At 73.2% G+C, this 42,287-nt stretch carries 31 protein-coding genes (1 of these 31 only partly in view); 20 read left to right on the forward strand and 11 right to left on the reverse strand.

Annotated features, from left to right (window positions below; all coding sequences use genetic code 11):
* Positions 1 to 356: the 5' portion of an NUDIX hydrolase gene (locus ACZ7LY_RS27340; RefSeq protein WP_471627410.1), read on the reverse strand. 112 nt of this gene lie to the left of the window's left edge; only the first 356 of its 468 coding nucleotides appear in the window; the start codon lies at positions 354 to 356; its stop codon lies beyond the left edge, outside the window.
* Between the two features lie 273 nt (positions 357 to 629).
* On the opposite strand from ACZ7LY_RS27340, the gene ACZ7LY_RS27345 reads away from it, so the two are divergent.
* On the forward strand, positions 630 to 3,962 hold the full coding sequence (locus ACZ7LY_RS27345; RefSeq protein WP_471627378.1) for a S8 family serine peptidase: 3,333 nt from the start codon (positions 630 to 632) through the stop codon (positions 3,960 to 3,962).
* Between the two features lie 99 nt (positions 3,963 to 4,061).
* Here ACZ7LY_RS27345 and ACZ7LY_RS27350 read toward each other — a convergent pair whose 3' ends face one another.
* On the reverse strand, positions 4,062 to 4,745 hold the full coding sequence (locus ACZ7LY_RS27350; RefSeq protein ID WP_471627379.1) for a hypothetical protein: 684 nt from the start codon (positions 4,743 to 4,745) through the stop codon (positions 4,062 to 4,064).
* 1 nt (position 4,746) lies between these two features.
* Positions 4,747 to 5,268 (reverse strand): RNA polymerase sigma factor, encoded by a 522-nt coding sequence (locus ACZ7LY_RS27355; protein WP_471627380.1) that lies wholly within the window; start codon positions 5,266 to 5,268, stop codon positions 4,747 to 4,749.
* A 194-nt stretch (positions 5,269 to 5,462) separates the two neighbouring features.
* Between ACZ7LY_RS27355 and ACZ7LY_RS27360 the strand changes: the two genes are divergently transcribed.
* Positions 5,463 to 6,482 carry an aspartate-semialdehyde dehydrogenase gene (locus ACZ7LY_RS27360; protein ID WP_471627381.1) on the forward strand — a complete coding sequence of 340 codons (1,020 nt, stop codon included), beginning with the start codon at positions 5,463 to 5,465 and terminating at the stop codon, positions 6,480 to 6,482.
* A 305-nt stretch (positions 6,483 to 6,787) separates the two neighbouring features.
* Here ACZ7LY_RS27360 and ACZ7LY_RS27365 read toward each other — a convergent pair whose 3' ends face one another.
* Entirely contained in the window at positions 6,788 to 7,300 is a 513-nt protein-coding gene (locus ACZ7LY_RS27365) for a DUF1203 domain-containing protein (protein ID WP_471627382.1), read from the reverse strand.
* A 122-nt stretch (positions 7,301 to 7,422) separates the two neighbouring features.
* On the opposite strand from ACZ7LY_RS27365, the gene pepN reads away from it, so the two are divergent.
* Positions 7,423 to 9,996 carry an aminopeptidase N gene (gene pepN, locus ACZ7LY_RS27370; RefSeq protein ID WP_471627383.1) on the forward strand — a complete coding sequence of 858 codons (2,574 nt, stop codon included), beginning with the start codon at positions 7,423 to 7,425 and terminating at the stop codon, positions 9,994 to 9,996.
* Between the two features lie 303 nt (positions 9,997 to 10,299).
* Here the strand turns inward: pepN and alc are convergent, their stop codons facing one another.
* Positions 10,300 to 11,445, reverse strand: coding sequence for an allantoicase (alc, locus tag ACZ7LY_RS27375; RefSeq protein ID WP_471627384.1), 1,146 nt, complete (start codon positions 11,443 to 11,445; stop codon positions 10,300 to 10,302).
* A gap of 109 nt (positions 11,446 to 11,554) precedes the next feature.
* Positions 11,555 to 12,469 (reverse strand): LysR family transcriptional regulator, encoded by a 915-nt coding sequence (locus ACZ7LY_RS27380; RefSeq protein ID WP_471627385.1) that lies wholly within the window; start codon positions 12,467 to 12,469, stop codon positions 11,555 to 11,557.
* 33 nt (positions 12,470 to 12,502) lie between these two features.
* Here ACZ7LY_RS27380 and ACZ7LY_RS27385 point away from each other — a divergent pair, with 33 nt between their 5' ends.
* Positions 12,503 to 12,979 (forward strand): GNAT family N-acetyltransferase, encoded by a 477-nt coding sequence (locus tag ACZ7LY_RS27385; RefSeq protein ID WP_471627386.1) that lies wholly within the window; start codon positions 12,503 to 12,505, stop codon positions 12,977 to 12,979.
* On the opposite strand, the gene ACZ7LY_RS27390 is transcribed toward ACZ7LY_RS27385, so the two are convergent.
* The 4 genes from ACZ7LY_RS27390 to ACZ7LY_RS27405 form a co-directional block, all read right to left on the reverse strand.
* On the reverse strand, positions 12,976 to 13,959 hold the full coding sequence (locus ACZ7LY_RS27390) for a DMT family transporter (protein WP_471627387.1): 984 nt from the start codon (positions 13,957 to 13,959) through the stop codon (positions 12,976 to 12,978). The genes ACZ7LY_RS27385 and ACZ7LY_RS27390 overlap by 4 nt on opposite strands.
* 207 nt (positions 13,960 to 14,166) lie before the next feature.
* A complete protein-coding gene (locus ACZ7LY_RS27395) occupies positions 14,167 to 14,406 on the reverse strand; it encodes a hypothetical protein (protein ID WP_471627388.1) in 240 nt (79 codons plus the stop codon).
* A gap of 20 nt (positions 14,407 to 14,426) precedes the next feature.
* Complete coding sequence (gene malQ / locus ACZ7LY_RS27400; RefSeq protein ID WP_471627389.1) at positions 14,427 to 16,502, reverse strand: 4-alpha-glucanotransferase; 2,076 nt, start codon at positions 16,500 to 16,502, stop codon at positions 14,427 to 14,429.
* A gap of 13 nt (positions 16,503 to 16,515) precedes the next feature.
* Positions 16,516 to 16,755 carry a hypothetical protein gene (locus ACZ7LY_RS27405; protein WP_471627390.1) on the reverse strand — a complete coding sequence of 80 codons (240 nt, stop codon included), beginning with the start codon at positions 16,753 to 16,755 and terminating at the stop codon, positions 16,516 to 16,518.
* A gap of 837 nt (positions 16,756 to 17,592) precedes the next feature.
* On the opposite strand from ACZ7LY_RS27405, the gene ACZ7LY_RS27410 reads away from it, so the two are divergent.
* Positions 17,593 to 20,571 (forward strand): beta-N-acetylglucosaminidase domain-containing protein, encoded by a 2,979-nt coding sequence (locus ACZ7LY_RS27410; protein WP_471627391.1) that lies wholly within the window; start codon positions 17,593 to 17,595, stop codon positions 20,569 to 20,571.
* 54 nt (positions 20,572 to 20,625) lie between these two features.
* A complete protein-coding gene (locus ACZ7LY_RS27415) occupies positions 20,626 to 21,393 on the forward strand; it encodes an FtsX-like permease family protein (protein ID WP_471627392.1) in 768 nt (255 codons plus the stop codon).
* Between the two features lie 13 nt (positions 21,394 to 21,406).
* Here the strand turns inward: ACZ7LY_RS27415 and ACZ7LY_RS27420 are convergent, their stop codons facing one another.
* On the reverse strand, positions 21,407 to 22,465 hold the full coding sequence (locus ACZ7LY_RS27420) for a mechanosensitive ion channel family protein (protein WP_471627393.1): 1,059 nt from the start codon (positions 22,463 to 22,465) through the stop codon (positions 21,407 to 21,409).
* A gap of 381 nt (positions 22,466 to 22,846) precedes the next feature.
* On the opposite strand from ACZ7LY_RS27420, the gene ACZ7LY_RS27425 reads away from it, so the two are divergent.
* From ACZ7LY_RS27425 to ACZ7LY_RS27490, 14 genes are all read left to right on the forward strand, one after another.
* Positions 22,847 to 23,383, forward strand: a complete 537-nt coding sequence (locus tag ACZ7LY_RS27425; protein WP_471627394.1) for an HNH endonuclease — start codon at positions 22,847 to 22,849, stop codon at positions 23,381 to 23,383.
* A gap of 493 nt (positions 23,384 to 23,876) precedes the next feature.
* Positions 23,877 to 25,055 carry an ROK family transcriptional regulator gene (locus ACZ7LY_RS27430; RefSeq protein WP_471627395.1) on the forward strand — a complete coding sequence of 393 codons (1,179 nt, stop codon included), beginning with the start codon at positions 23,877 to 23,879 and terminating at the stop codon, positions 25,053 to 25,055.
* Positions 25,056 to 25,166: 111 nt separating this feature from the next.
* Positions 25,167 to 26,504, forward strand: a complete 1,338-nt coding sequence (locus ACZ7LY_RS27435) for an ABC transporter substrate-binding protein (protein ID WP_471627396.1) — start codon at positions 25,167 to 25,169, stop codon at positions 26,502 to 26,504.
* Positions 26,505 to 26,532: 28 nt separating this feature from the next.
* Positions 26,533 to 27,468 (forward strand): carbohydrate ABC transporter permease, encoded by a 936-nt coding sequence (locus tag ACZ7LY_RS27440; protein WP_471627397.1) that lies wholly within the window; start codon positions 26,533 to 26,535, stop codon positions 27,466 to 27,468.
* A gap of 5 nt (positions 27,469 to 27,473) precedes the next feature.
* Positions 27,474 to 28,382, forward strand: coding sequence for a carbohydrate ABC transporter permease (locus ACZ7LY_RS27445; protein ID WP_471627398.1), 909 nt, complete (start codon positions 27,474 to 27,476; stop codon positions 28,380 to 28,382).
* Positions 28,383 to 28,398: 16 nt separating this feature from the next.
* A complete protein-coding gene (locus ACZ7LY_RS27450; RefSeq protein ID WP_471627399.1) occupies positions 28,399 to 29,664 on the forward strand; it encodes a 6-phospho-beta-glucosidase in 1,266 nt (421 codons plus the stop codon).
* Positions 29,655 to 30,629: an N-acetylglucosamine kinase gene (locus tag ACZ7LY_RS27455; protein ID WP_471627400.1), complete on the forward strand. Its 975-nt coding sequence runs from the start codon at positions 29,655 to 29,657 to the stop codon at positions 30,627 to 30,629. The genes ACZ7LY_RS27450 and ACZ7LY_RS27455 overlap by 10 nt, the downstream gene beginning before the upstream one ends.
* 661 nt (positions 30,630 to 31,290) lie before the next feature.
* Complete coding sequence (locus tag ACZ7LY_RS27460; RefSeq protein WP_471627401.1) at positions 31,291 to 32,661, forward strand: hypothetical protein; 1,371 nt, start codon at positions 31,291 to 31,293, stop codon at positions 32,659 to 32,661.
* A 14-nt stretch (positions 32,662 to 32,675) separates the two neighbouring features.
* A complete protein-coding gene (locus ACZ7LY_RS27465; protein WP_471627402.1) occupies positions 32,676 to 33,707 on the forward strand; it encodes a glutamate ABC transporter substrate-binding protein in 1,032 nt (343 codons plus the stop codon).
* A gap of 74 nt (positions 33,708 to 33,781) precedes the next feature.
* Positions 33,782 to 35,071 carry a hypothetical protein gene (locus ACZ7LY_RS27470; protein WP_471627403.1) on the forward strand — a complete coding sequence of 430 codons (1,290 nt, stop codon included), beginning with the start codon at positions 33,782 to 33,784 and terminating at the stop codon, positions 35,069 to 35,071.
* Between the two features lie 5 nt (positions 35,072 to 35,076).
* Positions 35,077 to 37,860 (forward strand): serine/threonine-protein kinase, encoded by a 2,784-nt coding sequence (locus tag ACZ7LY_RS27475; RefSeq protein WP_471627404.1) that lies wholly within the window; start codon positions 35,077 to 35,079, stop codon positions 37,858 to 37,860.
* Between the two features lie 4 nt (positions 37,861 to 37,864).
* Positions 37,865 to 39,277, forward strand: a complete 1,413-nt coding sequence (locus tag ACZ7LY_RS27480) for a PP2C family serine/threonine-protein phosphatase (RefSeq protein WP_471627405.1) — start codon at positions 37,865 to 37,867, stop codon at positions 39,275 to 39,277.
* A gap of 62 nt (positions 39,278 to 39,339) precedes the next feature.
* Positions 39,340 to 40,698, forward strand: a complete 1,359-nt coding sequence (locus ACZ7LY_RS27485; protein ID WP_471627406.1) for a vWA domain-containing protein — start codon at positions 39,340 to 39,342, stop codon at positions 40,696 to 40,698.
* Between the two features lie 63 nt (positions 40,699 to 40,761).
* Positions 40,762 to 41,865 carry an FHA domain-containing protein gene (locus ACZ7LY_RS27490; RefSeq protein ID WP_471627407.1) on the forward strand — a complete coding sequence of 368 codons (1,104 nt, stop codon included), beginning with the start codon at positions 40,762 to 40,764 and terminating at the stop codon, positions 41,863 to 41,865.
* The last annotated feature ends 422 nt before the right edge of the window (positions 41,866 to 42,287 follow it).

Raw genomic sequence — 42,287 nt, forward strand, 5'->3', positions numbered from 1 at the left:
AGGTCGTGCCAGGCGGCGAGGTCGGTGGAGCCGCCGACCTCGTGGCGCAGGGTGCCGCCGGTGATCTCGCCCTCGTAGACGACGCGTACGCCGTGGAAGTCGGCGACGCTGCCGAGCTTGCGCGGGTAGCGGCGCAGCACGGAGTGGACGCCGAGCAGGGCGCGCGGGGCGCACCGGTAGCCGGTCTCCTCCTCGACCTCGCGCACGACCGTGTCGTAGGGGTCCTCGCCGTGGTCCATGCCCCCGCCGGGCAGGGTCCAGCGCTTGCTGCCGTCGCCCGCGACCCAGCGGGCGAGGAGCACCTGTCCGTCCCGTACGCACACCGCGTACGCCGCCACCCTCAGCTCTTTGTGCATCATCCCCCGACGCTAGAGGCATCGCCGCGCACGCGCGCGTCAAACGGCGTCACCTGGGCGCACGCGGGCGGGGCGGGCGGCGGACAGGCTCAGGAATACGCCCGGTTAGGGCCTGTTTGCGGTGCGTGACGCATGGCGGAAGTACGCCATGGCTCCATCCCGCCCCGGGCAACTCTCCCCAAACCGTGGTCCCTTGCGTAAAGCTGAGCGGTCATCCGGCACCGAAATCCGGAACGCTTCGATCGTCCGTCACCTTTACGTACAGGGATGCTGATGACCCCCGATCCCCAGCGCGCACCGATATCCGGTGCGAGACGCGCGGCCCGACTCGCGGCCGCCGCGGGCATGGTGGCCGCTCTGACCGCCGCCGGTCCGATACCCCTGGCCCTCGCCGCGGACTCAGGACCGGCGCCGGCCGCCGACCCGGCCGTCAAGAAGGCCGGCGACAAACTCGGCGCGCACGACGCCCAGTTGCTCGCGCAGGCCGAGGCCAAGGGCCAGAAGAACGTGACCATGATGGTCGCCACCGCGCCCGGCAGGACCGCCGAGGTCGCGGGCCGGCTCGACGCGGTCAAGGGCGGCTCCGTCGGCCGCACCTACGACAAGCTCGGCTACGTCCGCGCCACCGTGCCCACCTCCCGCGCCGACGCCGCCATCAAGGCCGCCGCCAAGCTCGACTCGGTGCACGGCATCGACCTGCGCCAGGAGATCCAGCTCGACGACCCGCGCCCCAGCGCCGACACGGCCAAGGGCGCGAAGGGCCACAAGGGCGGTACGGGCGGCACGTACACCGGGCCCGGCAAGGACACCCCGGCGAAGAACCCGTACAACCCGTCGTTCGAGACGGGCGCCGTCGACTTCGTGAAGGACCACCCGAAGGCGGACGGCCGCGGCGTCACCATCGGCATCCTCGACTCCGGCGTCGACCTCGGCCACCCGGCGCTGCAGAAGACCACGACCGGCGAGCGCAAGATCGTCGACTGGGTCACGGCGACCGACCCGATCCTCGACAGCGACGGCACCTGGCGGCCCATGGTCACCCAGGTCTCCGGCCCGGCGTTCACCGCGGGCGGCCGGACCTGGAAGGCGGCCCCCGGCTCCTACGGCTTCAGCACGTTCGCCGAGTCCGCGACCGCCGGCGGCGACGCCAAGGGCGACGCGAACCGCGACGGCGACACCACCGACAAGTGGGGCCTGCTCTACGACGCGGCCGCCGGCACCGTCACCGTCGACCTCAACGACAACGGCGACTTCACCGACGACACCCCGATGAAGCCGTACAAGGACGGCTACCAGATCGGGTACTTCGGCAAGGACGACCCGTCCACCGACGTCGTCGAGCGCCAGCCGTTCGTGGTGGAGATCCGCAAGGACGTCCCCATGGACCCCTACGGCGGCGACTGGGTCGGCAAGAAGGCCGACTTCGTCAACATCGGCGTCATCGAGTCCGAGCACGGCACGCACGTCGCGGGCATCACCGCGGCCAACTCCCTGTTCGGCAACAAGAACATGAACGGCGCCGCCCCCGGCGCCAAGATCGTCTCCTCGCGGGCCTGCACCTGGAGCGGCGGCTGCACCAACGTCGCGCTCACCGAGGGCATGATCGACCTCGTCACCAAGCGCGGCGTCGACATCGTCAACATGTCGATCGGCGGCCTGCCCGCACTCAACGACGGCAACAACGCGCGCGCCGAGCTGTACACGCGCCTCATCGACACCTACGGCGTCCAGCTCGTGATCTCCGCGGGCAACTCCGGCCCCGGCGCGAACACCATCGGCGACCCCGGCCTCGCCGACAAGGTCCTCTCCGTCGGCGCCTCCATCTCCAAGGAGACCTGGGCCTCCAACTACGGCTCCGAGGTCGCCAAGCGGTACGCGATGATGCCGTTCTCGTCGCGCGGCCCGCGTGAGGACGGCGGCTTCACCCCGTCCATCACCGCGCCCGGCGCCGCCATCAACACCACGCAGACCTGGCTGCCCGGCTCCCCGGTCGCCGAGGCCGGCTACGCGCTGCCCGCCGGCTACTCGATGCTCCAGGGCACCTCGATGGCCTCCCCGCAGGCCGCCGGCGCCTCCGCGCTGCTGCTGTCCGCCGCCAAGCGCGCCCACGTCGACCTGACGCCGGCGAAGCTGCGCACCGCGCTCACCTCGACCGCCCGCCACATCAGCGGCGAGCAGGCGTACGCCGAGGGCTCGGGCCTCATCGACATCGAGAACGCCTGGGACTCCATCGAGTCCGGCGCCGACGCCCACACGTACACCGTGAAGGCGCCCGTCGACACGGCGATCGACTACGCGCTCAAGACGCCGGGCTTCGGCACCGGCATCTACGACCGCGAGGGCGGCCTCAAGGCCGGCCAGAAGAAGACGTACGACGTCACCATCACCCGTACGTCCGGCTCGGCGAAGTCGCTCGTGCACCGGCTGTCGATCAAGAACAACGCCGGTGACACCTTCTCCCTCGCCGGCCCGTCCGCCGTCGCCCTCCCGCTGAACAAGCCGGTCACCGTCAAGGTCACCGCGAAGCCGAAGGCCGCCGGGCTCGCCAGCGCGATCCTGCGCGTCGACGACCCGCGCACCGAGGGCGTCGACCAGCAGATCCTCGCCACGGTCGTCGTCTCGACGCCGCTGGCCAAGCCCTCGTACACGCTCCACGCGACCGGCTCGGTGCAGCGCAACAGCACGACGTCGTACTTCGTCACCGTGCCCGAGGGCGCCAAGGCGCTCCAGGTGCGGATGAGCGGGCTGAAGGGCCTGAGCCAGACCCGGTTCATCTCCATCCACCCGTACGGCGTGCCCGTCGACGAGACCTCGACGCCGAGCTGCTACCCGAACTACAACCCGGCCAACACCTGCCGCCCGGACCTGCGTTCGTACGCGGACCCGCAGCCCGGCGTCTGGGAGATCGAGGTCGAGTCGCGCCGTACGTCGCCGCTGCTCGACAACCCGTACACGCTGGACGCCTCCGTGCTCGGCGCCTCGTTCGACCCGGCCACGCAGACCGTCCCCGAGGCCAAGGTCGGCACGCCGGCCGCCGTCTCGTGGAAGGTGACGAACGGCTTCGCGCCGATCGACGGCGGCAAGCTCAAGGGCGGCCCGCTCGGCTCGTCCAAGTCGGACCGGCCCACCATCGCCGCCGGCGCCACGCAGACGTCCACCGTGGAGGTGCCCGAGGGCGCCGACCGGCTCGACGTGCGCATCGGCAACGTCTCCGACCAGGCCGCCGACCTCGACCTGACCGTCTACGACAAGAGCGGCAAGGTCGTCGCCCAGTCCGCCGACGGCGACTCCGAGGAGTCCGTCAGCATCGCCAAGCCGGCCGCCGGCACGTACACGGTGAAGGTCGCCGGGTACTCGGTGCCCTCGGGTTCGACCGCGTACGACTACGTCGACGTGTTCTTCTCGTCGGCGCTCGGCACGGTCAAGGTCGACGACACGAAGTCCGTGACGCTGGCCAACGGCGCCTCGGCGGACGTCTCCGCCGACGTCGTGGCCGCCGCGCCCGCGCCCGCCGGGCGCGAGTTCTTCGGCCAGGTCCAGCTCCTCAACGAGCGGGGCGTCGTCGCCGGGACCGGCAGCGTGAAGATCGAGAAGGTCACCCCGTAGGACGTGTAGTGCGCGTAGTACGCGGACAGCACACGGGATGACAGAGGGGCGGGCGCCGCGGGCGTCCGCCCCTCTCCCGTGCTCCCGTTCCCGGGGCTCTCAGGGGCTCGGGCAGTCGCCCCGCGCCGGGCGCAGCGCCGCGCGGGCCCCGGCGATCTCCGCGTCCCCCGTCCACCAGCGCCCGCCGCCGTCCCCGGCCGCCTCCACCAGCGCGTACGTGCCCGGGGCCAGCCCGGCGCGCGCATCGCTCCCGAGCGTCACGGCCAGCCTCGGCCGCTCCCGCGCCGTCAGCCCCTCGGGCCGGTGGTACCGCGCCACCCGCAGCACCACGCGTACGTCACCGCCCGCACCCGGCGACACCCGCTCCACCGTCCCCTCCACGGCCCAGCGCGGACAGGCCAGGGGACGTGCCTTCCGCCCGTCACCGGCCGCCGCGGGACCGGCCGCCTTCCCGGCCGCCTTGTCGTCGCCCGCCGAGCCCGCGCCCGGACCGCCGGGGGCCAGCGCGATCAGCCAGGCCATGCCGCCCAGGAGCAGCGCCGCGCAGGCCGTGGCCAGCGCCGCGAACACCACCCGGCGGCGGGCGCGGGCGCGGGACCGCGCGGGCGCGGGCGCCGGGCGCGGGGCCGGGCGGGCGGCCAGCGCGTCGCCGAGACCGCGCACCTGGGTGCGCAGCGCCGCGAGATCGGCCTCCACCGCGGCCGCCGCCGGATCGTCGGCGGGCAGCGGCTCACCTGCCAGCGCCCGCATCAGGAGGCGGTCCTCGTGCGTCTCGCCGTCCACGTCACACCACCTCCTGTTCGCGCAGCCTGGCCCGCAGCAGGCGGACGGCCGTGTGCAGCCGGCTCTTGACCGTGCCCTCCGGCACGCCCAGCTCGGCGGCGATGTCCCGGACGGGCAGATCGGCGTAGAACCGCAGCACGACGACCTGCCGCTGCTGGTCGGGGAGGGCGTCCAGGCCCTCGGCGACCGCCAGCGACAGCACCCGGGTCTCCGCCGCGTCGCCGCCGTCCTCCTGGCGCAGGGCGGCCAGCCGCTCCCCCAGACGCTCCTGACGGCGCCGGGCCCGGTGCCAGTCCATCGCCAGGTTCGACGCGACGACCGCCGCCCACGCCGCCACGTCCCTCGGCGCCTCCTGCCCCTTCGCCGCCCGCTCCAGCAGCCGCAGCCGCACCTGCTGGACGCCGTCGGGCAGGTCCTCGTACGGGACCCCGCCCAGCGACAGCACGGCCCGCACCCGGTCCTCGACCCGGCTCTCCAGCGGATCGTCCGCCGGCCGGACCCGCGACCTCCCGCGACGCAGCACCCGCCCCTCCCCTCCCCCGTTCCCGACTCGCCCCTACGACGCCGGGGACGCCGGAAACGTTCACCGCCTCCTGTGGCGCGCGCCACCCCGTCCCGTACCTCGGACAATGGATTGGACAAGGCGGGCCTGGACAGACGCATGATGGACGCACCCGCCCGGCCGGTTGGCCGCACGCATGTACGGAGGAAGTTCCTGTGAAGGTCGGAATCGTCGGAGCCACCGGTCAGGTCGGCACGGTCATGCGCAAGATCCTCGTGGAGCGGAAGTTCCCCGTCGAGGAGCTGCGCCTGTTCGCCTCGGCGCGCAGCGCGGGCACGGTCGTGGACGGCGTGACGGTCGAGGACGCCTCCACGGCCGACTACACGGGCCTGGACATCGTGCTGTTCTCCGCCGGCGGCGCCACGTCCAAGGCCCTCGCGGAGAAGGTCGCCTCGCAGGGCGCGGTCGTCATCGACAACTCCTCGGCCTGGCGCAAGGACCCCGAGGTCCCCCTCGTCGTCTCCGAGGTCAACCCGCACGCGATCGCGGACCGCCCCAAGGGCATCATCGCCAACCCGAACTGCACGACCATGGCCGCCATGCCGGTGCTGCGTCCGCTGCACGACGAGGCCGGGCTCGAAGCGCTGGTCGTCTCGACCTACCAGGCCGTGTCCGGTTCCGGGCTCGCCGGTGTCGCCGAGCTGCACGGGCAGGCGCAGAAGGTCGTCGCCGAGGCGGACAAGCTGACGCATGACGGGGGTGCCGTCGACTTCCCCGAGCCGGGCGTCTACAAGCGGCCCATCGCGTTCAACGTGCTGCCGCTCGCCGGGGCCATCGTGGACGACGGTCTGCACGAGACGGACGAGGAGCAGAAGCTCCGCAACGAGTCCCGCAAGATCCTGGAGATCCCCGGCCTCAAGGTCTCCGGTACGTGTGTGCGGGTGCCGGTGTTCTCCGGGCACTCCCTCCAGGTCAACGCGCGGTTCGCGCGGCCGATCAGTGTGGAGCGGGCCACGGAGCTGCTCGGCGCTGCCGCGGGGGTGGAGCTTTCGGAGATTCCCACGCCGTTGCAGGCGGCGGGGAAGGACGCGTCCTTCGTGGGGCGGATCCGGGTGGACGAGACCGTGGACAACGGGCTTTCGCTGTTCATCTCCAACGACAATCTCCGCAAGGGCGCTGCGCTGAACGCCGTCCAGATCGCGGAACTGGTAGCCGAAGAGCTGACGTCGAAGTAATCCGTCCCTGGGGTCACCTTTGAGGCGCGGGCCCCTTGCGGTACCGATCGCGCAGTTCCCCGCGCCCCTGGGTCGTCGATCGTCTGCGGCCCGGTGGGGCTTCTCGCGCAGTTCCCCGCGCCCCTGAAGCATGCACTTCGTGCAGCTTCCCCTGGAGGGAAGCGGGGCTCCGCCCCAGCTCCCCAGGGGGGAGGGTGCGACGCAGTCGCCCCTCCAGGGGCGCGGGGAACTGCGCGATCAGCCACGACGAGAGTCGAGGACGAGAGAACTACTGGCAGGCCCGGCGCAGCCGAGGGGCGTTCACCTCATCCCCTGTTGACCACGTAGTGCACGCACCCGTACTCCACCGCCCGCACATGAACCTGCACGACCGCCGGATCGGCGAACGCCTCTTCGAACGCCGCGTCGAACCCCGCGGTCGCCTCGGCCGGAATCTCCAGCAGCCGCCCGCCCACGATCCGCCCACCCGCGTCATACCGCCGCAGCACCCGAAGCGCCCCGACCCGGTCGAAGGGGTAACGGGACGGATCGGGGACGTACCCCGGGCAGTCCCCGGCACCGGCGTGGATGAACACCGGCCCCTGCTCGTCGTACGCCCCGGGATCGACCCCCTCCGCGGCGGCCCAGCGCCGAAGCGGCGCGTAGGAGACGAGGGCGATGGCCTCCCCCTCCCGGATGGGCGTGAGGCAGCACCGCAGCGGTGAACCGGCGTCGTCGGCGGTGGCCGTACGCGCGACACAGGGGCGGCCCGCGTCGTCCACGGTACGGAGTTCCTTGAGGGCGGCCGCGTCGATGGGCCGTACGTCGTACTTGGTCATGCCCCCACAGTGGCCCTCCGCCCCCGGTTCGACCGGCGGAAAATGGACATCGCCTTCGTGTCGCCCGCGTGGAAGGATGACCGGAAACGTCACAAACGTAGACCGTTACTAGGAGACACCGCGTGCCTGGCACCAATCTGACCCGCGAAGAGGCGCAGCAGCGGGCGAAGCTGCTGACCGTCGACGCGTACGAGATCGATCTCGACCTGTCCGGCGCGCAGGATGGCGGCACGTTCCGCTCGGCGACGACCGTGCGTTTCCAGAGCGCGGAGGCCGGGGCCGCGACGTTCATCGACCTCATCGCGGACGCGGTCCACGAGGTCGTGCTGAACGGGCGTGAGCTGGACGCCGCCGCCGTCTTCCAGGACTCGCGGATCGAGCTGGCGGGCCTCGAAGCGGGGGCGAACGAACTGCGGGTCGTCGCGGACTGCGCGTACACGAACACGGGCGAGGGCCTGCACCGCTTCGTGGACCCGGTGGACCAACAGGCGTATCTGTACACGCAGTTCGAGGTGCCGGACGCCCGCCGCGTGTTCGCGTCGTTCGAGCAGCCCGACCTCAAGGCGACGTTCCGGTTCACCGTGAAGGCGCCGAGCGGCTGGAGCGTCATCTCCAACTCGCCGACGCCGGAGCCCAAGGACGACGTCTGGTCCTTCGAGCCGACGCCGCGCATCTCCACGTACGTCACGGCCCTGATCGTCGGCCCGTACCACGCGGTGCACTCCAGTTACGAGAACCCGCAGACGGGTCAGTCGGTGCCGCTCGGCCTCTACTGCCGGCCCTCGCTCGCCGAGTTCCTCGACGCGGACGCGATCTTCGACGTGACGCGGCAGGGCTTCGACTGGTTCCAGGAGAAGTTCGCCTACCCCTACCCCTTCGCCAAGTACGACCAGTTGTTCGTGCCGGAGTTCAACGCGGGCGCGATGGAGAACGCGGGCGCGGTCACCATCCGCGACCAGTACGTGTTCCGCTCGAAGGTGACGGACGCGGCGTACGAGGTGCGCGCGGCGACGATCCTGCACGAGCTGGCGCACATGTGGTTCGGCGACCTCGTCACCATGGAGTGGTGGAACGACCTGTGGCTGAACGAGTCGTTCGCCACGTTCGCCGAGGCCGCCTGCCAGGCGTACGCGCCGGGCTCCAAGTGGCCGCACTCGTGGACGACGTTCGCCAACTCCATGAAGACGTGGGCCTACCGGCAGGACCAACTGCCGTCGACGCACCCGATCATGGCGGACATCAGCGACCTGGACGACGTCCTCGTCAACTTCGACGGCATCACGTACGCCAAGGGCGCCTCGGTGCTCAAGCAGCTCGTCGCGTACGTCGGCATGGACGAGTTCTTCCAGGGCGTGCAGGCGTACTTCAAGCGGCACGCGTTCGGCAACACGCGCCTGTCCGACCTGCTCGGCGCGCTCGAGGAGACCAGCGGCCGGGATTTGAAGTCCTGGTCGAAGGCGTGGCTGGAGACCGCCGGCATCAACGTGCTGCGGCCCGAGATCGAGACCGACGAGCACGGGGTCATCACCTCGTTCACGATCCGGCAGGAGGCGCCGGCGCTGCCCGAGGGCGCGAAGGGCACGTCCACGCTGCGCCCGCACCGCATCGCGGTCGGCCTGTACGACCTCGACGAGGACAGCGGCAAGCTGCTGCGCGGCGAGCGCGTCGAACTCGACGTCACCGCCACCGAGGCGACCGCCGTGCCGCAGCTCGTCGGCAAGCACCGGCCCGCGGTGGTCCTGCTCAACGACGACGACCTGTCGTACGCGAAGGTGCGGCTCGACGAGGAGTCGCTGGCGTTCGTCACGCGCCACCTCGGCGACTTCGAGTCGTCGCTGCCGCGGGCGCTGTGCTGGGCGTCGGCGTGGGACATGACGCGCGACGGCGAACTGTCCACGAGCGCCTACCTGGACCTCGTGCTGTCCGGCGTCGGCAAGGAGTCCGACATCGGCGTCGTGCAATCGCTGCACCGGCAGGTCAAGCTGGCCATCGACCTGTACGCGGCCCCCACGCACCGGGACGCGCTGCTCGCGCGCTGGACCGAGGCGACGCTCACGCATCTGCGGACCGCCGAGCCCGGCAGTGACCACCAGCTCGCGTGGGCGCGGGCGTTCGCGGCGACGGCCCGTACGCCGCAGCAGCTCGATCTGCTCGTCGCGCTCCTGGAGGGGCGGGAGTCCGTCGAGGGGCTGGCCGTCGACACGGAACTGCGGTGGGCGTTCGTCGAGCGGCTCGCCGCGACCGGGCGGTACGACGAGGCGGAGATCGCCGCGGAGTACGAGCGGGACCGGACCGCCGCGGGTGAGCGGCACGCGGCGACGGCCCGGGCCGCGCGGCCGACTCCGGAGGCGAAGGCGGAGGCGTGGGCGTCCGTCGTCGAGTCCGACGCGCTGCCGAACGCGGTGCAGGAGGCGGTGATCGCGGGGTTCGTCCAGACGGATCAGCGGGAGCTGCTGGAGCCGTACATCGAGAAGTACTTCGCTGTGCTGAGCGAGGTGTGGGAGGCGCGGTCCCACGAGATCGCTCAGCAGATCGCCGTGGGGCTCTATCCCTCGCTGCATGTGTCCGAGGGGACGCTGGAGCGGACCGATGCGTGGTTGGGCTCTGCCGGGGCGGGGAGTGCGCTTCGGCGGCTCGTCACGGAGTCCCGGGCCGGCATCCAACGAGCGCTCACCGCCCGCGCGGCGGACCAGTAATCCCCTACGGGGGGCTCCGCCGGTGGGTGACCTCGACATTCGTCGTGGCTGATCGCGCAGTTCCCCGCGCCCCTGAGGAGTTCTCCGGTCGAGGCCCGCTGCCCTGAACGTTGCGCAGTTCCCCGCGCCCCTGAGGGAGCGGGGCTTCGCCCCGGCTCCCCAGGGGAGGAGGTGGCGACGCAGTCGCCCCTCCAGGGGCGCGGGGAACTGCGCGAGACGCCCCACCCGCCCGCGGACAAAGTACGACCCAGGGGCGCGGGGAACTGCGCGAGACGCCCCACCCACCCGCGGACGAAGAAAAGGTCAGGCGGAAGTCGATTCGTGGCGGGCGGTGAGGGCGGCCCGGCCCTCTTCGGTGAGAACCCCGTGCAGCCTCATCCGCGCCACACCCCCGTCAGGAAACGCATCGAGCCGCACATGCGTCACCACAGCCTGCGCGGCCAGCGCGAACCGGTGCGGCGTGTCGGGCTGGAGCCTGGTCCGGGGGATGATCTCGAACCACTCCCCCGTCTCCCCGTTGCGCCCGCTGAGGGCGACCCACCCGGCCGAGTTCCCCTTGAGGTACGCCGTGTCGATCTCGACGGCGCGGACCGCGCCCTGCGCGACGAGCCGGAACCGCACCCAGTCGTTCGTGCCGTGCACGCGCCGCCGCCGGTTCTCCCACCCGTCGTCCATCTTGCGGGACGTGCCCGGCAGGATGATCTGGGTCGGCGACGAGTAGAACTTGTCCGATGCGTCCTCGTACGCACCTCCGTTGAGGACCGAGATGAGGTCGAACGTGCCGAGGAGGTCCAGCCACTCGGGGTCGGGGACGACCTCGCCGTGCACGCGGAGCCGGGCGATGCCGCCGTCGGGGTGCTGGCAGACGCGGAGGTGGGTCCAGCGGCGCTCGGAGGTGACGGTGAAGGCGTTGGCGGCGTGCCCGCGCACCTGGCTGCGCGGGACGATCTCCTCCCACTTCACGTCGTCGGCGAGGAGTTCCTCGGGCCCGGGCGACCCGGCGACGGACGTGGCCTGGATGCTGACGCGCTGCGGGTAGTTGCCGCGGAAGTGGGCGGTGTCGACGATGATGCCGCGGATCACGCCGGGCGCGCCGAGCCGCACGATGGCCCAGTCGTGGTCCTCGGGCGCGGGGAACGGGGAGTCGGCGGTGCCGCGCCGGCGCCGGGTCTCCCAGCCGTCCATGACCTTGCCCTTGTGCCCGAAGTGCTCGGGGTCGAAGACGGCGCGCTCGCGGACGAGCAGGTTCTCGCGCATGGCGAAGAACTCGTCGTTGGCGGCGATGACGCCCGCGCCGAGCCGCCGGTCGGCGAGGTCGACGAGGTCGGTGAAGGCGTCGGCGTCACCGAAGACGCGGTAGTCGGCGTAGGGGTCGCCGCCGCCGTAGGGCGCGGCGTCGTTGGCGTGCGGGTCGTCGGCGGGGGTCGTGGCGTCCGGAGTCGTCGTCATGCGTCCACTGTCGGACGTACGAACCTCTCAGGTCCATCGAAAGTTTCCGAGGCTCCTTTTCAGCAGACCTGAACAATCAGCAGACCTGAACAATCAGCGGGCCCGGCGGTCAGCCGCCCTGCGCCGTCAGCGCCGCGAGCACCCGGCTCACCGCGGTCCCCTCCTCCGCCCCCTTGCGCACCGCCGCCACGACATGCCGTACGGGACGGTCGGCGCCCAGCGCGCACATGACGACGCCGTCCCGGCGCGCCGCCGCCATCCGGGGCACGAGGGCGACGCCCATCCCGGCCTCGACCATGGCGAGGATCGCCGTCCAGCCAGCCGCGCTGTGCGCCTGCTCGGGCACGAACCCGGCGGCCTCGCACGCGGCGAGGGTGATCTCGGACCACGGTCCTGATCCGCCGAAGATCCAGGGCTCGCCCGCGAGGTCCGCGAGCCGCAGCCCGGGTTCGGCGGCGAGCGGGTGGCCCACGGGCAGGGCGACGTCCAGCGGGTCCGCGAGCAGCGGCACGCGGCTGAAGCGCGGGTCGCGGGCGGTCGGCGCGTGCGCGGCGAGGGACAGGGCGAGGTCCACGTCACCGGCGGCGAGGAGTTCGTAGGACTGCGCCGCCTCGGCCTCGCGGACCCGCACGGTGATGCCGGGCCGCTGCGCGCGCAGCGCCCGTACGGCGGGCACGACGAGGGCGGGGACGGCGGTGGAGAACGCGGCGACCCGCACGACGCCCGCGTCCCCGTGCACGTACCGCGTCAACTCGGCGTCGGCGCGCTCCAGTTGGGTGAAGACGGCCTCGGCGTGGCGCAGGACGAGGCGGGCGGCCTCGGTGAGCCGGACGCGGCGGCCGTGCGCCTCCAGGAGCGGCACGCCGAGCTGTCTGGCGAGGTTGGTGAGCTGCTGGGAGACGGCGGACGGCGTCATGAGAAGGGCCTGCGCGGTCGCGGTGACCGTGCCGCGCTCGCTCAGCGTCCGCAGGATGACCAGCTTCTTGATGTCCCACCGGTCGGGCCCCGGCACGCGCTCGCTCATACGGCACAACGTAACGCGGCCTACGCTGACCGCATGCGAGAGACGACGACGATCCGCCCGGCGCGCCCCGATGAGGCGGCGTCGCTGAGCGAGCTGGCGCTGCGCTCGAAGGCGCACTGGGGGTACGACGAGGCGTTCATGAGGGCGTGTGTGGCCGAACTGACGCTGGCGCCCGGGGAGGTGGAGCGGCGCCGCACGCTCGTCGCCGAGGGCGGTTCGGGCGCGGTGCTGGGCCTCGCCACGCTCGAAGGGGAGCCGCCGGTGGGCGAGTTGGGGCTGATGTTCGTGGCGCCGGAGGCGATGGGCCGGGGTGTGGGCTCGGCCCTGTTCCGGCGGGTGCGGGCGGACGCGGAGGCGGCCGGGTTCACGGCGTTCCGCTGGGCGGCCGACCCCAACGCGGTGCCGTTCTACGAGGCGATGGGCGGCCGGCACGTCGGCTCGGTGCCCTCGGGCTCGCTGCCGGGCCGCACCCTGCCCCTGATGGAACTCGCCCTGGGTGGGGAGGGTTAAGCCTCTTTCTTCGCAGCGGGCCGCGCCCCGAGCGACGCGAGGACGACCCCGGCGAGGATCACCGCCATGCACGCCACCTGGCCCACGCCCATACCCTCGCCGAGCACCGCGTACGACAACAGCGCGACGCACACCGGCTGGAGGTAGTACACGACCCCGGCGCGGGCCGCGCCGATGAGGGAGATCGCCTTGTTCCACGCGAAGAAGGCGACGGCGGAGGAGACGACGCCGACGTAGAGGATGGGCCCGACCGTGCCCGCGCGGACCTCGAAGCCGCCCTGGACGGCGAGGCTGACGAGGTAGACGGGCAGCAGCATCAGGGCGCCGAGCGCGAACGTGGCGAAGAGGAAGGCGACACCGCCGATCTCCGGCGGGCGACGCCGCAGCAGCGCGCTGTACGAGCCGAAGCACAGGGCGGCGGCGACGACCCACAGGTCACCGGGGGCGAAGTCGGGGGTCAGCGACCCCTTGCTGACGAGGAGGACGACTCCGGCGCAGGCCAGGAGCGTGCCGGTGACGCGGCGCGGGCCGAGCCGCTGCCCGCCGAGGCGTTCGTACAGGGCCATGACGACGGGCGACGCGGCCATGATCATGCCCATGTTGCCGGCGCTGGTGGTCATGCCGGCCTGGTTGACGAGGGTGTTGTAGACGGTGACGCCGAGGAGCGCGGCCAGGGTGACGTAGCGCAGGTGGCGGCGGAGCACCGCCCGTTCGCGCCACACGGCCCGCACGCCGAGCGGGGCGACCGCCACGAGCGCCACGATCCACCGCCAGAACGCGTGCTGGACCGGCGGCACGCTCTCGTGCAGGCCGCGCGAGGTGACGAAGCTGCCGGACCAGACGACGGTGGCGAGCAGCGCGAGCCCGAGCCCAGCGCCGGCGCCCTGCCGCAGGCCCCCGCCCGCCCCCGGGCCACCGGGTCCGCCGGGCCCCCGGCCGGGGGCGGCGGCGTCGGTGCGGGTGCGGGCGAGGAGAGCCATCGGGGGCCTTTCACGGGTACGGGTGATGCCGTCACCGTCCCAGGCCCGCACCTGTCAGGTCCATCGAATCTTTCCGCTGTCGCTGTTCAGCGGAGCTGAAAGATCGCCGGGATTCGCAAGCTCGTACACGCGTCGAGGGCACCCCTCGCGTCCCGTGCGGGAGCGAGGGGTGCCCTCGGTGAAGCGATGTGCGCGAGCGGGCCGGTGTCAGCCGCGCTTCTGCTGCTTGCGGGACTTGTCGCCGAGCACGACCAGTCCGGCGATCACCAGGAACAGGACGATGGGGGCGGCGACGTAGAGGCCGAGCGTGTCGATCACGCTCAGGCCCTGACCCGGGTCGTCACCGTCGTCGCGCGTGAGCGCGAGCGCGGGGGACGACATGAGCAGCATCATCAGCGTCGTACCGGAGGCCAGGGCGCCGGCGCGCAGGGCGTTCTTCTTGTCCACGATGCAAACGTAGCGAACGCCTAAACGGGCCGCGCGCCCGGGGGGCCTGTAAGGGGCACCGCGCCGCCCCCGCCGAGGTCCTGGAAGAGGCCGAGCAGCGCCTGCGCGCGCGGCGATGCCGCCAGTTCCTCCAGGGTGACGGGCCGTCCGTCCGGTCCGGCGACGGGCAGCCGCCAGTTGGGGTACTCGTCCCAGGTGCCCGGCACGTTCTGCGGGCGGCGGTCCCCGACGAGGTCCGGCAGCCACACGCCGACCATGCGGGCGGGCGTGCGCAGCAGATAGCGGTGGACGGCGGCGACCGCGTCCTCCTCGGCGAACGCGGTGTGCGTGTGCCCGTCCGGCAGCAGCCCGAGCCGGGCGAACAGCGCGAGCCACTCCTCGATCTCCGCCCGCGCCTCCTCGGGCCCGGCCCCGGCGAGCCCGAGCCGCTCGCGCAGGCGTACGTCGTCGCCACTCAGCCGGGCCGCCGTGGACGGCAGGTCGTGGGTGGTGGCGGTGGCGAGACAGTCCGTACGCCACTGCTCGGCGGGGACCGGCCGCCCGTCGCCCGCCCAGTCCCGCTCGAACCACAGGACGGACGTGCCGAGCACCCCGGCCGCCCGCAGCCGCTCGCGCACGCCCGGCTCGACCGTGCCCAGGTCCTCGCCGATGACGTACGTGCCCGAGCGTGTCGCCTCCAGGACGAGCACCGCGAGCATCGCCTCGGCGTCGTAGTGCACGTACGTGCCCTCGGTGGGCGGGCGGCCCTCGGGGATCCACCAGAGCCGGAACAGGCCCATGACGTGGTCGATGCGGACGGCGCCCGCGTGCCGCATCAGGGTGCGCAGCAGCTCGCGGAACGGCCGGTAGCCGCTCTGGGCCAGCCGGTCGGGGCGCCAGGGCGGCAGGCCCCAGTCCTGGCCGCGCGCGTTGAACGCGTCCGGCGGGGCGCCCACGCTCATCCCCTGGGCGAACACGTCGCGCTGCGCCCACGCGTCGGCGCCGCCGGGATGGACGCCGACCGCGAGGTCGTGCACGAGTCCGATCGGCATGCCCGCGTCCTCGGCGGCGCGCTGGGCGGCGGCGAGCTGCTCGTCGGCGAGCCAGGCGAGACGGCAGTGGAAGTCGAGGCGGGCGGCGAGTTCGCGGCGGGCGCGGTCGGTGGCGGGTGAGCGCGGGTCGTCGAGCCCGGAGGGCCAGGTGCGCGGGTCCGGCCCGAACCGCTCGGCGAGCGCGCCGTACGCGGCATGGTCCTGGAGGGCCGCGCCCTCACGGGCGACGAAGTCACGGTAGGCGGCGCGCCGGCCGGGGGTGAGCGGGACCGCGTACGCCTCTTCGAGCGCCTGCCGCTTCAGCGCCCACACGGCGTCACGGTCGATGAGGCCGCCCTTGTCGAGCACGGCCTCACGCAACCGGGCCGCCTCGTCCGCGCGGGACGGGACGCGCGCGTACTCGGGCACGTCCTCGACACGCAGGTGCGCGGGGTCGGCGTAGCGGCGCGAGGAGGGGCGGTACGGGGAGGGGTCCATGGCACCGCCCGGCGCGGCGGGGACAGCCGCGTGCAACGGGTTGACCTGGAGGAACCCGGTGCCGTGGGTGCGGCCCGCCCAGCTCGCCAGGTCGGCCAGGTCCCCGAGGTCGCCCATGCCCCAGGAACGGGTGGACAGCAGGGAGTAGAGCTGGACGAGTAGGCCGTGGGCGCGGGTGGGCGGGACGGGGGCGCTGGGCGGGGCGGCGATGAGATGGGCCTCGGCGCGGGTGCCGTCCGGCGTGGTGGCGACGAGGGTGTGGACGCCGGGGGGCGGCTCGCGCAGGGGGTCGGCGCCGGGCGCGGTCCCTACGGGGGTCTCCTCGTCGGTGCCCTCCAGGCGCAGGGCGCAGGCCGTGCCCGGGGGCAGCGCGTCGAGCCAGGCGGGCCGGGTGCCGTCCAGCCACCACACGACGGTCGGGGGCAGCGGGGGGCGGGGGGTGTCGGTGTCGTCGGTGAGGTCCGCGTCCACGTCGAGGGCGCGCAGCGCGGCCCTGACCGCCGCCTCGTCCACGTGGACGGTGCGGCCGGGGGCCGGCGAGTAGGAAGTGGCCACGCCGTGCCGGGCGGCGGTCCGGGCCAGGTTCACCGGGGGCGCCGGATCAGCCCGCGGCCAGGCCGGCCGGGGTGGGCTCGGAAGTCAGGGGAGCCTCGCCGTACATCGGGGGCTCGGAGGTGAGGGGGGCGTACTCCGCGTAGGGCGGTTCGCTGGTGAGCGGCGGTTCGGAGGAGCAGGTGGTGGTGTCGGCGTCGAGCGCGGCGGCGTCGAAGCGGGCCTCCATGTCGAGGGCGTCCGCCTGTTTGGAGAGGGCCGAGAGCAGAAGGTGAGCCGATGCGGCCACGAGGGCCTCCTTCGGTTGTTGTGGGTCCGTCGTGCTTCGTGGGTCCTTGGTCCTGCTGAGTCAGGACCCCTACCCAGTGCGGGCGGCGCCAGACATCCCGGTTCGGACATCGTGTTCCTGCTCACATTGTCTCCGGCGGGAGGAACGGGGCGACACGTCGACGCAGGCCAAAAGTCCTCCGCCGAACCCTTGAACAAACAGCGGTCCATCCTCCCTGGGGCGAGCCCACCCAGCGGAGGCCGCTTGCATCCGAGGTCGCGCAGTTCCCCGCGCCCCTGAGGAGTCCACCTGCGGAGGTCGCTTGGAGCTGGGGCGCACACCTGTGCGTGGTCACCTTCCACCCGGTGGCGGGCTGGTCGCGCAGTTCCCCGCGCCCCTGAGGGAGCTATCCGGCGGAGGCCGCTTGGAGCTGAGGTGCGCACCTGTGCGTGATCACCTTTCGCCCGGTGGGGGGCCGGTCGCGCAGTTCCCCGCGCCCCTGGAGGGGCGACTGCGTCGCCACCTCCCCCCTGGGGCAGCGGGAGGGGCGACTTCGTCGCCCGCCCCCACTGGGAAGCTGGGGCGAAGCCCCGCTTCCCGGCGGGGAAGCTGCACGAAGTGCATGCTTCAGGGGCGCGGGGAACTGCGCGACCAGCCCCCACCGGGCCGCAGGTGAACGACTGCCCAGGGGCGCGGGGAACTGCGCGGCCAGGCCCCACCCACCCGCAGGTGAAGGACGGCTCAGGCGCGCGGGGCTCAGGCCCCTACCCCGCACCCGCCGGAAAGCCGCAACGTTGACACCCCACCCCCCACAATGGTGGGCTCGGACCACACTGTGGACACCCTGAGGAGTACGCCGTGCAACTCCGGCGCAGGAAGAGGGCAGCCGCCCTCGCGGCCGCCGTCATCGCGGGAACCCTGGGCACCGCCCCCGGAGCCCTGGCGGCACCCTCCGCACCCCCCGCCCCGGGCACGACAGCCGACCGCACCGCCGACACACACCTGCCGTCCGTGTGGCCGCGCCCCCAGTCCCTGAAGGCGTCGCACGGCGGAGCCCACGTCACCGACGACGTCACACTCGTCGCCCCCGCCGGCACGGACCGCGCCGCCCTGGACGCACTGCGGACGCTGCTGCGCGAGGCGGGCGCCCGCCACATCGAGCAGGTCACCGACGAGAACGCCGCCCCGCCCGGAGCGGGCCTCGTCGTGCGCGCGGGCACGGCGGCGCCGGTTCGGGCGGTCGGCCCGGGCGGGCTGCGCGCCGAGACCCCGGCGAACGCGCCGGGCCCGCTGGACAGCGCCCTGCGCTCGCTCGGCGCGAGCAGCCGCGCCGACCTGTCCGCGGGCGGCTACCGCCTCGCCGTCGGCCACACCGGGGGCCGCCCGACGGTCGCCATGGAGGGCATCGGCGGGGACGGCCTGTTCCACGCCGTGCAGACCTTCCGTCAGCTCGTCGCGGACCGCGTGGTCGCGGGCGTCGTCGTACGGGACTGGCCGGGCACGGCGGTGCGGGGGCTGACGGAGGGGTTCTACGGGACGCCATGGACGACCGAACAGCGGCTCGCCCAGTTGGACTTCATGGGCCGCACCAAGCAGAACCGGTATCTGTACGCGCCGGGCGACGACCTCTACCGCCAGGCCCGCTGGCGTGAGCCCTACCCGGCGGACCAGCGCGCGGACTTCCGGCGGCTGGCGCAGCGGGCCCGCGCCAACCATGTGACGCTCGCCTGGGCGCTCGCGCCGGGGCAGGCGATGTGCATGTCGTCGCCGGACGACGTGAAGGCGCTCAACCGCAAGCTGGACGCCATGTGGGCGCTCGGGGTGCGGGCGTTCCAGCTCCAGTTCCAGGACGTGTCGTACAGCGAGTGGCACTGCGCGTCGGACGCGCGGGAGTTCGGCTCGGGGCCGAAGGCGGCGGCGCGGGCGCAGGCGAAGGTGGCGAACGCGGTGGCGGCCCATCTCGCGGCCCGGCACCCGGACGCGGAGCCGCTGTCGCTGATGCCGACCGAGTACTACCAGGACGGCGCGACCGCGTACCGCTCGGCGCTCGCGGCGGACCTCGACGACGCGGTGCAGGTGGCGTGGACGGGCGTCGGGGTGGTGCCGCGTACCATCACCGGCCGTGAACTGGCGGACGCGCGCGAGGCGTTCGGCACCTCGGGCGCCCCGCACCGCCTGCTCACGATGGACAACTACCCGGTCAACGACTACGCGCAGGGCCGGCTCTTCCTCGGCCCGTACACGGGCCGCGAGCCGGCCGTCGCGTCGGGTTCGGCGGCCGTCCTCGCCACGGCGATGGAGCAGCCGGCGGCGTCCCGCATCCCGCTGTTCACGACGGCCGACTACGCGTGGAACCCGCGCGACTACCGTCCCGTGGCGTCCTGGCGGGCGGCGGTCGACGACCTCGCGGACGGCGATCCGCGCACGGCGGCGGCCCTCGGGGCGCTCGCGGGCAACGACGCCTCCTCGGTGCTCGGCGCGGACGAGTCGGCGTATCTGCGGCCGCTGCTCACGGAGTTCTGGCAGGCGCGCGCGACGACGGACACCGGACGGCTGACGCGGGCGGCGAAGGCGCTGCGGGACGCGTTCACGGTGATGCGGCGCACGCCGGGCGCGCTGGACGGCACGGAACTCGACGACGAGGTGCGGCCCTGGAGTGAGAAGCTCGGCCACTACGGCGAGGCGGGCGAGGCGGCCGTCGACATGCTGACGGCGGCGGCGCGCGGCGACGACACCGGCGCCTGGCAGGCGTCGCGCCGCCTGACCGCCCTGCGCGGCGAGTTGAAGCACAGTCAGGTGACGGTCGGCAAGGGCGTGTTGGGCCCGTTCCTGACGCGCGCCGAGAAGGCGTTCGCCGCGTGGTCGGGCATCGACCGGCCGGACACGGCGGACGGGCCGCGGGCCGAACTCCCGCGCGCCCGCGCCCTGTCGACGGTGACCGTGCTTTCCGCGCCCGGCTCCACCGGCACGGTCGAGGCCCGGGTCCCCGGCGAGGGCTGGCGCCGCCTCGGCACGCTCGCGTCCGGCGGCTTCACGGAACTGGCGGCGCGCGGCGCGCGGGCCGATGCCTTGCGCGTCACCGGCCCCGACGCGTCGGGCGTGGAGCGGATCGTGCCCTGGTACGCGGACGCCCCGGCCGCCTCCCTGACGCTGGCCCGCACGGAGGTCGACGCGGAGATCGGCGGCGGCGCGCAGCGGGTGACGGCCCGGCTGACGCCGGAGCGCCCCGGTGAGGTCCACGGGCGGCTCACGGCGAAGGGCCCGCACGGCATCCGGGTCACGGTGCCCGCCCGGCCGTCGCTGCCGCGCGGCACCCGGGTGGACGTGCCGGTGACGGTGAGCGTGCCGCACGGGACGCCCGCGGGGACGTACGAGGTGCCGGTGTCGTTCGGCGACGAGACGCGCACGCTCGCGGTGCGGGCGTTCCCGCGTACGGCGGGCCCCGACCTCGCGCGGACGGGCACGGCGTCCTCGTCGGCGGACGAGACGCCCGACTTCCCTGCGAGCGACGCGATCGACGGCAAGGCGGACACGCGCTGGTCCTCGCCCGCCGAGGACGGCCAGTGGTGGCAGGTCGAACTCCCGCACCCGGTACGGCTCGGGCAGGTCGTGCTGCGCTGGCAGGACGCGTACGCGAGCCGCTACCGCATGCAGACCTCCGCCGACGGGCGCACCTGGCGCACGGCGGCGACCGTGCGCGACGGGCACGGGGGGCGTGAGGCGGTGCGGATGGACGCGAAGGACACGAAGTTCCTGCGGATCACCGCCGACAAGCGCGCGACCCGGTTCGGAATCTCACTGTTCGCGGTGGAGGCCTACGCGGTCGCCGACGACTGACCCCGCCCTCCCCGGAGCCAGCCGATCCGTCTCGCACGGGAGCGGGGGCCCGGGGTGCTCGCGGGGCTTGTGCTGCCGGTGCTCGTGGTGGTCCTCGGTGCGCTGGTGCGGGCGCCCGGCCGGAACGGCTCGCACGTCCTCGGCCTTCCGGCGCAGGTGCTCGGCACGGTCGCGCTGACCGGGGCGCTGGCCGTGTGGGTCGCGGGCGCGTCGGCGGCGCTGCTCGGGCGCGTCCTCGCCCAGCGCGCGCGGCGGCCCGAGGTGCTGCTCGCCGCGCACCGGCTGCGCCAGGACCCGTGGGCCGCGTCGCGCAGCCACGCGGCGGTCGTCCTCGCCACCGTGGTCGGCGTGGCCCTGATCGGCATCCGCCGGGTCTTCCTCGACGAGCTGGAGGCCATGGCCGCCGAGGGCACGCTCGGCGACCCGCGCGGCTACTACACGTTCGGCATGGACCTGGCGTCGGCGGCCGTGCTGCTCGCCCTGCTCGTCGCCCTCGCCGCGCTCGCCGTCGGCACCGCCGAGACCCTGTCCGCGCGGCGCCGGGTCCTCGCCGCGCAGGCGGCGGCCGGGGTGCCGCGCCGGGTCGTCGTGCGTACGTTCCTGCTGGAGACGGCGCTGCCGCTGGTCCCGGCGCTGCTCCTCGCCACGCTGGGCGGGAGCGCGGTGCACGGCGGGTACGCGGCCCTCACCGGGCACCGGCCGGCCTGGCTGGAGCCGCTGGCCGTGCCGGTGGCGGTGTTCGCCGAGTGCCTGCTGGCCGCGTCGACCGCGCTGCCGCTGCTGCGCCGCGCGCTGCGCCCCGAGGGGCTGCGGGCCGCGTGAGCGGCGGCGCGGGTCACTTGGACAGGTTCGCCGGGGGGATCGGGGACGCGGCCAGGGACTGCGGGGAGGTCGCGGAGGCGTAGGCGGAGGGGGCCGCCATGCCGGCCGCCGGGTCGGCGGGCGAGCCGTCCTCGTGCTGGGCCGGGATGCCGCCGACCAGGCGCAGACCGGCCTCGTCGAAGGCCCGCTTGATCCGCCAGCGCAGCTCGCGCTCGACGCCGAGCGCCTTGCCCGGCATGGTCTTGGCGGACAGCCGTACGACCATCGAGTCGAGCAGGACGCTGTCGAGGCCGAGGACCTCGACCGGGCCCCACAGCATCTCGTTCCACGGCTCGGCCTTGCTCATGTCCTCGCCGGTGCGCGTGAGGACCTCGCGGACCCGCTCCAGGTCCTCGTCGGCGGGGATCGTGACGTCGACGCCGGCGGTGGCCCAGCCCTGGGAGAGGTTCCCGATGCGCTTGACCTCGCCGTTGCGCACGTACCAGATCTCGCCCTCGGCGCCGCGCAGCTTCGTCACGCGCAGGCCGACCTCGATGACCTCGCCGGAGGCGACGCCCGCGTCGATGGTGTCGCCGACGCCGTACTGGTCCTCCAGGATCATGAACACACCGGAGAGGAAGTCGGTGACGAGGTTGCGGGCGCCGAAGCCGATGGCGACGCCCGCGACACCGGCGGACGCGAGCAGCGGCGCCAGATTGATCTGGAAGATGCCGAGGATCATCAGGGCGGCGGTGCCGAGGATCAGGAACGACGCCACCGAACGCAGCACGGACCCGATGGCGTGCGAACGCTGGCGGCGCCGCTCCACGTTGACGAGCAGCCCGCCGAGCGCGGTGCCGTCGACGGCCTGCGCGGTGCGGTTCATCCGTTCTATGAGCTTGGTGATCGCACGCCGGACCGCCACGCGCAGCACGGCCGCGATGACGACGATCAGGATGATCCGCAGGCCGATTCCCAGCCAGGCGGACCAGTTCTGCTCCACCCAGCTGGCGGCCTGTCCGGCCTGGTCCTGGGCGTCCTGGAACGTGGGCTTCTCACCGGCGTCGGCGGCCGGCAAGGCGGACAGGAACACGACGGGTACCTCCAGGCGTTGCCATTGCCCGCCTCGGGCGCGGCTCGGGGACAGGAGCGGGCAGGCCCACCACACTAACGGGGCATTGTGTGTGGATCGTTGTCATGTTCGGCGGAGACAGCGTGCGTGCGGTGGCGCGCGCCGGGGCGCGTGTACGTGGGGTCTCACGTGCGGCGCGTACGCCCTTGCCGTGTGCCCCGGGTGACCCCGGTGTGCCCCTCCCGTGTGCCCGGGGTGGCCGTCGCGTGTCCTCCATGTGGTCGAAAACACTCCCAGCCCGTTACGCGGAGATGGTGGCGCCACGACCAGCCATGAGGGGAGACTGACTACGAGATCGTCCCGGCGCGAGCCACGCGCCGCCGGCGTACAAGGAGGCATTCCGTGCCGCATGTCCTGGTCCTCAACGCGTCGTACGAGCCGCTCGGCGTCGTACCGCTCCGCCGCGCGCTCGTACTCGTCCTGGAGAACAAGGCCACGTGCCTGGAAGAGTCCGGCGCCTTCATGCACAGCGCGACACGTACGGTGCCCGCGCCCAGCGTGGTCCGCCTCAAGCGGTTCGTACGGGTCCCCTACCGGGGGCCCGTTCCTCTGACCCGGCGTGCGCTGTTCGCCCGTGACGGCGGGCGGTGCATGTACTGCGGTGGCGTCGCGACCAGCGTCGATCACGTCATCCCGCGCAGCCGTGGGGGGCAGCACGTCTGGGACAACGTGGTGGCGTCGTGCCGGCGCTGCAACCATGTCAAGGCGGACCGGCATCTCGTCGAGATCGGGTGGCGGCTTCGGCACGCGCCGGCTCCTCCGTCGGGGCTGGCGTGGCGGATCATCGGCACGGGGCACCGGGATCCCCGGTGGTTGCCGTATCTTCAGCCGTTCGGCGCGGATGAGGCGCTGGCGCGCATCGAGGGGGTATCGGCCTGACCCGGGGTTCTCCCGGCGCCGGTACGCCAGCCTGATCACGCAGTTCCCCGCGCCCCTGGGTAGGTGGGCGGCTCCGGCCGGTGGGTCACCTCGACTCGCGTCGTGGCTGGTCGCGCAGTTCCCCGCGCCCCTGTCGGGGCGACTGCGTCGCACCCTCCCCCCTGGAGGCAGCGGGAGGGGCGACTTCGTCGCCCGCCCCAGCTCCCCAGCGGGGAAGCTGCACGAAGTGCATGCTTCAGGGGCGCGGGGAACTGCGCGATCAGCCCCCACCGGCCCGCAGGTGAGCGACGACCCCAGGGGGCAGCGCCCCTTCAGGGGCGCGGGGAACTGCGCGATCAGCCCCCGCCGGGGCGCAGGGCGTTCTACTGACCCCGTGCCATAACGAGTTGGTAGAGCGCAGGGGGCCGGCTATTGACGGTGGCGTGTACGGGCGCCTACGTTCCTCCAAGCTGAATAGGAAACCTTCCTAACAGTGCTGCGAGGAGGCAGGACGATGGCCGGTACCGTCCCCGGAACCCCGGGCACCCCCAGCGTGCTGCGCGCCATGAACGACCGAGCCGCACTCGACCTGCTGGCCGCCCAAGGCCCCCTCACCCGCACCCGCATCGGCGAACTGACGGGCCTATCGAAGCCGACGACCTCCCAGCTCCTGGCCCGCCTGGAGACCGCCGGCCTCGTCCGCACCACCGGCAGCGAGACCGGCCGCCCGGGCCCGAACGCCGTCCTGTACGAGATCGACCCGGCCGCAGCCCACGTCGCCGCGCTCTCCGCCGACCCGACCGGCATCACGGCCGTCGTCGCCGACATCACCGGCACCGAACGCGGCCGCGCCCGCGTCGAGGCCGTCGCCGTCGCCGAAGACGTCCGCCACCGCACCGCGCAACTCGTCGCCGAGGCCGTGGACGCCGCGCTCGCCCAGGCCGGCATCGGCCACGACGACCTCACGGCCACCGTCATCGGCACCCCCGGCGCCATCGACCCGCACACCGGCGAACTGCGCTACGCCCCCCACCTGCCGGGCTGGCACTCCCGCACCCTCCGCGCCGAACTCGCCGAAGTCCTCGGCACGCCCGTCTCCATCGAGAACGACGTGAACCTCGCCGCCGTCGCCGAGCAGTACGAGGGCGCCGCCCAGGACCACGACGACTTCGTGCTGGCGTACGTCGACGAGGGCGTCGGCGCGGCCATCGTGCTCGGCGGCGTCCTGCTGCGCGGCGCGACCGGCGGCGCGGGCGAGATCGGCTACATGCCGCTGCCGGGCGCCCCGCTGGCCCGGGGCGGCGCCGACGTCCTGGCCCGCGACGACGCCGGCGGCGGTTTCCAGAGCCTGGTCGCGGCCCCGGCCGTACGCCAACTCGCGGGCGGCGTGAAGGACTTGACGGAGGCGCTGGCCGACGACGAGGTGTGCGCGGAGGTCGCCCGGCGGCTCGCCACCGGACTCGCCGCCGTCGTCGCCGTCGTGGACCCCGAACTCGTCGTGCTGTCCGGGCAGGTCGCCCAGGCGGGCGGCGAACCCCTGCGCGCCCGCGTCGAGGCCGAACTGACCGGACTCGCCCTGCCCCGCCCGCAGTTGAGGATCAGCGACCTCGCCGACGACCCGATCCTCACCGGCGCCCTGCGCTCCGCGCTCGGCCAGGCCCGCGACCAGGTCTTCGACACCAGCGACGCCTGACCCCGGGCGCCCGCGTCCCCGTACCTCCGCACCCCGCGTCCCCGTACCCCCGTACACCGCACCCCCCGTACCCCCGCTCCCCCGGCCCCTCCCCAGTAAAGGACGTCCGCCATGCCGCGATGGCGTATACCCCTGCGCGTGCCCGTGGCGCTCGCCGCCGGTGCGCTGCTGCTCGCCGGCTGCGCCAACCCCAGCACCGGCAGCGCCGACGACGACCCGACCAAGCCCGTGACGATCACGTTCTGGCACGGCTGGTCGGCGACCGGCGAGGTCAAGGCGATCAACGACTCGATCGCCCGCTTCGAGGCGAGCCACCCGAACATCAAGGTCCACTCCGTCGGCAACGTCACCGACGCCACGATCAACCAGGCGCTGCGCGCGGGCGGCGACAAGGCCCCTGACGTCGTCTCGTCGTTCACCACGAACAACGTCGGCCAGTACTGCGACTCCGGGATGTGGGTGAACCTCGACCCGTTCATGCGCAGGACCGGGCTCGACAAGGAGAAGGTCTTCCCGCGCACGCTGCTCGACTACACGGGCTACCGGGGCAACCAGTGCGCGCTGCCGCTGCTCGCCGACGCGTACGGCATGTACTACAACAAGGACGCGTTCGAGGAGGCGGGCATCGCGCGCCCGCCCCGGACCATGTCCGAACTGGCCGCCGACGCCAAGAAGTTGACCAAGCGCAAGGGCGACTCGTACGAGCGCGTCGGGTTCATGCCGAACTTCCGGCTCTACCAGAACAGCCCCGACCGGCTGTTCGCGCAGTGGGGCCCCACCTACTTCGACAAGGCGGGCCACTCCCGGCTGGCGAAGGACCCGGCCTCGTACGACTTCTTCCGTACGACGCGGAAGCTGATCGACGCGCAGGGCGGGTACCGGGCGCTGGAGCGGTTCCGTACCTCGTTCGGGGACGAGATGTCGAGCCAGAACGCGTTCCTCGCGGGCAAGCTCGCCATGCACATGGACGGCGAATGGCGCGGTCTGCTGCTGAACGAGGCGAAGGCGCCCTTCCACTGGGGCGTCGCGCCGCTGCCCGTGCCGGACGACCAGCCGCAGGCGTACGGGCGCGGCTATCTGACCGGCACGGTCGCCGGCATCGCGCACAGCAGCAAGCACCAGAACGCGGCGTGGGAGCTGGTGAAGTTCCTGACGACGGACACCGATCAGGTCGTCGCCTTCGCCAACGCGATCCACAACGTGCCCTCGACGAAGGCGGCGCTCGCCTCGCCGAAGCTGGACGCCGACCCGACGTTCCGCGCGTTCCTCTCCATCGCGAAGAACAAGTACAGCCAGGCCATGCCGCAGTCGACCAACGGCGGCATGTACATCACGCAGCTCCAGGACTTCTCGTACTCCGCCGAGGCCGGTGAGGTCCCCGACCTCAGGAAGGGCCTGCGCCGCCTGGACCGCCTCATCGACGCCGACACCCTCCAGTCCGAGAACTGACGGGCCCCAACGGATCAGGACCTACGCGATGGCACTCACACTCTCCCGGCCCGCGCGCCGCAGACTGCGCACGCTCGGCTTCCTCTCCCCGTGGCTGATCGGGTTCAGCGTCTTCTTCGCGTACCCGCTGCTGGCCACCGTCTACTTCTCGTTCATGCACTACAACCAGATCAAGGCGCCCACCTTCGTGGGGCTGCGGAACTGGACGTACGTGTTCCGGGACATGCCGCTGTTCGGTCCCGCCCTGTGGAACACGCTGTGGCTGGTCGTGGTGATGGTCGCGCTGCGGGTCGTCTTCGGGCTCTCGCTCGGGCTGCTCGTCACGAAGATCAAGAGCGGGGTCGGCCTGTTCCGCACCGCGTTCTACCTGCCCTATCTCGCGCCGCCGGTCGCCGCCACGGTCGCCTTCGTCTTCCTGCTCAACCCGGGCACAGGACCGGTCAACGGCCTCCTCGCCAAGATCGGCGTCGAGGGCCCGAACTGGTTCAACGACCCGGCCTGGGCCAAGCCCTCGCTGGTCCTGCTGTCGCTGTGGGGCATCGGCGACCTCATGGTCATCTTCATGGCGGCGCTGCTCGACGTGCCCAAGGAGCAGTACGAGGCCGCCGACCTGGACGGGGCGGGCCCCTGGGCCAAGTTCCGGTACGTGACCTGGCCCTCGATCACGCCCATCGTGATGTTCGCCGTCGTCACCGGCGTCGTCCAGACCATGCAGTACTACACGCAGGCCCTCGTCGCCGGGAAGATCGCCTCCGGTGTCTCCATCGGACCCGGCTCGGTCATCCAGCCCGGCTACCCCGACCACTCGACCCTCACGGTCCCCCAGCTCGTCTACTCGATGGGCTTCCAGAACTTCAACACCGGGGCGGCGTGCGTGCTCTCGCTCGTGCTGTTCGCCCTCGCCATGGCCGTGACCATGCTGCTCATGCGCAAGCGCTCGGGCCTGCTCGCGGCGGAGGACTGACCGACATGACGACCACGACCCTCAGCCCGGCGCCCGGCGCCGCCACCGACACCTCTCGCGCCTCGGGCCCCGCCCGCGCCCGCGCCCGCCGCCGCGCGGCCCTGAACTGGATCGCCGTGCACAGCGTGGCCCTCGCGGTCGCCCTGCTGTTCGTGCTCCCGTTCGTCTTCGTCTTCCTCACCTCCGTGATGAGCGACAGCCAGGCGATGAGCGGCGACCTGTGGCCGTCCTCCTGGCACTGGGAGAACTACAAGGCCGTCTTCCGGACCGAGGGCTTCCTCGACTGGTGGAAGAACTCCCTGATGTACGCGGCCCTCGGCACCCTGTTCACGGTGTGCTCCGCGATCCCGGTGGCGTACGCCCTCGCCAAGTTCCGCTTCCGGGGCAGGCGTACGGCGATGATCCTCGTCATCGCCACGATGATGCTGCCGCCGCAGGTCATCGTCATCCCCATGTACCTCGTGTGGGCGCAGCAGTTCCATCTCTCCGGGACGCTGTGGCCGCTGATCATCCCCATGGCGTTCGGCGACGCGTACTCGATCTTCCTGCTGCGCCAGTTCCTGCTGACGATCCCCAAGGAGTACATCGAGTCGGCGCGCGTGGACGGCTGCGGCGAACTGCGCACCCTGCTGCGGGTCGTGGTGCCGATGGCCAAGCCGGGCATCGCCGCGATCTCCCTGTTCCAGTTCTTCTACTGCTGGAACGACTACTTCGGGCCGCAGATCTACGCGGCCCAGAACCCGGCTTCCTGGACGCTGAGTTACGGGCTCGAGTCCTTCAAGTCGGCGCACAGCGTCAACTGGAACCTGACGATGGCGGCGACCCTCCTCGTGATGGCGCCCGTCTGCATCGTCTTCTTCTTCGCACAGAAGGCCTTCGTCGAAGGCGTCACCCTGACCGGAGTCAAGGGCTAAGGACGGAATCTCGGTTATGAAGCTCGCAGTGGTCGGCGGAGGCTCGACCTACACACCCGAACTCATCGACGGCTTCGCGCGGTTGAGGGACACCCTGCCCATCGAGGAGCTGGTCCTCCTCGACCCGGCGGCCGACCGCCTCGAACTCGTCGGCGGGCTCGCCCGGCGCATCTTCGCCAAGCAGGGCCACCCCGGCACCATCCGTACGACCTCCGACGTGGACGCGGGGGTGGCCGGCGCGGACGCCGTGCTGCTCCAGTTGCGCGTCGGCGGGCAGGCCGCCCGCAACCAGGACGAGACATGGCCGCTGGAGTGCGGCTGCGTCGGCCAGGAGACCACCGGCGCGGGCGGTCTCGCCAAGGCGCTGCGCACGGTCCCCGTCGTCCTCGACATCGCCGAGCGCGTGCGCCGCGCCAACCCCGACGCGTGGATCATCGACTTCACCAACCCCGTCGGCATCGTCACCCGGGCCCTGCTCCAGGCCGGGCACAAGGCGGTCGGCCTGTGCAACGTGGCGATCGGCTTCCAGCGCAAGTTCGCCGCGCTGCTCGGCGTGACGCCCGCCGAGGTCCACCTCGACCACGTCGGCCTCAACCACCTCACCTGGGAGCTGGGCGTACGCCTCGGCGGCCCGGACGGCGACGACGTGCTGCCGCGGCTGCTCGCCGAGCACGGCGACGCGGTCGCCGAGGACCTGCACATGCCGCGCGCGCTCGTCGACCGGCTCGGCGTGGTCCCCTCGTACTACCTGCGCTACTACTACCAGCACGACGCGGTCGTACGGGAACTGCGCACCAAGCCGTCGCGGGCCTCGCAAGTGGCCGAGGTGGAACGCGAGTTGCTGGCGATGTACGGCGATCCGGCCCTGGACGAGAAGCCGGCGCTGCTCGCCAAGCGCGGTGGCGCCTTCTATAGCGAGGCCGCCGTGGACCTCGCCGCGTCGCTGCTCGGCGGGGGCGGCTCCCGCCACCAGGTCGTCAACACGCTCAACGAGGGCACGCTGCCGTTCCTGCCCGACGACGCCGTGATCGAGGTCCAGGCCGAGATCACCGCGAAGGGCGCGCGCCCCCTCGCCGTCCCGGCCCTCGACCCGCTGTACGCGGGCCTCATCGCGCACGTCACCGCCTACGAGGACCTCGCCCTGCGCGCCGCGCTGCACGGCAGCCGCGACGCCGTCTTCAAGGCGCTGCTCGCGCATCCGCTGGTGGGCCAGATCGAGTACGCCGACCAGCTCACCGACCAGTTGATCGCGCACAACCGGGAGCATCTCGCGTGGGCCTGAACGTCCTTGCCATCGACGCGGGGAACAGCAAGACCGACGTCGCGGTGGTCGCGGGGGACGGCACCGTCACCGCGACCGCCCGCGGCGGCGGGTTCCAGCCGCCCCGGGTGGGCGTGGAAGCGGCCGTGGACGTGCTCGCGGAGGCGGTCGGCCAGGCGTTCGCCGCGGCCGGCGTCACCTCCGTCGAGCATGTCTCCGCGTGCCTCGCCAACGCGGACCTGCCCGTGGAGGAGGAACAGCTCGCCCGCGCCCTCCACGCGCGCGGGTGGGGGAGCACGGTCGACGTGCGCAACGACACCTTCGCCGTGCTGCGCGCCGGGCTCGTCGAGGACGCCGAGCCGCGCGGGGTCGCCGTGGTGTGCGGCGCGGGCATCAACTGCGTCGGCATGCTGCCCGACGGGCGTACCGCCCGCTTCCCCGCCATCGGGAAGATCTCCGGCGACTGGGGCGGCGGCGGGGGGCTCGCCGAGGAGGCCCTGTGGTTCGCCGCGCGCGCGGAGGACGGGCGGGGCGAGGCGACGTCCCTCATGCGGGAGTTGCCGGCGCACTTCGGACTGCCGTCCATGTACGCGCTGATCGAGGCGCTGCATCTCGGGCGGGTGCCCGTGGAGCGGCGGCACGAGTGCACTCCCGTGCTGTTCGACTGCGCGGCTCGGGGGGACGGGGTGGCGCGGGGGCTTGTCGAGCGGATGGCCGAGGAGGTCGTGGCGATGTCCGTCGTGGCGCTCGGGCGGCTCGGGTTGCTGGCGGAAGAAGTGCCGGTGCTTCTCGGGGGCAGCGTGTTGGCTGCTCGCCATGAGTTGTTGGATCGCCGGGTACGGGAGCTGCTCTCGGTCCGGGCTCCGAAGGCGGTGCCTTCCGTGGTGACGGCGCCCCCTGTCCTCGGCGCGGTTCTCTTGGCGCTGGACCACGTGAACGCCCCCGCCCCGGCCCACGCAACCGCCCGAACGTCCTACACGCCCTGACCCGCCCTTCACCTGCGCCCCGGTGGGTGCCTGATCGCGCAGTTCCCCGCGCCCCTGGATCGCCGATCACCTCTCCCCCGGTGGGGGCTGGCCGCGCAGTTCCCCGCGCCCCTGACGGGGCACACCTGTGCGTGGTCACCTGCGGGCCGGTGGGTGGCTGATCGCGCAGTTCCCCGCGCCCCTTCGGGGCACTACTGTGCGTGGTCATCCGCGGGTGCGTGGGGCTTCTCGCGCAGTTCCCCGCGCCCCTGAAGCATGCACTTCGTGCAGCTTCCCCTGAAGCGGGGCTTCGCCCCAGCTCCCTCCGATGGAGGTGGCGACGCAGTCGCCCCTCCAGGGGCGCGGGGAACTGCGCGACCAGCCACGACGAGAGTCGAGGATCAAGACCACGGGCAGGCCCACCTACCTAGGGGCGCGGGGAACTGCGCGCTCAGCCACGACGAAAGTCGAGGAAACCCACCGGCCGGAGCCAACCACCCACCCCAGGCCCGCGGCCAGTCACCGCGCACCCGGAGACCAAGATGCCCCCGGAGGGAACCGGCGTTCAGTTCTGACCGTGTTCCAGAGGGGCCGACACCGCAAGATCCAGCAAGCCCCGTGCGCATACACGCCCGGCCAGCGATACTGACGGCCGACGTACGACCATGGGGGAGGGTCGAAAGTGACGTACACGCCGAACAGATCCGGCACACCCGCGAGGGCAACGCCCCCACGCCGAACCGCCTGGGCGGAAGGCGTGGACCGCATACGCGCCGGCGCGACGACAGAACCGGGCCGCCTACGGCTGATCGGTGCCGTCCTCGCCCTCCTCGTCCTCGCGTTCGGCGCGACCACGGCCTGGCAGATGACGGACCGTCAGGCCGCGGCCGACGACGTGCTGAGCTCCAGCCAGCCCCTGAGCGCCGACGCCGCCGACATCTACCGCTCCCTGGCGGACGCCAACACCGCCGCGTCCAGCGGCTTCCTCGCCGGCGGCCAGGAGCCGGCGGCCGTACGGACCCGGTACGAGAAGAACATCCGTACCGCCGCCCGCAAACTCGTCAAGGCCGCCGCGAGCACCGACCCGGGCTCCCCCTCCGCCCGCACGATCGAGAAGCTCAACACGCTGCTGCCCGAGTACAAGGGCCTGATCGAGCGGGCCCGCGCCAACAACCGGCAGGGCTTCCCGCTGGGCGGCGCGTATCTGCGGTACGCCAACGAGAAGATGCAGACGCAGATGCTGCCGGCCGCCGAGGACCTGTACACGAAGGAGAACCAGCGGCTGCGCGGCGACTACGACGCGGCGGCCCCCTACCCCTGGTTCGCGCTCGCGCTCGGCGTCCTCGCGCTGGGCGCCCTGGTGTGGGCGCAGCGCCGCAACTACCGTCGCACGAACCGGGTGTTCAACCAGGGCCTGCTGGCGGCGACCGCGGCGACGACGGTCGTGCTGCTGTGGCTCGCGGTGGGGCACTCGGTGGCGCGCAGCGGGCTCAACTCCTCGTACGACCACGGCGTACGCTCGCTGAACGTGCTGCACGACGCGTCGATCGCGTCGCTGAAGGCGCGGGGGAACGAGAACCTGACCCTGGTCAGCCGGGGCGCGGAGACCGTCTCGGTGAAGGGTGTGACGAAGGACAAGTACGACGTCGACTTCCAGCGGCAGATGTCGACGCTCGCGGGGAAGCTGAAGGACGCGGACGCGCTCGCCGACGACACGGCGGGCCGGACCCCGGTCGCCGGCGCGGACGCGAGCATGAAGGAGTGGCGCAAGCGGCACACGGTCGCCCGTGAGCAGGACGACGCGGGCAACTACCAGGGCGCCCTCGACAAGATCATCGGGTCGAAGAAGGACAAGCCGACCGGCGAGTGCTTCGATCTGGTGGACAAGAACCTGGACAGGGCGCTGGCGCACGAGCAGCGCCAGTTCGACACGGACGCGGGTGCGGGCCGGGACGCGATGACGGGTCTCGGCGCGGGCGCGGCGGTCCTCGCGGTGCTGGCCGCGGCGGGCGCCGTGCTCGGCATCGGACGCAGGCTTTCGGAGTACCGGTGAGAGGGGGTGCGCGGATGGCCGGGCACGGCGGACGCCCGAGGGTGAGTCTGCGCGGCTGGGGCGGTGTGGCCACGATGGCGGTGGCCTGCGCGCTGACGGCGGTGCTGGCGCTGCTGCTCCCCCTGACCCAGCGCGAGAGCGACGGCAGCACGGGCGCCGGCTCGGCGGGACTGGCCGAGGGGCGCCAGGCCCGCGCGAGCGACTGCGCGCCCGGCGTCGACGGCAAGGAGCCGGAGCGGAGCCTGCGGCCGTCGGGCGACGACGGCGGTGCGGCGGTGCGGGCGATCAAGGACCGCGGTTATCTGTCGGTCGGCGTCGACCAGAACAGCTTCCGCTGGGGCTACCGCGATCCCAACAGCTCGGCGCGCAGCAGTGAGCTGGAGGGCTTCGACATCGATCTGGTGCACGAGATCGCCGGCAAGATCCTCGGCGACCCCGGCAAGGTCCGCTTCCACGCCATCCCGACGAACGAGCGGATCCCGGCGATCCAGCGCGGTGACGTCGACATGGTGGTGCGCACGATGACGATCAGCTGCGACCGGCTGAAGGACGTGGCGTTCTCCACCGCGTACTTCCAGACGGGTCAGCAGGTCCTCGCGCCGAAGGCGTCCGCGGTCACCGGGTACGACGGTTCGCTCGCGGGCCGGCGGATCTGCTCGGCGGCGGGTTCGACGGCCGAGGCGGCGCTCAAGGACGGCAAGCAGAAGGGCGAGCTGCCGGGCAGCGCGGACATCACGACGACCGTGCCGAACCAGCTCGACTGCCTGGTGCGGCTCCAGTTGGGCGAGGTGGACGCGGTGGTCACCGACGGCGCGCTGGCCGCGAGCCAGGCCGCGCAGGACCCGACGGTCGAGCTGAAGGGCAAGCCGTTCACCAAGGAGTTCTACGGTGTGGCCATGAAGAAGGGCGCCGACGACCTGGTCCGCCGGGTCAACGGGGTGCTGGCCGACTACCGCAAGGACGGCGGCTGGCAGAAGGCGTACGACAAGTGGCTGGAGCCCGCGCTCGGCGCGTCCGACGGGCCGCCCGCACCGAAGTACCGGTAGCGGCAAGGCGGTTGCGGCGTACGGAGTGCGGTCCTGGGGCAGTGCCGGGTTTTCGAGGAAGCGAGAGGTGATCGATGGGCGTCACGGGACCCCCTGGTCCGGTGATGGACCGGGACGAGGTCGACCGTGCCCTGGCCCGGCTCGGCGCCGAGCACGAGGCGATCGAGACCTCGCTGCTCGCGCTCCAGGACCACGCGGGACGCCGGCTGCTCGAAGGGGCGGAGCTGACCGGGACGACCCGGGAGCGCTGGGCGGCGGCCGAGCAGGAGATCACGCTGCTGTGGGCGTACTTCGACGCGTACGCGGGCGCGCTGCGCACGGCGCGGTCGGTGCGCTCGCGGCGCCGCTGGCTCGCCCGTGAGGACCTGGTGGAGCTGACGGAGCTGCTGCGCGGCGAGTCGGTGACGGTGGCGTCCGGCGCGGGCGCCGCGCCGCCGTCGCTCACGGGCCCGGCGAAGCTGTCCGAGCGGTTCACGCTGGCGGCGCTCGTGGAGCGGATGAACGAGCTGTACGCGTCGTCCCTCGACATGGTCGTCGCCGCCGACGCGGTGTGGTCGGCGCTGCCCGCCCGTATCGACCTGCTCGCCACGGAGTTGGCCCGCACCCGGCAGCTCGCGCACTCCGTCGGCGTACGGCCGGGTGAGCATCCGGCGGGCGACGACCTGGAGCGGATCACGCGGGCGCTGGCCCGGCTGCGCGAGGAGGTCGTCTCCGATCCGCTGGCGTACTGGCGCAAGGCGCACGGGAGTTCGGCGCCCGGGGGCGGGCGGCCGGACACGACGGCGTACGACAAGCAGGCGCTGGCGCTCGACGAGGTGCGGCGCGAGATCGAGGCGGTGCTGACGGTCCGGCAGGACGCGGAGGCGCGACTCGGGCGGCTGCGGGACCTGCTGTCGCGGGCGGACCGCACGCTCGCGGAGGCACGTTCGGCGCGCGGCGAGGTGCTGGCGAAGATCGCCGCGTCGGAGGTGCCCGCGGTGTCGGGTCCGCCGACGGCGTTGCAGGAGCAGCTCGCGGCGGCGGCCGAGTACCGCAGGCACGGCCAGTGGCACCGCCTGTCGCCGCTGCTGGAGTCCCTGGAGACGAAGGCGGAGGACGAACTGCTGCGCGCCCGCGAGTCGTTGACGGCGGTGACGGCTCCGCTGGCGGTGCGGGCGGAGCTGCGCGGGCGGCTCGACGCGTACAAGGCGAAGGTGACGCGGCTGGGGTTCGCGGAGGACCCGTTCCTCACCGAGCGCTACGACGCGGCGCGCCGCATGCTGTGGAGCGCGCCCTGCGATCTGCGGGCGGCGGAGGCGGCGGTGCTGCGCTACCAGCGGGCGGCGGCCGAGGCGCTGACGCCGACGGACCAGAGGGGGGAGTAGTGGTCGTGCCCGAGGCACAGAAGTGCACGCGGCCCACGTGTACGGGGTCGTACGAGGACGTGGGCGGGGAGTTGTACTGCGACACGTGCGGGCTCAAGCCGGCGCTCCCGGCGCAGTCGGCGGGCCCGGACTCGGCGGCGACGCGGGTGCGGGGGCAGGCGGCGGTCGCGGGCGCGGGCTCCGGGCGCGCGGGCGGCGGTGCGGGCGGTCTCGGGGCTCCGGCGTCCGGGTCCGCACCCAGCCGGCCGCCGGCCCCCTCCCCCATGGCGGGCGGCGCGTCCTGCCAGCGGCCCGGCTGCGAGGGCGCGTACGAGGACATGGGCGGGGGCGAGCTGTACTGCGACACGTGCGGGCTCGCGCCGGTCGTCGCGGCGAACGGGATGGTGTCGTCGCCGCCGACCGGGATCGCGGCGGGCGGGGCGCGGGGTTCGCAGAGTTCGGCGTCGAGTTCGCGGGCGTCCTCGCGGGCGTCGTCGCGTTCCTCGCAGTCGCGGCGCTCGGTGTCGGGCCGGCTGTCGCGGTCGCTGTCGGGGGCGTCCACGTCGCGGTCGGTGTCGGTGCGCAGTTCGGGGGCGTCGGCGAGCAGTTCGGGGCGGGCGCGGCTCGGCGCGGGCCTGGTGCGGGTGCCGGACGTGCCGCGTCCCGACCCGCGCGCGATGGTGCAGGAGAACCCCGAGGTCCCCGAGAGGAAGCGATTCTGCTCGCGGTCGGACTGCGGGGCGCCGGTGGGCCGCTCGCGCGGGGACAGGCCGGGCCGTACCGAGGGGTTCTGCACCAAGTGCGGGCACCCGTACTCGTTCGTGCCGAAGCTGTCGGCGGGCGACGTGGTGCACGGCCAGTACGAGGTCGTGGGCTGTCTCGCGCACGGCGGTCTCGGCTGGGTCTACCTCGCCGTGGACCGCGCGGTCTCCGACCGCTGGGTGGTCCTCAAGGGCCTCCTGGACACCGGCGACCAGGACGCGATGGCGGCGGCGATCTCCGAGCGCCGCTTCCTCGCCGAGATCGAGCACAGCAACATCGTGCGGATCTACAACTTCGTCGAACACCTCGACCAGCGCACCGGCTCCATGGACGGCTACATCGTCATGGAGTACGTCGGCGGCAAGTCCCTCAAGGAGATCGCCAACGAGCGGCGCACGGTCGACGGCCGCCGCGACCCGCTCCCCGTCGAGCAGGCGTGCGCGTACGGCATCGAGGCCCTGGAGGCTCTCGGTCATCTGCACAGCCGCAACCTGCTGTACTGCGACTTCAAGGTCGACAACGCCATCCAGACCGAGGACCAGCTCAAGCTCATCGACATGGGCGCGGTCCGCCGCATGGACGACGACGAGTCCGCGATCTACGGCACGGTCGGCTACCAGGCGCCCGAGGTCGCGGAGCTGGGCCCCTCGATCGCCTCCGACCTGTACACGGTCGCCCGCACGCTCGCCGTGCTCACCTTCGACTTCCAGGGCTACACGAACGTGTTCGTGGACAGCCTCCCCGACCCCGACACCATCGAGGTCTTCCGCCGCTACGAGTCGTTCTACCGGCTCCTCGTGCGCGCCACCGACCCCGACCCGGGCCGTCGCTTCTCCTCCGCGCAGGAGATGGCCGAGCAGCTCACGGGCGTGCTGCGGGAGGTCGTCGCCCTCCAGACGGGCCGCCCGCGCCCGGCCCTGTCCACGCTGTTCGGGCCCGAAGTGAAGGTCACCGACACGGAGTTGTTCGCCCGGCAGGACGGCGAGGTGTCCCTGCTCGGGGCGCGCGAGGTCCCCGTACGGGTGAAGCGGGGTGCGGCCGCGCTGCCCGCCGCGCCCCCGCGCCCGGCGCTGCCGCCCTCCCCCGCCACGCTCGTACGGGCCCTGCACGCGCCGGCGACCGCGCTCGCGCTGCCCGTGCCGCGCGTCGACCAGAACGACCCGAACGCCGGGTTCCTCGCGGGGCTCATCGCGTCCGCGCCCGCCGAGCTGATAGCGGCGCTGCACGCGGCGCCGACCGGCTCGCTCGAACTGCGGCTGCGGGAGCTGCGGGCCCGCCTGGAGATGGGCGAGACGGACTCGGCGGTGCGCGGTCTCACCGCTCTCGAGGCCGACCACCCCGACGACTGGCGGGTCGTCTGGTACCGGGGCGTCGCGGCCCTCGCCACCGGCGACCACGCGCACGCGGCGCTCGCCTTCGACGCCGTCTACGACGCGTTCCCCGGCGAGCCCGCGCCGAAGCTGGCGCTCGGGGTGTGCGCGGAGGTCCTCGGCCAGCTGGACAACGCGGCGGAGTACTACCGCCTGGTGTGGGCGACCGACCCGAGCTATGTCAGCGCCGCGTTCGGCCTGGCCCGGGTGCGGCTCGCGGCCGGCGACCGGGGCGGCGCGGTACGCACCCTGGAGTCGGTCCCCGAGTCGTCCATCCACTACACGGCGGCGCGCGTGGCCGCCGTACGGGCCAGGCTGCGCGGCCGGGTCGTCGCGGGCGCCGCGCCCGACGGCGATCCGCTGCTGGGCGATCTGACGGCGGCGGCGGGGCAGGTGGAGGCCCTGGAGGCGTTCGGTCTCGACGCCGTGCGCAGGGAGCAGTTGTCCACCGAGGTCCTCGGCACGGCGCTCGACTGGGTACTCTCCGGTAGGCAGGGTTCCGGTCAGCGGCCGGGGCCCGGACGCACGGCGGTACTCGGCAACGACCTGGACGAGCGCGGCCTGCGCCTGGGCCTTGAGCGCTCGTACCGGACACTGGCCAGGCTCGCTCAGCGCGGCGAGGAGAGGATCGAACTGGTGGAGCGGGCCAACCGCTACCGCCCCCGGACGTGGGTGTGAGTTGATGTCGCAGACGCACGAGCTGGCCGCCTGCCCCAGCTGCGAGGAGCCGCTCGACAAGAGCGACCGCTTCTGCGGGGCCTGCGGATACGACCTGTCGGCGGGCCCGCGCCCGGCGGCCGCCGAGGGCGCGCCGTCGCCCCGGGAGACGGACGGCGAGGCCGCGCCCGCCGCGTCCGCCGCGTCCGCTCCCGCCGGGCAGGACCCGGCGCCCGAGGGGCCAGGTCCGTCCGTCGAGTGGCCCGCCGCCGAGGCGGAGAGCACGGGCTCGCCCGCGCCCGTCCATCAGGCGGCCGACCTGGAGGGCACCGACTCCGGCGGCGGCGAACTGCCGGGCGCCGGACGCCACGAGCCGCCCGCCGCCGCACCCCGGGGCGAGAGCGGCGAGGACGCAGCGGGCGGGCAGGACGACGGGGGCGACGACTTCCGGCTCGCCGCGCCCGATCCCCGTACCGCCTCACCCGAGCAGTTGGAGGCGGCGGCCACCACGCCGCCCGCCGGCACCAAGCTCTGCGTCGCGTGCCGCGCCGGGCACGTCGACCCGGACGGCTACTGCGAGAACTGCGGGCACGCCCAGCCCCGCGAACGCGACCACATGGAACGGGAGTTGGACGCGGTCGCCGCGGTCAGCGACCGGGGCCTGCGCCACCACCGCAACGAGGACGCGTTCGCGGTGTCCTCGGCGGCGCTGCCCGACGGCACGCCCGCGGTCGTCGCCGTGGTCTGCGACGGCGTCTCCTCCGCGACCCGGCCCGACGACGCCTCCCTCGCCGCGTCCCGCGCCGCCGACGAGGCGCTGCACGCGGCCCTGCCGCGCGGCACGCACCCGCAGCAGGCCATGCACGAGGCGATCGTCGCGGCGGCGGAGGCGGTCAACGCGCTGGCGAGCGAGCCCGAGACGGCCCGCGAGCACAAGCCCCACCAGAACGCCCCGGCCTGCACCCTCGTCTCCTGCGTCGTCACCCGCGACCTGCTCGTCGTCGGCTGGGTCGGCGACTCGCGCGCCTACTGGGTGCCCGACGAGCGCACCTCGCCCGCCGCCCGGCTCACCGAGGACGACTCGTGGGCGGCGCAGATGGTCGCGGCGGGCCTGATGAGCGAGGCGGAGGCGTACGCCGACGAGCGCGCCCACGCGATCACCGGCTGGCTCGGCGCGGACGCCTACGAACTGGAGCCGCACACCGCCTCGTTCAAGCCCGACCGGCCCGGTGTCGTCGTGGTCTGCACGGACGGCCTGTGGAACTACGCGGAGGCCGCCGACGCGATGGCCCGCGCGCTGCCCGCCGACGCGGCGGCCCGCCCGCTGCACGCGGCGCAGGTCCTCGTCGGCCACGCCCTGGACGGCGGCGGCCACGACAACGTAACAGTGGCGGTGCTGCCGTTCCCGGTCCCGGCGGCCGGGGCAGGATCGGCGTAGCACACCGGCGGGGGCCGCGCCGCACGCGGTGAACGTGCTTTCACTCAGGGGGACTTGTCAGCATGGCCATTTTCTCGAAGTCGAACGTGCCGCAGTTCTCGGTCGAGGTCTACCAGAACGAGTTCCTGCCCGAGGGCGGCCGTGACGTGGACGCGATCGTCACGGTGACCTCGACCGGCGGCGGGACCGTGGGCGGGGCGGCCGGCGCGGCGTCCGCGTACCCGGTGGACGGGGGCGGCGGCCCGGACGCGGCGGTCGTCCTCATGGTCGACTGCTCCGGTTCGATGGACTACCCGCCCGCGAAGATGCGCGGGGCGCGCGAGGCGTGCAAGGCCGCCATCGACACCCTGCGCGACGGGGTGCGGTTCGCGGTGGTCTCGGGCACGCACGTGGCGAACGAGGTCTATCCGGGCGGCGGGCGGCTCGCGGTGGCGGGCGTGGCCACCCGGGAGCAGGCGCGGCAGGCGCTGCGCAAGCTGTCGGCGGGCGGCGGCACCGCGATCGGCGGCTGGCTGCGGCTCGCGGACCGGCTCCTGTACGCCGCCGACGTGCCGCCCGGCGCCGTCCGGCACGGCATCCTGCTCACCGACGGGCGCAACGAGCACGAGGCGCCCGAGGACCTGCGGGCCGCGCTCGACGCGTGTGCGGGCCGCTTCACCTGCGACGCGCGGGGCGTCGGCACCGACTGGGAGGTGAAGGAGGTCACGGGCATCGCCTCCGCGCTGCTCGGCACCGCCGACATCGTCGCCGACCCCGAGCATCTCACCGAGGACTTCACGCGGATGATGGAGACCGCGATGGGCAAGGAGGTCGCGGACGTCGCGCTGCGGCTGTGGACACCGCTCGGCGCGGAGGTCCGGTTCGTCAAGCAGGTCGCGCCCACGGTCGAGGAGTTGACCGGGCGGCGCAGCGAGGCGGGGCCGCGCGCCGGTGACTACCCGACGGGCTCGTGGGGCGACGAGTCCCGCGACTACCACGTGTGCGTACGGGTGCCGGGGGCGGAGCTCGGCCAGGAGATGCTGGCCGCCCGCGTCTCCCTGGTGATCCCGCACGCCGACGGCAGCGCGCAGACCCTCGGGCAGGGCCTCGTACGGGCGGTGTGGACGGACGACATGGCGGCCTCCACCTCGATCAACGCGCAGGTCGCGCACTACACGGGCCAGGCCGAACTGGCGCGGGCGATCCAGCAGGGCCTGGACGCGCGCAAGGCCGGTGACCTGGACGGGGCGACCGCGAAACTGGGCCGGGCGGTGCAGCTCGCGGCGCTCTCCGGCAACGCGGATACGGCGAAGCTGCTTTCGAAGGTGGTGGACGTGGTGGACGCCGCGGAAGGTACTGTTCGATTGAAGGCGAAGGTCGCGGAGGCCGACGAGATGACTCTCGAAACCCGGTCCACCAAGACGGTTCGCGTCAAGAAGTAGCTGGTCAGAACTACCGCAAGCCCGGTTGGTGCTTGCATGTGAAGGAGAGGGGGAAGCGCCGACATGCCGACCTGCCCGAACGGACACCAGTCGGGTTCCGACGACTGGTGCGAGGTCTGCGGTCACCGCATGGCCGGTGCCGTGCCCCCGCCCCCGCCGCCGCCTCCGGCCGCCGGCTACGGCTACCCCCCGCCGCCGCCCGCCGCGCAGGCGCCGCAGGGGGGCGGCGGTGCGCCCGAGCTGTGCCCGCAGTGCCGGACACCGCGTGAAGGGGGCGCTCCGTTCTGTGAGGAGTGCCGCTGGAACTTCCTCACGAACACCGCCACCTCGTACACGCCGGCCGCGCCGAACCCGCCGCTGCCGACCTCCGGCGGCGGTGCGCCGTCCGCGCCGGGGCCCAACCCGGCGCTGCGGTTCCAGCAGCCGCCGCAGGGGCGTGATCCGTACGAGTACCAGGGCTCGCGGCCCTCTCAGGTGAACCGGCCGGCCGAGCCGATCCCGCCGGGGCCGAACCCGTTCGGGGATCCTTCGCCCTCCGCGGGCGGCACCGGGGGTGTTCCGCAGGCGTTCCAGCAGCCCGCGCCGCCCGCGCCCGCGCCGTCCGCGCCGAATCCGTCCTTCGGGGGGAGCCCCGGCGGGGACGACTGGATGCTCCCGCCTCCGTCGTCGGGGGGCGGGTCCACGCCGCCGCCGTTCCAGCAGGGGCCTCCGTCGCAGCCGTCTCCGTCGTCGCCTTCCGCGCCTTCCGCGCCGGCCGGGCCGTCGTCCTGGTCCGCGACCATCGCGCCCGACCGGGACTACTTCATGGCGATGATGCAGCGCAGCGGGCCCGAGGCGTCGGGGCTCAACCTGCCCGCGTACTCGCCCGAGCAGCAGCGCCCGCTCGTGGGGAACCAGATCACGATCGGGCGGCGCCGGCACTCCACCGGGGACACGCCTGACATCGATCTGTCGGTGCCGCCGGAGGATCCCGGGGTGTCGCATCAGCATGCGGTGCTGGTGCAGCAGCCGGACGGGTCGTGGGCGGTGGTCGACCAGAACTCGACGAACGGTACGACGGTGAATGGCGGGGAGGATCCCATCCAGCCGTTCGTGCCTGTGCCGTTGCAGGATGGCGACCGGGTGCACGTTGGTGCGTGGACCACAATCACCATCCACCGAGCCTGACGGCGCCGCCCCCAACAAACATGCGCAGTTCCCCGCGCCCCTGGGTAGGCGGGTGGCTCCGGCCGGTGGGTCACCTCGACTTTCGTCGTGGTTGCTCGCGCAGTTCCCCGCGCCCCTGGGTGAGTGGGTGGCTCCGGCCGGTGGGCAACCTCGACTCGCGTCGTGGTTGCTCGCGCAGTTCCCCGCGCCCCTGGGTGAGTGGGTGGCTCTGCCGGTGGGTTTCCTCGACTTTCGTCGTGGCTGGTCGCGCAGTTCCCCGCGCCCCTGTCGGGGCGACTGCGTCGCCGCCTCCTCCCCTGGGGAGCTGGGGCGGAGCCCCGCTTCCCTCTAGGGCGTGTCGTCAAAGTGTCGTGCCGGGGGGCAGTATGGAGTGATGGTGCGTCGTCATGAACTGACTGATGAGGAATGGGAGTTGCTGGAGA

It is taken from the genome of Streptomyces sp. NPDC107550, assembly GCF_055639095.1.

Excerpts from the sequence above, each read along its gene's own strand:
- ACZ7LY_RS27345 (WP_471627378.1), top strand. The coding sequence starts at position 630 with ATGACCCCCGATCCCCAGCGCGCACCGATATCCGGTGCGAGACGCGCG.
- ACZ7LY_RS27365 (WP_471627382.1), bottom strand. The coding sequence starts at position 7,300 with ATGACCAAGTACGACGTACGGCCCATCGACGCGGCCGCCCTCAAGGAA.
- alc (WP_471627384.1), bottom strand. The coding sequence starts at position 11,445 with ATGACGACGACTCCGGACGCCACGACCCCCGCCGACGACCCGCACGCC.
- ACZ7LY_RS27380 (WP_471627385.1), bottom strand. The coding sequence starts at position 12,469 with ATGAGCGAGCGCGTGCCGGGGCCCGACCGGTGGGACATCAAGAAGCTG.
- ACZ7LY_RS27385 (WP_471627386.1), top strand. The coding sequence starts at position 12,503 with ATGCGAGAGACGACGACGATCCGCCCGGCGCGCCCCGATGAGGCGGCG.
- ACZ7LY_RS27390 (WP_471627387.1), bottom strand. The coding sequence starts at position 13,959 with ATGGCTCTCCTCGCCCGCACCCGCACCGACGCCGCCGCCCCCGGCCGG.
- ACZ7LY_RS27430 (WP_471627395.1), top strand. The coding sequence starts at position 23,877 with ATGGCCGGTACCGTCCCCGGAACCCCGGGCACCCCCAGCGTGCTGCGC.
- ACZ7LY_RS27435 (WP_471627396.1), top strand. The coding sequence starts at position 25,167 with ATGCCGCGATGGCGTATACCCCTGCGCGTGCCCGTGGCGCTCGCCGCC.
- ACZ7LY_RS27440 (WP_471627397.1), top strand. The coding sequence starts at position 26,533 with ATGGCACTCACACTCTCCCGGCCCGCGCGCCGCAGACTGCGCACGCTC.
- ACZ7LY_RS27445 (WP_471627398.1), top strand. The coding sequence starts at position 27,474 with ATGACGACCACGACCCTCAGCCCGGCGCCCGGCGCCGCCACCGACACC.
- ACZ7LY_RS27450 (WP_471627399.1), top strand. The coding sequence starts at position 28,399 with ATGAAGCTCGCAGTGGTCGGCGGAGGCTCGACCTACACACCCGAACTC.
- ACZ7LY_RS27465 (WP_471627402.1), top strand. The coding sequence starts at position 32,676 with ATGGCCGGGCACGGCGGACGCCCGAGGGTGAGTCTGCGCGGCTGGGGC.
- ACZ7LY_RS27470 (WP_471627403.1), top strand. The coding sequence starts at position 33,782 with ATGGGCGTCACGGGACCCCCTGGTCCGGTGATGGACCGGGACGAGGTC.
- ACZ7LY_RS27480 (WP_471627405.1), top strand. The coding sequence starts at position 37,865 with ATGTCGCAGACGCACGAGCTGGCCGCCTGCCCCAGCTGCGAGGAGCCG.
- ACZ7LY_RS27485 (WP_471627406.1), top strand. The coding sequence starts at position 39,340 with ATGGCCATTTTCTCGAAGTCGAACGTGCCGCAGTTCTCGGTCGAGGTC.
- ACZ7LY_RS27490 (WP_471627407.1), top strand. The coding sequence starts at position 40,762 with ATGCCGACCTGCCCGAACGGACACCAGTCGGGTTCCGACGACTGGTGC.